Genomic DNA, 57,092 nt, shown 5'->3' with positions numbered 1-57,092 from the left:
CGGTGCGCGGTCTGCGGGCTGCGGCCGGTCCGGCTCGTCATCGACCACCACCACGTCTCCGGGCTGGTCCGCGGGCTGCTCTGCGACTCGTGCAACGTCGCCGAGGGCCGCCGCACGTCGTCCTACGCCGAGCCCTACGCCTCGTACCGCCGCCGTCCGCCCGCGGTGATCGTCGGCCTCACCGAGCGCTACCCGCACTGGCGCCCCAACGCCTACCACTACGTCCTCGGCGACCCGCCCGACGACCCCGCGCTGGCCGCCCGCGTCCTGGACCACCTCATACGCCACCCGCCCCGGCGCCCCGCCGGCCGCCCGGTCGAGATCCCCGGGCTGCCCGGCCACTACCTGGTGGGCGACGAGATGCGCCGTCTCGCCGAGCGGCTGGCGGCGCAGGCATAGTGGAGGCATGACTGTCCTCTTCCGGCGCACGGTCCCGGTCCTCCGCATCTTCGACATCGCGAAGGCCCGCGAGTTCTACCTCGACTACCTGGGCTTCACGGTCGACTGGGAGCACCGGTTCTCCGACGGGTTCCCGCTGTACATGCAGGTGTCCCGCGGCGGGCTGACGCTCCACCTGAGCGAGCACCACGGCGACGCCAGCCCCGGCGGCACCGTCTACGTCGAGGTCGACGGCGCGGGCGAACTGCACGCGGAACTCAAGGCCAAGGACTACCCGTACCTCAAGCCCGGGCTGGAGGAGGACGCCGGGATCGGCACGATCCTGGAGCTGACCGACCCCTTCGGCAACCGGCTGCGGCTCGTCCAGCCGCACCCCTGAGGGCCCGGGGCGTACACTCGCCCGGTGCCCGAGAACGACGTCATCGCGGCCGGCGCGCGTGCCGTGATCCGCGCTCCGCACGCCGCCGACGAGGAGGAGTTCCTCGCCCGCGTCCGCGACAGCGCCGCGCTCCACCGCCCGTGGCTGACCCCGCCCGCCACCCCCGCCGACTTCCGCGCCTATCTGGAGCGGATCGCCGAGCCGCAGGCCGAGGGGTTCCTCGTCTGCGAGCGGGAGTCCGGCGCCCTCGCCGGTTTCGTCAACATCAACGCCATCGTCCGCGGCGCCCTGCTCTCCGGCGCCCTCGGCTACGGCGCCTTCGTCCCGTACGCCGGCCGCGGCCTCATGTCCGAGGGCATCGGCCTCGTCGTCCGCCACGCCTTCGACGGCCTCGGCCTGCACCGCCTGGAGATCAACGTCCAGCCGGGCAACGCCGCCTCCATCGCGCTGGCCAAGCGCGCGGGCTTCCGCCTGGAGGGCTTCTCGCCCGGCTTCCTGTTCGTCGGCGGCGCCTGGCGCGACCACGAACGCTGGGCCCTGACCGCCGACATGCCCGGCGGCCCGGGCGCGGCGCCGTAGCGGTCAGCCGCGGCGGTCGACGTACTCGAAGATGCTGCCGTCGGGGTGGCGGGCCACCAGGCTGCGCCCGATCGGGGTCTCCGAGGGGCCCGCGACGATCTCGGCGCCGACCGCCCGGAGCGTCGCGTACGCCTCGGCCACGTCCTTGACCGCCAGCGTCGCCATGATTCTGCGCAGCACGTCGAGCGTCTGCGGCGGGCCGGACATCAGCAGGAAGCAGCCGACCGCGGCGACGGAGACGCCTCCCTGCGCGAAGCGCTGGGCCTCTTCGCCGGTCAGCCTCTCGTACGTGGCGACGGCGGACTCCAGGTCGTCCACGCAGATGCGCAGTGAGGTACCGAGGATTTCCATGGGGAGAGTCTAGGGGCGGCGAAGACGCGCCGGGGGCCGGGCCGTTGGGGCGGATCCGGGGCCGGGGCGGCCGGCCGCGGGTGAGCGCGCCGGGCGGGCCGCGGCCTCACGGCACCCGGCAGAGCACCTCGCCGTGGAGCACCGCGAACCAGGCGTCCGGCGACCCGCCCCACTCCCGCCAGCCGGCCGCGAACCGCCGCAGCGCCGCCGCGTCCGCGTGCCCGCCGTCGACCGCGAGGCGGGCGTACGACGACGCCACCGTGCGGTCCGCCCACAGCTCGCTCCACCACGCGCGCTCCTGCGCGGACGCGTAGCACCACGCGCTCGCCGACGCCGTGACATCCGCGAACCCGGCCGCGCGCGCCCACGCCGGCAGCCGCCGCCCCCCTTCCGGTTCGCCGCCCGAGGCGCGGGCGATCCGGAGGTAGGTGTCCAGCCAGTCATCGAGCGCGGGCACGTCGGGGTACCAGCTCATCGCGGGGAAGTCGGCGTCCCGCGCGGCGACGAGCCCGCCGGGGCGGCACACCCGGCGCATCTCGGCCAGCGCCCGCACCGGGTCCGCGAGGTGCTGGAGGACCTGGTGGGCGTGGACCACGTCGAACGAGTCGTCCGGGAAGTCCAGCGCCTCGGCGTCGGCGACGGCGAACTCCACGTTCGTCACCCCCCGTTCCGCCGCCACCGCGCGCGCCTCCGCCAGGATCCCCGGCTGCGCGTCCACGGCGGTCACCCGGCCGCGCGGCACGAGGGCGGCGAGGTCGGCGGTGATCGTGCCGGGTCCGCAGCCGAGGTCGAGGACGTGCATCTCCGGGCGCAGTTCGCCGGTCAGGTACGCCGCGGAGTTGGCGGCCGTGCGCCAGCGGTGGGAGCGCAGCACCGAGTCGTGGTGCCCGTGCGTGTATACGGTCATGGCCGGCAGCGTAGCCACGATCTCGTATGACGAGAAGTATCGTCTCGCTATGTGGGCGCCTGGCGGGGCCCGATGCCTGATCCCGCGCCGCCCGGGTAGCAGCCGGGCCGGGATTGCCCGATCCTGGAGACGGAGACAGCCGGCGAAGGAGAGCCCCAGATGGGCGAAAGCGACCGGCGCCGGGGCGGCATCGCCCCCGCGCAGCTGAGTGACCAGCAGCTGATCAAGGAGCTGGAGACCATCCACCGCACCCGTCACGACACGCTGCTGCACGGCTCGGCGGCGGCGCTGGCCGTGCACAACACCCGCATGGCACAGCTGGAGGGCGAGTACCTGAGCCGGCACCCCGAGCGGTCGGTCGCGTTCGGCCGCACCCGCGAGGGCGCGCGCGAACGCGGCTGAGGCGCCCGGGGCCGCGCGCCACCGCGGGACCGCGGCGACGCGGCGTACGGACCGCGGAAAAGCAGATACGGCCCGGCCGTCCCGTTTGCATCGCCCGGCGGCGGGCAAGCGGACCGACGTGCTTCGGAGCAGAGGCACGCCGCGGGAGCAACCGGCATTCCAGCCGCCGCCGCTTCCGGCCCCGCGTGCGGTCCGCAGCGCCGAGTTTCCGGCCGCGCGGCGTCTCCCGTGAGAACTGAACGTCTGCAAGCCCGCCCGAGGGAGGCCCCCGTGGCGCATGTCCGGGCAAGGAACAGGACGAGAAGGCACCCCCACGACGACGCCCCCGACACCTCCGCGGAGTTCCGCCGGCTCGCCGGGATGCCGGAAGGACCCGAACGGAAGGCCCTGCGGCAGGAGGTGGTACGCGCCTGGATGCCGATGGCGGAACGGCTGGCCCGCCAGTTCAGAAACCGGGGCGAGGCCCTGGAGGACCTCGAACAGGTCGCGCACCTCGGCCTGGTGCAGGCCGTCGCGCGGTACGACCCGGAGCGCGGCAGCGCCTTCGAGAGCTTCGCCGTGCCGACGATCGTCGGCGAGCTGAAGCGGCACTTCCGCGACCACATGTGGGGCGTGCACGTGCCCCGCCGGGTCCAGGAGCTGCGCAACCGCGTCCGCACCGCGAGCATGTCGCTGGCCGCCACGGCCGACGACCGGCTCCCGCCGACGGCGGACATCGCCGAGGCCGCCGGGCTGACCGAGGACGAGGTGCGTACGGGCCTGGCGGCCCTGGAGAGCTACGCCACCCTGTCGCTCGACGCCGCCCTCACCGGCGCCGGGGACGGCTACTCGCTCGCCGACACCGTCGGCGGCACCGAGCCCGCCTTCGATCAGGCCGTGGACCGCGAGGCCGTGCGGCCGCATCTGGAAGGGCTCCCGGACCGCGAACGCGAGATCCTCTATCTGCGGTTCTTCCGCGACATGACGCAGAGCAGCATCGCCGAGCGGCTGGGCATCTCGCAGATGCACGTCTCCCGGCTGATCAGCCGCACCTGCGAGCGGGTCTGCGAGCGGGTGGAGGCCGACCGCGCCGCCGGCACGGCGCGCGGGGCCGGCCCCGTCACCTGACCAGGCGCACCGCACCGCCCCGGCGGCCCCGGTCTGGGACAGTGGGACTGTTCGCACTCTGGTGAACGTCCGACGGGCGAGTCACGGCGGGAGGTGGCGTATGCACCGGGCCGTCCCCGACGCCGCCCTGCCGCCCCCCGCCGAACTCGTCGACCGCTTCGCCGGCGCCGCCACCGCCGCCCCGGGACCGCCCGGCGGCGGGCCCGCGCTGCGCGCCGCCGCCGCGGGCTACTGGCGCCGCCGCGGCCTGGCCACCGACCCCGGGCAGACCGCCGCCGCCCCCGGCGGCGCCGCGCTGCTGCTCGCGCTGCTCGCCGCGGCCGGCGGCGAGGTGCTGCTGCCCCGCCCCTCGGCGTCCTGGTACGCGGCCCAGCCGGTGATCCTCGGCCGCGCCGTGCACCGCGTGCCCACCACCGCGGAGTCCGGCGGCGCGCCCGACCCGATCGCCCTGCTGGAGACCGTGCGCCGGGTACGGGCCGAGGGCGGCGACCCGCGGCTGCTGGTCCTCTCCGTCGCCGACGACCCCACCGGCACGGTGCCGCCGCCGGAACTGGTGCACGAGGCGTGCGAGGCGGCGGCGGGGGCGGGACTGCTCGTCGTCAGCGACGAGACATACCGCGACGCGCTCCACGACCCGCACGCCACCGTGCTCGTCAGCCCCGCCGAGATGCTCCCCGACGCCGTCGTCGTCCTCGCCGACCTCGGCGGCACCCTCACCCCGCCCGGCTGGCCCGCCGCCGTCGCCCGCTTCCCCGCCACCCGCGCGGGCGCCGCGCTGCGCGCCGAGGTGCTGGCGGTGCTCGGCACCGCCGTCCCGCCGCTGCCGCCGCCGGTCGGGGCGGCCGCCGCGGCGGCGCTCGCCGAGCCGCCCGCCGTCACCGGCCGGCTGGCCGCGGGCGTCCGGCTGCACGCGGCGCTGACCGTGGCGGTACGGGACGTGCTGACCGGCGCCGGCGCGCTGGTCCGTCCGCCGCAGGCCGGCTACCAGGTGTACGCGGACCTCGAAGCCCTGCGGCAGGATCTCGCCCGCGGCGGCGTTGTGGACGCCGTGGACCTGGAGTCCGCCGTCGTCCGCGCTCTCGGCCCGGGCGCCCGCGCCGGCGCGGTGGGCGGCGCGCACCGCTTCGGCGACGACCTGACCGCGCTGCGGCTGCGGGTGGCGACGGGGCCGCTCCTCGGCGACGCCGGCGGCGCGCACGCCGCCGCGCTGGCCTCCGCGCACGCCCGCCCGCCCGCCGCCGCGACCCTCCTGACCCCCGCCGCCCCGGCCGTCCCGGAGACCCCGGGAGCCCCGGGGCCTTCGGAGCCCCCGGGGCAGCCGGAGCCCACCCGATGGCCGCAGGTGGCGGAGGCGCTGCGAGCCCTCGGATCGGCCATCACCGAGCTGACAGGAGCCCGACGTTGACCAGCCAGTCCGAGCGGACGGGAGCGGCCGGCCCCGCCGCACCGGCCGAGCGCCCCGCGGCCGAACCGCGCCCCCTCGGCGAGATCCGCCGCTGGCCGCGGTCCTTCACCGACCGTCTCACCGCCCCCCTCCCCGGCCTCGGCATGCTCGCCCGGCTGGCCCGCACCGGCCAGTTCCGCCCCACCCCCGAGGCCCTGGAGGAGATCCCCGAGCTGCCCTTCGAACCCGGCCCGCCCCCCGCCGCGGGACCCGGCACCGTCGCCGTCACCTGGGCCGGGCACGCCAGCTGGGTGCTGCGCATCGGCGGCCTGACCGTGCTCACCGACCCGCTGTGGTCCCGGCGGATCCTCGGCACCCCCGCCCGCGTCACCCCCGTCGGCGTGCGGTGGGAGGACCTGCCGCCCGTCGACGCCGTCGTCGTCTCCCACAACCACTACGACCACCTCGACCGCCCCACCCTCAGGCGACTGCCGCGCACCACCCCGCTGTTCGTCCCCGCCGGCCTCGGCCGCTGGTGCCGCCGCCGCGGCTTCACCCTCGTCACCGAGCTGGACTGGTGGGAGGCCGCGGAGCTGCCCGCGCCCGGCGGCCCCGTGCGCTTCGACTTCGTACCGGCGCACCACTGGAGCAAGCGCACGCTCACCGACACCTGCCGCTCGCTCTGGGGCGGCTGGGTCCTCACCGACGGCGCGGGCCGGCGGGTCTACTTCGCCGGCGACACCGGCTACGGCCACTTCTTCGAGGAGATCGGCCGCCGCCACCCCGGCATCGCCCTCGCGCTGCTGCCCATCGGCGCGTACTCGCCGCGCTGGATGCTGGGCCCGGTGCACATGGACCCCGAGGAGGCCGTACGCGCCTGCGCGGACGTGGGCGCGCGGCGGCTGGCGCCGATGCACTACGGCACGTTCCTGCTGGCGGCGGAGCCGCCGCTGGAGCCGCTCACCCGGGTGCGGGCGGCGTGGGCGCGGACGGGCCGGCCGCGGGCGGAGCTGTGGGACCTGCCGGTGGGGGCGTCGCGGGTGCTGTGACGGCGGTACGGGCTTCAGGGCGCCGGGCCGGAGGCGCGGGACGTACCGCACGGCGGCCGCCCGCGCCGAACGCCCCGCCTACGCGCCCCGCCTACGCGCCCCGCCTACGCGCCCCGCCCGGGGCCGCGCAGCCGGCGCCACACCGGTGGCGCCACGCTGATCAGCACCGTCAGCAGCACCGCCGCCGCCACCCCCTGCCACGGCTCCGGGAACAGCGAGCCGCCGAGGATGCCGATCAGCTGGTACGTGGCCGCCCACGCCAGGCAGGCCGGGAAGTTGCCGCGGACGAACGTGCGCAGCGGCATCCGCGCCAGCAGGCACGCCAGCATCACCGGGATCCGCCCGGCGGGCATCAGCCGCGACAGCACCAGCACGGAGATCCGGTGCCGCTCCAGCCTCCGCTGTGCGGCCGCCAGCTGGTCCGGCGCGACGCGCTCGCGCAGCCGGTCGAGCCAGCGCGAGCCGCCGCGCGAGCGCACCCCGCGCTGCCCCAGCCAGTACAGCGCCACGTCGCCGAGGAAGGCGGCGACCGCGGCGGTGGCGAAGACCAGCAGCAGCGCGTACGGGGCCTCGTGGTGGAACGCGACGACGGCGGCGGAGCTGACGACGGCGCCCGTCGGCACCACCGGCACCAGCGACCCCACGAGCACGAGCAGGAACAGCGACGGGTAGCCCACCGCCTGCTGCGCGGGGGCCGCGTCCCGGGCGGCGGCGAGCAGCCCGGGCGGCGCGTTCGTCAGCCTCAACGGGCCGCCTCCAGCCGCATGCCCTCGCCGTGCCCCAGCCGGTGCACCGCCACCTCCGGCGCGAGCGCCGCGGCCCGGCGCACGAAGTCGTGGCCGGGGGCGTGGAACTCGTGCGGGCGGACGGCGTCCATGCCGATCGGCCAGTACGTGCCGTAGTGCACCGGCACCGCCGCGCGCGGCGCCAGGTCGGCGAGCGCCCGGGCGGCGCGGCCGGGGTCGAGGTGTCCGTGGCCGAGGAACGGGCCCCAGCCGCCGACGGGCAGCAGCGCCACGTCGCACGCGCCCACGGCGCGGGCCATGCCGTCGAAGAGGCCGGTGTCGCCGGCGAAGTAGGTGCGGGCCTCGCCCTCGAACACGTAGCCCAGCGCGGGCGCGGTACGCGTCCCGTACGGCCAGCGGCGGCCGTCGTGCGCGGCGGGCACGGCGCGGACGGTCAGCGGCCCGGCGGCGACCTCCTCGCCCGGGCGGACCTCCGTCACCTCCAGCCCGCGGGACGCGGCGAGCCGCCGGAGCCCGGGCACCGCGGCCCGGGCCCCGCGCGGCAGCACGAGCCGGGTGCCCGGCGCGAGCCGGGCGAGCGAGGGCAGGTGGAGGTGGTCGGAGTGCAGGTGGGAGACGACCACGAGGTCGGCGACCGCGGCCGACGGCGGGGGCAGCGCGCCGCGGCGGCGGCGCAGGTGCATCAGCCGGGAGACGAACAGCGGGTCGGTCAGGACCCGTACCCCGGAGTCCCGCACGGTCGCGGTGGCATGCCCCCACCACGTGATCTCGACCGGCAACGCCCGCTCCCTCCGCCACCACCTGCTCCGGCCCCACCGAGGGTACGGTGTCCCGCCCGCCCCGTGCGGTGCCCCGCTGCCGGGCGAAACTGCTTGTCGTCCGGCTGTGGAAGGCTGGTACGACTGGAGCGGAGGTGAGACAGCGCATGGCGGAGCCGGAGAAGACGCCCGGGGAGGACCCCGGGCCGGGGGAGAAGACCGGTCCCGGGCCGGGCACGGGCCCCGCGGGGGAGCCGCGGGCCGGGCGGGAGCCGTGCGCCGGAGCCGGTACGGAGCCGCCCGCCGGGCCCGGCGCGGACCCGGACCCGGAGGCGGACCCGGGCCCGGAGCAGAGCGCGGAGCCCGGTGCCGGCCCGGGCGCCGGGAGCCGGCCCGGCCCCGGTTCCTCCCGCGGCCTGACGGCCCTGCGGGCCGCCGCCACCCGCAAGGGGCGCCGCGCCGCCGCCCGCGCGCTCGGCCGGATCGTCGTCGTGTGGGCCGTCGCGACGCTGACCATGCTCATCCTCGCCGGCGCCCTGCCCGACTTCCGCCTCCAGTCGCCCGACGGCGACAGCGCCACGAACATCGCCGTCACCGCCGCGATCGGCGCCGGCGTCTTCGGCGTGCTCTCCGCGCTGGTCTGGCCCGTGCTCGTACGCGCGCTGCTGCTGGTCCCGGCGTTCGTGCTCGGGCTGCTCGTCTTCTTCCTCAACGGCTCCCTGCTGCTGATCGCGCTCAGCCTCAACCCCACCGGCCGCGGCGAGGCCAACCCGGAGACCGCCGTCGTCGTCGCCGCCGTGATGTCCGCCGCGTCCTCGGCCACCAGCACCGCGCTCGCCGTCCGCGACGACGGCGCGTACCGCCGCCGGCTCGCCCGGCTCGCGTACCGCCGCGGCGCCCCCGCCGTGTCCCCGGACGCCGCCCCCGGCATCGTCTTCCTCCAGCTCGACGGCGTCGGCCACGACGTGCTGCACGCCGCACTCCAGGAGCGCGAGCGCGCCGGCGGGCGCAGCATCGGCGGGCAGCGGCTGCTCGCGCACCGGCTGCCGCCGGTGATGGAGACCGTCGCCTCCTGGCACGGCACCAGCCACCGGCTCATCCCCTGGCGCACCGACTGGTCCAGCCAGACCGGCGCCAGCCAGCTCGGCATCCTGCACGGCTCCAACGAGGACGTGCCCGCCTTCCGCTGGTACGAGAAGGAGACCGGCGAGGTGATGGTCTGCAGCCACCCCTCCACCGCGCTGGAGCTGGAGCGCCGGGCCGCCGCCCGCGCCGACTGCGCCGCCGGTGCCGACGGTGCCGACGGCGAGGAGCCGGCCGCCCCCGGCGGGCTGCTGGCCACCGGCGCCCCCGGCGACACCGCCAGCCGCGGCAACCTGTTCACCGGCGGCGCCACCCAGCTCGCGCTGGTGCTGTCGGTGGCGGTCCGGCGGCAGAAGAAGACCCGCTCCCGCGCCGGGTACTTCGCCTACTTCTCCGACCCCGCCAACGCCTCCCGCACGTTCGCCTCCTTCGTCGCCGAGGCCGCCCGCGAGGTGTTCCAGTCGGTGCGCTCCCGGCTGCGCCGGGAGACGCCGCGCGTCGGCCGCGGCGGGCTGTACCCGTTCGTCCGCGCCTTCGCCACGGTCGTCTCCCGGGACGTCGTGGTGGCCGCCGTCATAGGCGACATGCTCGCGGGCCGCACCGCGGTCTACGCCGACCTCGTCGCGTACGACGAGGTGGCCCACTACGCCGGCCCGCGGCACCGCGACACCCAGCAGGTGCTCCGCCGGCTGGACCGCTCCGTCGCGCTCATCGCCAAGGCCGCGGAGCACGCCCCGCGCCCGTACCGGATCGTGCTGCTGTCGGACCACGGCCAGAGCCACGGCCCGACGTTCGCCGCGGCCTACGGCCTCACGCTGGCCGACCTGGTGCGGGCCGGCTGCGGGCTGCCCGTCTCCCGCCGGCTGCGCCGGACCCGCAGCGGCGCCGAGGCGCGCACCGCCGCCCGCGCCGCGCTGCGCCGGCCGGAGCGCCGCGAGGGGGCGGACGACGGCGGGGCGCGGCGCGGCATGGAGCCGGTCGTCCTCGGCTCCGGCAACCTGGGGCTGGTGTCCTTCCCCGACCTGCCCGGGGTGGTCAGCCGGGAGACGATCGAGCGCCGCCACCCGGCGCTGCTGCCCGCGCTGACGGAGCACCCGGGCGTGGGCTTCGTGCTGGTGCGCTCCGAGGAGCACGGGCCGGTGGTCCTCGGCGCGGACGGCGCGGAGCACCATCTGGAGACCGGCAAGGTCGTCGGCACCGACCCGCTGCTGCCCTTCGGTCCCGGCGCCGCCGAGACGGTGCTGCGCACCGCCCGCTTCCCGCACGCCGCGGACCTCATGGTCAACTCCGCGTACGACCCGGAGACCGGCACCGTCCACGCCTTCGAGGACCAGATCGGCTCGCACGGCGGCCTCGGCGGCGAGCAGAACCGGGCGTTCCTGCTCTGGCCCGAGGGGCTGACGCCGCCGGTGGCGGCGGGGGAGACGCTGGCCGGGGCGGAGTCGGTGCACCGGGTGCTGCGCCGGTGGATAGGCGAGTGCGGCGGCCCGGTCGTGCTCCGGGCCGCCGCGGATCGAAAGCGCCCGCCCGCCGTCGGGAAGGACCGGCGGGCGGGCTGAGCGTGCCGTGCTGTGCGGTGCGTGCCTCCCTACGGCCTGCTGATGCCGAGGGTGTACGAGCCGGAGCCGCTGTAGGCGTGGACGACCCAGCGGTAGTAGCCGGACGAGCCGTTGTAGGTCACGTCCTCGTTCTCGGTCGGGGTGATCCCCTCGGCCACGTCGGCCCAGCTGTACCCGTTCCACCTTTGCAGGTAGAGGTCGAAGTCGGTGCCGCTCGGGCCGCGCAGGCAGCCGACGTGGGCGCCGGAGCCGGACTGGTAGTACGTGCCGCCCGGCTCGATGGCGGTCTGGTCGCTGCTCAGCGAGCCCTGGTGCTGCTCCTCGGCGGCGTCGCAGCCGGTGGGCGGCGGGTCGTCGCCGTCGCCGGTGACCAGGGTCAGGCCGTAGTTGCTGAGGATGGGGTTGACCGGGAAGTAGAAGGTCGTGCCGCCGGAGGAGCAGTTGCCCGAGCCGCCGGAGGTGACGCCCTGCGCCTGGTCGCCGGAGATGTACGAGCCGCCCGAGTCGCCGGGCTCGGCGCACACGGTGGTCCGGGTCACGCCGTTGATGGTGCCCTCCGGGTAGGTCACCGAGGTGTTGTGCTGCCGGATCTCACCGCAGTGCCAGCCGGTCGTGGAGCCGGAGCGGCAGATCGAGGCGTTGACGGGGGCCTGGGTGGAGCCCGCGACGGTGACGTTGGCGCCGCCGGAGCCCTTGACGTAGGGCGTCGGGGTCCAGTTGCTGTTGGTGGCGACCCACGCCATGTCGCGGCCGGGGAACACGGAGCCCTGGAAGGTGCCCTGCGCGACCTGGTTGTAGCCGGAGGTGGAGGCGCCGGTGTTGCCGCAGTGGCCCGCGGTGACGAAGCCGTTCTGGCTGCCGCGGGTGATGCTGAAGCCGACGGAGCAGCGGCCGGAGTTGTTGATGTAGTACGCGTCGCCGCCGCGGATGTCGTACAGCGGCCGCGGGTTGTCGGTGGCCTTCACCACGCGGACGAGGTCGCGGCCGACGCCGGCGGCCCGGAGGAACGCGCGGGTCGCGGACCGGTCGGAGCTCTGCACGACGACCCGGTTGCGGGTCACGTCGACGCCCCAGACGGGCGTGGCGTCGGGGGCGTGGCGCTCCGCGGCCCGGTCCAGCCGGCCCATGGCGGCGTCGAGTTCGGCCACGCTGTGCTCGACGAGTTCGGCGGTGGCGCCGCCGCGCTCGATGTCCGCCAGCGCGCCGGCGTCGGTGGTGGCCACGACCAGCTCGGCCGACCCGTCCTTGAGCCAGGAGCCGCCGAAGCGGGCGTCGAGGCTCTTGCGCAGGCGGTTCTCGGTCGGCAGCGCCGTCGCCTCGCGGGCGAGGCGCTTCTCGGCCTGGGCGGTGGTGAGTCCGAGGTCCCGCTCCATCGCCTTGAGCATCCCCGGGGGTACGTCGGGGGCGGCGACGGCGGCGGTGGGTTCCCGGTCGGGGGCGTCGCCGGCCGACGCGGTGGGGACCAGTACGAGGGCGAGGGAGGCGAGCAGGGCGGTGGCGCTCGCGCCCGTTGACCATCTTCGGTGCACGGTTACTCCTCGTGTGTCGGGGGTGAGTGCACCGTAGCGGCATCCGGGTTGGCCGTGAACCTGTCAAATCCATCCCCTTGTGAAGCGATGGCCCCGGGCGGCGCAACCGCCCGCCCGGTGCGCCGCTTCACTCGGCCGTGCCGAACTCCGGGTGGGTGGCCAGCCACTTGGCGTACACCGGGTTGCGCCGCGCCGCCTCCGCGTGCGCCGCCCGCGCGTACATCACCACCGCGGGCGCCGCCCCCGCCGCCGGCGACTCCGGGTGCCAGCCGATGAGATGCCGCCAGCTCAGCGGCGTACCCGCGATCGGCACGGTCGTGATCCCGGGGGTCGGCGGCATCGTCGCCCGGGCCAGCCCCACCGCGCGGCCGACCTGCACCAGGTGCGCGCACGAGACGGTGTCGGTCTCCAGGATCGGCGTCGGCGTGAAGCCGGCCCGCGCGCAGGCCGCGGAGAAGCAGTCCCCGAAGCACCCCTCGCCGGGGACCGTCGTCCAGCGGGCGTCGCGGAGCCGGCCGAGTTCCAGGCCGGGTTCGCCGGCCGCCGGATGGTCCTCCGCCACCAGCAGGAACACCGGGTCCGTGCCCACGACCCGCCACTCCAGCTCCTCCGCCGGCGGCGGACTCTCGCCGCAGACCCCGATCAGCGCGAAGTCCAGCCGTCCCGACGACGCCAGCTCGCTGATCTCCTGCACCGACCAGGAGGTGTACGTGGTCACCGGCTCGTCCGGGTACAGCGCCGCCAGCCGGTCCACCAGCGCCCCCAGCAGCGGCCCGTGCGTGCCGCCGAGCCGGAACCGGTGCACGTTCTCCCAGGCGTTGGCGAACCGCACCGCCTCCTCCTGCAACTCCCGCACCGCGGGCAGCAGCACCTGGGCCCGGTCGAGCACCAGCTCGCCGAGGGCCGTGGGCCGGGCACCGGCCCGGTCGCGTATGAACAGCGGGCCGCCCAGGGCCCGTTCGATGCGTTTGAGCTGCGCGCTGATCGCCGACTGCGCCAGGCCGAGCCGGGCGGCGGCGCGGGTGAGGCTGCCCGTCTCGGCGATGGCGCGAACGAGCTTGAGATGCCGCAGTTCCAGTTCCATCGCCCGCCGTCTCGTCTCAGGCCGGTCCGGGGCCGCTTGTCGGAAACGTAGAGCCCCCGGCGCGGCACCGCAATACCGCAGAAACCGGCTGGTCGCCCGGCACCGGCGGGGCGGGCATTACCCCGCCGGTAATCGACGCGCCGGGGCGGGCCCGGGCACCGTGGGGGCAGCGGAGCCCGGACCGGCGCACTCCGGCCCGGGTCCGGCTCCGGCCCGCGACGCGGGCCGCGCTTTCCCGCGCCCGGCGCGGGCCCGCCGGGCGCGCCCTCGACGGCCCGGCCCCTCGACGACCGGGCCCCGGACGGCGGTCTCCGGTCAGCGCACCAGCACCGCCACGACCTTCCAGTTCTGGCCGTCCGGTGCGCCGACCCGCAGCTCCGTCACCCGGCCCGCGGCCCCGCCGTCGAGCGTGAACTCCTCCCACTGGTACGCGCCCGCCGGCACCTGCGGGCCGGGCGCGACGACCTCGGTCCCGTTAGCCGCCAGGGCGATGCCCGGCGTGGAGTAGTCGTCGTCGCCGCGCAGCACGGAGACCGTGCGCCGGCCAGCGGGGAGGCGCAGCCGGAGCGCGGCCGCCGGCTGGTCGTTGACCATGTCCCGGCGCAGCACGTCCGGGCCGCCGCGGTCGCGGGACATGGGCGGGGGCGCCCCGGGCACCCAGCCGTAGCCGGCGGCCTCGTCCCACGCGGAGTCCGGGGTGAGGGCGGCGTACGAGGGCGTGACCCGGGCGCCGGCCGGGCCGGCGTCGAGCGCCAGCGCGACGTCGTCGCCGTGCGGCAGGGCGTACACGTACACGGGCTCGCCGGTGACCGTCCGGCCGTCGACCTCGACGCGCGGCACCAGCCCGTGCGTGCGCAGCCGGCCCGCGGGGGCCGCCCCGGCGGCGGGCGGGGTGACCTCGACGTCGACCACCGGATCGGTGCCGAGGTCCACGACCCGCCGCACGGTCGTCGTGGCCCAGCCGTCGGGCGCGGCCAGCGTCACCGTGACCTCCACCGTGGGGTCGCCGTCCGGGCGCAGCGCGCGCGTCAGCCGTACCCCCGCGGTGTTGGCGCGGCCGGCGAACAGCGGCAGGCGGGCGGTCGCCGCCACCGCGGGGGGTTCGACCGCCGCGACGTCCTTCTCCAGCTCCGTCAGGAACTCCCGCAGCCGCGCGGTCACCTCCGGCTGCCGCGCCGCCAGGTTCACCGACTCCTGCGGGTCCCCGCGAAGGTCGTACAGCTCCGGCAGGTAGCGCTGGTCCGAGCCGCGCCGCCGCACGTGCAGCTTCCACCTGCCGTCGCGTACGGCCGCGGCCCGCTCGTGGAGGAAGAACGGCACCGGGGGCCGCTCCCGCAGCCGCCCGCCGCGCAGCAGCTCCCCGAGGTCCGTGCCGTCCAGCGGCACGTCCGGCTCCGGCTCGACGCCGGCGAGCCCGCACACCGTGGGCAGCAGGTCGAGGAAGGAGACCACGTCGTCCGACTCCCGGCCGCGCGGCACGGCGCCGGTCCAGCGGGCGATGAACGGCACCCGCACGCCGCCCTCGAAGACCTCGAACTTCCGGCCGCGCAGCCCGCCCGTCGAGCCCTCGAACCAGGGCCCGTTGTCGCCGGCGACGACGATCAGGGTCTCGCGGTCGAGACCGCGTGCGGCCAGCGCGTCGAAGAGCCGGCCGAGGTGGTGGTCGACCGACTCGATCGCGTCGCCGTAGAGGCCGCCGCGGGAGCGGCCGGCGAAGTCCGGCTCGACGGCCAGCGGCAGATGCGGCATGCACTCCGCGAGGTAGAGGAAGAACGGCCGGTCCCCGGCGCGGTCGACGACGTCGATCGCCTCGTCGGTGAAGCGCCGGGTGAGCGCCGCCAGATCGGCGTCGTCGCGCAGCATCTCCACGGGCTCCTCGTCGCGCCACACCTCCGTCGGGTACGTGTCCGAGGTGTACACCGCGTCGACGCCGAAGAAGGAGTCGAACCCGTGCCGCGACGGGTGGTGGTCGTCGAGGCGGCCGAGGTGCCACTTGCCGATCGCCGCGGTGACGTACCCCGCGTCGCGCAGATACTCCGGAATGGTCCGCTCCGGCAGGCGCAGCCCGTGCGGGTCGTCCCGGCTGAGCACCCACGGCAGCCCGGTGCGCGGCGGCACCCGGCCGGTGAGCAGCGCCGCGCGGGCCGGGCTGCACACCGGGGAGCCGGTGTAGCCGTGGGTGAACCGGGTGCCCTGGCGGGCGAGCCGGTCCAGCCGCGGGGTGCGGATCAACGGGTGGCCGTAGCAGCTGAGATCGCCGTAGCCCAGGTCGTCCAGGACGACGAGCACGACGTTCGGGCCGCGGCCCCGGGCGGGCTCGGCGGTCGCCGTGTGCGTGCGCGAGCCGCCCACGGAGACGGGTAAGGCGCTGGCACCGACGGTGAGTGCGGATCCGGCGAGGACGTCGCGACGGCTGACCAAGGCGGGCTCCTTTCAGGCGCCGGTGCGCTCAGGAGACCGGCAGGTGCCGCTGATCTTGCGACTCCGGGGACCGCCGCGTCAAATAAGGGCGTACTAAAGGTTTAGGAAAGTGCGTTGGCGGGTAGAGCCGTCACTCCGCGGGCGGTCAGGAGCCGAGCTGCTGCCGCAGGTACTTCGTCGTCTCCGGGTCCGCGGGCAGCAGCGTCTCCAGCGCCAGCTCCGACACCGTCACGTCCATGGGGGTGTTGAAGGTGGAGACGGTGGAGACGAACGACAGCAGGTGGCCGTCGTGCGCGACCCGCAGCGGCAGCGCGAACGGGGCCCGCCCGCCGACCTCGCCGACCTCCTCGTCGCCCGCCTCCGGCGGCGGCGGGTACGCGGCCACCTCGTCGTACAGCTCCTTGAGCGCGGGCGAGCGCACCAGCGACAGCTGGCGGTCCATCTGGTGCAGCAGATGGGCCCGCCACTGCGGAAGGTTGCGGATCTTTTTGGCCAGACCTTCGGGGTGCAGCGTCAGCCGCATCGCGTTCAGCGGCGGGCGCAGCAGCTCCTCCGGCACCCCGTCGAGGACCAGCAGGATGCCGCGGTTGGCGGCGACCACGTGGTACGTGCCGTCCATCACCAGCGCCGGGAACGGCTCGTGCGCGGTGACGAGCTGCTCGACGCCCTGGCGCAGCTCGGCCAGCGCCGGGTCGTCGAGCGGCGTCTCGGGGTAGTGCGGCGCGTAGCCGGCGGCCAGCAGCAGCGCGTTGCGCTCCCGTACGGGCATGTCGAGGTGCTCGGCCAGCTTGAGCACCATCGCCCGGCTCGGCCGCGACCGGCCGGTCTCGACGAAGCTGACGTGCCGCGCCGAGGAGTCCGCGCGCAGCGCCAGCTCCAGCTGGCTCAGCCCGCGCCGCTCCCGCCAGCCGCGCAGCAGGGTGCCGACGTCGGCGGCCCCGCCGGCACGGGGCGGAGCCTCCGCGCCGCGCGGGCCGTCCGTGCCGGGGGTGACGGGGAGGCCGGGGGTCGTCATGCCCTCGACGGTAACCGAGCGCCGCGGGGTACTGTCGGCCGGGAACCGCCCCTGCCGCGAAGGGAGCCCCTCCCATGGCCGTAGAACCGCTCTCCGCCGAGGACACCGAGGCCCGGCTGGCCGCGCTGCCGGGCTGGTCGGTCGCCGAAGGCGAGCTGCTGACCCGCACGTACCGCTTCGGGACCCATCCGGCCGCCGCCGCGATGGTCGCCGAGGTCTCCCGGATCCAGGAGGAGCTGGGCCACCACGCGACGCTCACCCTCGGCTACAACACCCTCGACGTCGCGGTCAACACCCACAGCGTGGGCGGCCGCGTCACCGAGCTGGACTTCGACCTCGCCCGCCGGGTCGAGGCCGCCGCCCCGGAGCACGGCGCGAGCTGAGCCGGGCACGCGGCCGCCGTCACTCCGCGGCGAGCAGCCGGTCCCGGGCCGCCGCGACCGTCTCGTCCGCCACCCCGGCCGCCCTGAGGTACGCCGCCGGGTCGAAGCCCGCGTGCGTGTCGGCGACGACCTGGGTGGCGGTACGCCCCGAGCGGGCCTGGATCTCGGCGATCTCCAGCGTCTGGTCCGGGTGGCCCAGGGCGGCCGCGGCGCGCCGGTGGTTGGGCCCGCTGAGCAGGTAGTCGGCGGCGATGTCCGGCGCGCCCACCCCGGCGAGCGCCAGCAGCACGAAGGCGGCGAACCCGGTGCGGTCCCGGCCGGCCGCGCAGTGCACCACGACGCCGCCCGGCGGCGCCGCGGCGACCTCGCGGACGACCAGCGCGGCCACCTTCGGGACGTGCTCCAGATACGCGGCCCAGGTCAGCGGGGTCCCCTCCAGGTGCCCCCACTCCCGCCACCACCGCACGTTCCCCGCCAGCTCGTCCACCGGCACCCGCACCAGGCCGATCCCGTCCGGGCGCGGCAGGCGCGGGCGGTGGTCGACGGCGTTGCGCAGGTCGACCACGGTGCGTACGCCGTGGTCCGCGGCGGCGGCCCAGCCGGCCGCGGTCAGCCCGTCGAGGTTGTCGGCGCGCACCAGCGCGCCGCGCCGGGTGCGGCGGCCGCCCGCGGCGGGCAGCCCGCCCAGGTCGCGTACGTTGAAGCAGCCGTCCCAGTCCAGCTCACGTCCGGCCGGCGCAGCCATCCGGTCCCCCTCGGTGATCGACTTCCGGTCGCCCCTTCAGACGCCGTTGCGGGTGCAACGGTTCCGAACGGGACGACCGGCGGTGTCGAGCGGGGGGCGTCAGTTCACGTCGTCGGGGTGGTCGCCGATGCGGTTCCCGGCGTCCAGGCCCGCGACGGCGGCCATGTCGGCCTCGTCCAGCGCGAAGCTGAAGACGTCGATGTTGTCCCGGATCCGCGACGGCGTGACCGACTTGGGGATGACCACGTTGCCGAGTTGCAGATGCCAGCGCAGGACGACCTGCGCCGGGCTGACGCCGTGCTTGTCGCCCAGCCGCCGCAGCACCGGCTCGTCCAGCAGCCCCTTGCCCTGGCCCAGCGGCGACCACGCCTCGGTGGCGATGCCGTGCGCGGCGTGGAAGGCGCGCAGGTCGGCCTGGGCGAAGTCCGGGTGCAGCTCGATCTGGTTCAGGACCGGGGCGACGCTGCCCTCGTCCAGGACGCGCTGGAGATGGGCGGGCTGGAAGTTGGAGACGCCGATCGCGCGGGCGCGGCCGTCCGCGTAGACCTTCTCCAGCGCCCGCCACGTCTCCACGAAGCGGTCCGCTGCGGGCACCGGCCAGTGGATCAGGTACAGGTCGACGTGGTCCAGGCCCAGCCGGCGCAGCGAGGCGTCGAAGGCGCGCAGGGCGGCGTCGTAGCCCTGGTCGTCGTTCCACAGCTTGGTGGTGACGAACAGCTCCTCCCGGGCGATCCCGGAGCCGGCCAGGGCCTTGCCCGTGCCCTCCTCGTTCCCGTAGATCGCGGCGGTGTCGATGCTCCGGTAGCCGGCGTCGAGCGCGGTCCGTACGGCCGTCTCGGCCTCGTCGTCGGGCACCTGCCAGACGCCGAAGCCGAGCTGCGGCATCGCGACGCCGTTGCTGAGGGTGATGGTCGGAACGTTGCTCACGTGGGATGTATCCCTTTTCCGTCGAGTTTCCGTCGAGAGTGTGTGCGGGGGTTCGCCCTCCCGACGCTAACCGCCCTCACCCGTCCCGGCATTCCCCCGGCCACCATCCGGACCCGCCCTACGTCTGGTACAGGGCCTCGACCTCGTGCGCGTACGCCTTCTCGATCGCCCGGCGCTTCAGCTTCAGCGACGGCGTCACCAGCCCGTGCTCCTCGGTGAACTGCACGGCCAGGATGCGGAAGGTGCGGATGGACTCCGGCGGCGACACGTGGGTGTTGGCGGCCACCACCGCCCGCCGGATCTCGGCCTCCAGGTCCCCGTCCCGCACCAGCTCCGACGGCGTCATCGACGGCCGCCCGCGCATCAGCTGCCAGTGCGCGACGCCGTCCGGGTCGAGGGTGACCAGCGCTGCGACGTACGGCCGGTCGTTGCCGACCGCCAGGCACTGGGAGACCAGCGGGTGCGCCCGCACCCGCTCCTCCAGCGGCAGCGGCGAGACGCTCTTGCCGTTCGACGTCACCAGCATCTCCTTCTTCCTGCCGGTGATCGTCAGATAGCCGTCCTCGTCGAGGCTGCCCAGGTCGCCGGTGGCCAGCCAGCCGTCGCGCAGCCCGGAGCCGGCGCGGTCGCCGACGTACCCGGCGAAGACCTGCGGGCCGTGCAGCCACACCTCGCCGTCGGGCGCGAGGTAGACGGTGATGCCGGGGACGGGGATGCCCACGGTGCCGTAGCGGGGGCGCTCGGGCGGGTTGGCGACCGCGGCGGCGGTGGACTCGGTCAGCCCGTAGCCCTCGATGACCGGGACGCCCGCGCCGGCGAAGAACAGCCCGAGCCGGCGCTGCATCGCCGAGCCGCCGGAGAAGACGTAGCGCGCCCGGCCGCCGAGCGCCGCGCGCATCTTCGCGTACACCAGCTTGTCGAACACCTGGTGCTCCAGCCGCAGCGCCGGGCTCGGCCCGCGGCCGGTGCCGAACGAGCCCTCCTCGCGCGCCTCGGCGTACCGGACGGCGACGTCGGCGGCCTTGTCGAAGACGGCGAGCCGGCCCTCGGTCTCGGCCTTGCGGCGGGCGGCGGCGTAGATCTTCTCGAAGATGTGCGGTACGGCCAGCACCAGGCTGGGCCGGAACGCCTTGAGGTCCGCCAGCAGCACCGGCGCGGAGGCGTCCGGCTGGTGGCCCAGCTTGACCCCGCCGCGGACCGCGGTGACCTCGATCATGCGGCCGAAGACGTGCGCGAGGGGGAGGAAGAGCAGGGTGGCCGCGGGCTCGCCCTGGTGCGGGCGGAAGAGGGCCTCGTAGCGCAGCAGGATGTTGTCGGCCTCGGCCATGAAGTTGGCGTGGGTCAGTTCGCAGCCGCGGGGGCGGCCGGTGGTGCCGGAGGTGTAGATGAGGGTGGCGGGGGAGTCCGGGGTGACGGCGAGCCGGTGCCGCTCGACGACGTCGTCGCCGAGGTGGGCGCCGGCGGCGGTCAGCTCCTCGACGGCGCCCGCGTCGATCTGCCAGAGCAGCTTGAGCCGGGGCAGCTTGTCGATCACCGAGCCGACGGTCATCGCGTGGTCCGCGTGCTCCACGACGCAGGCGACGGCGCCGGCGTCGTGCAGCATCCAGTACGCCTGGTCGGGGGCGGAGGTCGGGTAGACGGGCACGGCCAGCGCGCCGATCGACCAGAGCGCGAAGTCGAGCTGGGTCCACTCGTAACGGGTTCTGCACATGATCCCCACCCGGTCGCCGAAGCGCAGCCCGGCGGCCAGCAGCCCCTTGGCGAGGGCGAGGACCTCGTCGCGGAACTCCCCGATCGTCACGTCCCGCCAGCGGCCGTCGGACTTGCGGGCGAAGGCGACCTGCCCCGGATCCTGCGCGGCCCGCTGGAAGACCGCGTCCGCCAGGCCCCCCGACTTCGGCGCGTCGGCCAGGGGAGGCACGGTGAACTCGCGCAACGCTTATCTCTCCTGTCGACGGTGGGGCGCCCGGCGCGGCGACGGTACCCGAGAAGGCTGTTGATCTGCGGTTCTTCATCACCTCTGCACGGAACCTCTGCGAGGGGCGCACGTCGGGGGGCTCTTCGGGGGAGCGGGCGGGGGGTCCGGGACGGCGCGCGGCGGGGTCGAGGGGGGTGCGTCCGGGGCCGTCGGGGGGCGGGTGGTGGGTCCAGGATGGCGTGGCGCGGGCAGCCGCGGGGTGCGGACGGGGAAAGTGCGAGGCGGGCCGGGGTCCGCGACAGCGCCGGGGCCCGGCCCGTACGGACCGGGCCCCGGCGGGGCGTCCCCGCGGCCGCTACAGCGCGCCCGCGTCGCGGGCCGTCCACAGCGACGGGTACAGCGGGCGGAAGCCCAGCTCGTCCCGGAGCCGCCGGTTCGAGACCACCCCGTGCCAGGGGTCCTCCGACGCCCGCTCCGCCATCCCCTCCGGCACCTCCGCGCCGACCAGCTCCAGCAGCTCCACGATGCTGACCGGCGCGTCGTCCGCCACGTTGTAGACCTGCCCGGCGACGCCCGGGGCGCGCAGCACCCGCCACAGCACCTGCGCGACGTCCGCGTGGTGCACCATCTGCAACCGCTGGTGGGCCGCCCAGCCGGGCAGGTGCCGCAGGGCCTCCTCGATGTGCGGGTCGCCGTCCCCGTAGACGAACGCCAGCCGTGCGACGCGGACGTCGAGGCCGCGCTCGCGGTGCAGCGCCAGCAGGCCGCGCTCCGCCTCGGTCTTCGCCCGCGGGTACGCGCCCGTCAGCATGCCGTCCGCCCGCGGCTCGTCGGTCTCCACGGCGGGGCGGCCGCGCCCGGCGCCGTAGACGAGGTTGGTGCTGGTGAAGACGAAGCGCCGCACGCCCTGGGCCGCCGCCTCCTCGCCCAGCGCCAGCGTCGCATCCCGGTTGACCGCGTACGCCTCCTCGTCCGGCACGCCGCGGAACGCCGCCGCGACGTGCACCACGTCCCGCGCGCCGGCCAGCGCCTTGCGCCGATCGCCCGGGTCGCGCAGGTCGCCGACGACGACCTCCGCGCCGAGCCGGGCGAACGGCGCGGCCCGCTCCGCGTCGCGCACCAGCAGCCGCACCCCGCCGCCGCCCGCCCACTGCAGCAGCCGCGGCACGAATCGCTGCCCGACCTTGCCCGTCGCCCCCGTCACCAGCACGCTCATGATCTCTCCGGTCCCGGGCCGTCGACCCGGCCCGTCGTCGTCGGGGCGCCGCGGACGCGGCCCCTCGTCGGCAGCGTGCGACCCGGCCGCGCCGGGCGGGAGAGACGGACCTGTCCGGGGACCGGCCGTCCCTGGCTGCGCGCCGGCGGGCGAGGCACGCTGGATGGGTGGACAGAACCGAGCTGGCCGACTTCCTGCGGCGCTGCCGCGCCCGCCTCACCCCCGCGGACGTGGGCCTGCCGCAGGGCGCCCGGCGGCGCACCCCGGGCCTGCGGCGCGAGGAGGTGGCGCAGCTCGCCGGCATGTCCACCGACCACTACACCCGGCTCGAACAGGCCCGGGGCTCCCGCCCGTCCCGGCAGATGCTCGCCGCCGTCGCCCGCGGCCTCCGGCTCAGCGGCGACGAGCGCGACCACCTGTTCCACCTCGCGGGCGAGGAGCCGCCCCGGGCCCGGGGCGGCACCGGGCACGTGCGCCCCGGGCTGCTGCTGCTCCTGGACCGGCTCACCGACACCCCGGCCCAGGTCGTCAGCGACCGCGGCGACGTGCTGGCGCAGAACGCCATGTCGCTGGCGCTGAGCGGGGACGCCGCCGGCCGCCCGGGGGACGGGCGCAACCTCGTCTGGCGCTACTTCACCGATCCGGCCGCCCGGGAGTTCCTGCCGCCCGAGGACCGCGACCACGCCGCCCGCGCCACCGTCGCCGACCTGCGGGCCACCCTCGCCCGGCGCCCGGACGACGCCCGGACCGCCGGGCTGGTGCGGCGGCTGCGGGCGCGCAGCGCGGAGTTCGCGGCGCTGTGGGAGGCGCACGACGTGGCGGTGCGGCGGCGGGACGTCAAGCGGTTCGTCCACCCCGTCGTCGGGCTGCTGGAGCTGGACTGCGAGGTGCTGCTGAACCCCGAGCACGACCAGCGCCTCGTGATCTACACGGCGCGGCCGGGCAGCGAGTCGTACGAACGGCTGGAGCTGCTGCGCGTCGTGGGGTTGCAGCGGCTCGCGGGGCCGGGCTGAGGCGCGGCGCGGGTCAGCGCGGCGCGCGGTCCCCGGCCGACACGGGCGGGGCGTACTCGCGTACGAACTCGCGCCGCCACCACGCGCGCGTGCGGCGCAGCTCGGCCCGGTCGGTGTACTCGTACCGGAAGAGCCGGGCGCGGACGCTGCCGGGCGGGCGGTCGGGGAAGGGGTTGTGGCGCAGCAGCCGCAGGGTGTCGCGGTCGCCGCGCAGCAGGCGGTGGAGGAAGGGGCCGAACCAGCGCTCCGCGTACGCGGGGGAGAGCGCGGCGAACCACATCAGCCAGTCGAGGCGCAGATGGTACGGGGCGAACTGCCGCGGCAGCCGCCGCGGATCGCCGGGTTTGCCGCGGAACCCGTACTCCCGCCACACGCTCGCCCCGGTGGGCCGGGTGTCCTCCGTCCCCTCGACGACGATCTCGTGCCGTACGCGGGTGATGCTGCCGAAGGCGCCGTAGGTGTTGACCAGGTGCAGGGAGTTGAACGAGGCGTTCATGCGCTGCCGCCGGGAGAGCAGGTTGCGGGCGGGCCACCAGCTCAGCGCCAGCACGAGCGCGGTGGCGGCGAAGACGGCGGCCGCGAACCACGCGGGCGTGCCGCCGGCCTCGGGCGGTGCGGGCAGCGGGGTGTGGGCGGCGACGAGCCGGCCGTCGACCGCGGTGAGCGCGACGAGGACGGTCAGCCAGTTGAGCCAGGCGAAGTTCCCGGAGAGCACCAGCCAGAGCTGGGTGACGATCATGGCGGCGGCCGCCCAGGTGGCGACCGGCTGCGGCGTGAACAGCAGCACCGGCAGCGCGAGTTGGGCGACGTGGTTGGCGGCGGCCTCGACCCGGTGCAGGGGCCGGGGCAGGTGGTGGAAGAACCAGCTGAGCGGGCCGGGCATGGGCTGGGTCTCGTGGTGGTAGTACAGGCAGGTCAGCCTGCGCCAGCAGCGGTCGCCGCGCATCTTGATCAACCCGGCGCCGAACTCGACCCGGAACAGCAGCCAGCGCAGCAGGAAGAGCACCAGCACCGGCGGCCCCACGGTGTCGTTGCCGAGGAAGACCGCGAGGAAACCGGTCTCCAGCAGCAGCGACTCCCAGCCGAACGAGTACCACGCCTGGCCCACGTTGACGATCGACAGGTACAGCAGCCACAGCACCGCCCACAGCAGCATCGCCGCCCACAGCGGCACGGCGTCCGCCGCCCCGGCGGCCACCGCGGCGGCCAGCACCGCACCGCCCCAGGAGACGGCCGCGAACAGCCGGTCGGAGTACCGTAACTGGAACAGGCTCGGCGCCCGCCGGAACGGCACCCGCGCGGTGAACCGCGGCACGGGCAGCATGCCGCGCTCCCCGATGAGCGGCCGGAACTGCCGCGCCGCGGCGACGAAGGCGACGACGTACAGCACGGCGAGCCCGCGCTGGAAGACCAGCCGCCCCAGCCAGTACGCGTCGGACGAAAACCACTCCACGCCGCCATGGGTACCACCGACGCCACCGCGTCCACACCCCGCCGCGCCGCGGTCCCGGGCGGCGCACCCCTCGGCTGTCCGCCGGCACGGATATCTCCTTCCCCCGCCGGGTCGGCGATGACCAGGGCACGAGGACCGTGCGCAGATGTCGGGTCCCGGCTACGCGGCCCGGTCGACCGGCAGCCCGAACGACGGGAACAGGTCCGGACGGTGGAACGCCAGTACCGCCGAGACGCCTTCTTCGGCCAGCGTCAGCACCTGGAGGTACCGCGCGTGGAAGCCGCCGTCCTTCCCCCGGGTGTACACCGCGAACGCGGGCTGGCCGTTCGCCGACGTCGCCACCGTCGTCCGCATTCCCCCGCCGGGGACCAGCTTCGCCGCCAGCAGCCGCAGCACGTCCTCGCGGCCGTGGAACCACGTGGGCCTCGGCGGCATCTCCCACCGGACGTCCCGGGTCAACAGGCCCTCCAGCGCGGCCAGGTCCGCATGCTCGAACGCCCTGGCGTACTGGTCGAGCAGGGCACGCCGCGCGGGCGCGTCGGGTTCGCTCAGCCGGTCCTCCGCGGGGGCGACCCTGGCCAGCTCGGCGCGCGCCCGCTGGAGCGAGCTGTTGACGGCCGCGGGTGTCGTCCCGAACAGCTCGGCCACCTCCGCCGCCGGCCAGGCGAGCACCTCCCGGAAGATCAGTACGGCCCGCTGGCGCGGGGGCAGGTGCTGCAACGCGGCGACCAGCGCCAGCCGCAGGCTCTGCCGGGTCCCCACCACCTGCGCCGGATCCGGGCCCAGCAGGTGGTCGGGGAAGGGTTCGAGCCAGGCCGTCGCCAGCTCCGGCGGGGCGAGGGCGTTCGGGTCGGTGCCGGGGGCGCCCAGCGCCGAGGGCACCAGCCGGCGGCTGCTGTGCCGCAGGGCGTTCAGGCTGAGCCGGGTGGCGATCCGGTAGAGCCACGTCCTGACAGAGGAGCGCCGCTCGAAGTCCGCGAAGCCCTTCCAGGCGCGCAGGTACGTCTCCTGCACCACGTCCTCCGCGTCGTGCAGCGAGCCGAGCATGCGGTAGCAGTGCGCGACCAACTCGCCCCGATGCCGGGCGAACTCGCTCTCCAGGTTCACCGCAGCTCCTCCGCCACCGCCGGACGGGTGCCCGTACGGGCGGAACCGGCGGGTACGCCGCGCCGTACGCCCGCGCCGAGTCCCGCGGCCGCGCCGAGCAACGACAGCACGCCGCAGACCACCAGGGCCCGGGTGAACGCGCCGGCGAAGGACTCGTAGCCCCCGGCCGCGGTGAAGACCGCGGTCAGCACGGCGACCCCGACGGCCCCGCCCACCTGCCGCATCATGCTGAAGACGCCGGAGGCCAGCCCGACCGCCTCCGGGGGCAGCGCCCCGACGCTCGCGCTCTGCGTCGCGGGCAGCGCCATGGAGACGCCGCACCCCGCCACCACCAGCGGCACCACGAGTTCACCGTACTGTGCCGAACCACTGCTCACCTGGCTGATCCAGAACATACCGCCGGCTTTCAGCACCAGTCCGGCGACGATCAGCGGCCGTTCGCCGATCCGGTCCAGAAGCCGTCCGGCGACGGGCGCCACCAGGAAGAGCGTCCCGGTCCACGGCAGCAGCCGCAGTCCGGCCTCCAGCGGCCCGGCGCCGAAGGCCGCCTGCATGTACTGGGCCATGAAGAACACCGCACCGAACAGCGCGGCCGTGAGCAGGAAGCCCGCCGCGTTGCCGGCCGAGAACGGACGCAACCGGAAGTAGGTCAACGGGATCATCGGCTGCGGCGCACGGCGCTCCCAGGCCAGGAACGACAGCAGCAGCACGCCCCCGGCCACGAACGAGCCGAGCACCTCGGCACTGGCCCAGCCGGCCGGCTCCCCGCGTACGACACCCCAGACGATGCCGAGGACCGCCGGGGTGACGAGGGCGGCGCCGGCCAGATCCAGCCGGCGGGGTGCTCCCCTGCTCTCGCCGATCCGCAGCAGGACGAGCGGAATCGCCACCGCGCCGACGGGCACGTTGATCCAGAAGATCCACTGCCAGGCCAGGCCCTCGGTGACGGCGCCGCCGACGACCGGGCCGCCCAGCACGCCGAGCCCCGTCAGACCGTTGAAGACGCCGGTCGCCCAGCCCCGGCGCGCGGGCGGGAAGGCCGCGCCGAGCAGGCTCATCGCCAGCGGCATGACGACCGCCGCCCCGGCCCCCTGCACGGCGCGGGCGGCGATCAGCCACCCGACGGACGGGGCGAGGGCGCACGCCGCCGAGGCGGCGGTGAACAGGCCCAGCCCGACGGCGAACATCCGCCTGCGGCCCCACCGGTCGCCGAGGGCCGCGGCGATCATCAGCAGCATCGCGGCGCTGAGGGTGTAGGCGTTCACCGTCCACTCCAGCTCCTCCACGGAGGCGCCGAGGTCCTGCCGGATGGTGCCGATCGCGGCGGCCACCACCAGTACGTCGAGCGCCACCATCAGCGCCCCGGCCGAGGTCAGGCCCAGCACCCAGCGCTGCGCGGCGGTCGTCCGGTCCTTGCTGCTCACGAGAGATCCTCCAGTTGTTCGCTGTCACCGGTACTGACACCAGGGAGGGCCTTGAGTCATCGCGGCGATGAGCCGCGGGCGTCCGCGTTGTCTGTATCGGGGACGGCCGACCGGCCGGAGGGCCCGTCGGCGGCAGCGAACCGATCAAGGAGAACCCGATGAGCGCAGCAGTGATCCGCTACCAGACCAGGCCGGAGTGCGCCGACGAGAACCAGCGCCTGATCGAGGGCGTCTTCGCCGAACTGGCGAGCGCCGCGCCGCCCGGGCTGCGGTACAGCAGCTTCCGGCTGGCGGACGGGGTCACCTTCGTCCACGTGGTGGACGGCGAGGGACTGCCCGAACTGGCCTCCTTCCAGGAGTTCCAGCGCGAGCTGGGCGCCCGGCTGGCCGGCGCCGTCGTCCGCGAGGAGGCCACCCTCCTCGGCGCGCATGCCGGGCCGGTGCCCGCAGGGCCGGTGCTGGACGCCGGCTGACGGCCGGGCCACCGGTCGGGCCGGCAGGCCGACCGCGCAGCCGCCGGTCTTCCCGGGGCGCACCCGGCCGTCGCCGCTCCGCGGGCAGGGCGGCCCGCGGAGCGGCTCCGGTCACGACTGGCGCGGCAGGCGGGCCAGTTGGCGGGACTGGGCCACCAGGCGGTCCGCCGAGTCCCAGATCTCCGCGTCCTCCTCCATGTAGCCGCCCGCCACGTTCCGGGTCGCGTGCACCACCCGCAGCCACCCCGGCGCCGGCCGGGCGCGGACGTGGGCGGTCAGCTCCAGCGTCGGGGCCCAGCCGACCATGCCCAGGTCGAAGCTGGCCGGGGGCAGGACGTCGGTCGCCATCAGCAGCAGCATCGGGTCCGGGTCGCGGCCCTCGGGCAGCCGGAACCAGCCCTTCATCTCGCCTCTCCCGGACGGCGCGCCGACCGCCCAGCCCACGCACGACGGGTCCAGCCGCAGGTCGACGCGGCCCAGCAGCGGCGACTCCGCGCGGAACTCCGGCGGCGCCAGGTCGCTGCCTATGCACTGCTCCACCGGGGCCAGCACCGGGGGCTTCGCGGCCGTCAGGACGTCGCCGGCCTGCTCGTCGAGGTTTCCGTACGCCGCCAGGACGCGCAGCCGGGCCACCGGGTCCGCGCCCGGCTCCTCCCGCTGGAGCAGCTCCGCGCCGCCGTGCGAGACGGAGTTGCCGCGGCGGACGGTCTCGGTGCGGACGGCGGCCGGGCCCGCGGTGGCGGTGGAGAGGTAGTACGCGGAGACGGACAGCGGGTCGGGGTGGTGGGCCTCCGGGCGGTCCTCGGGAGCCGTGCCCAGCTCGGCGCTGAGGGCGCGGGCGGTCATGGCCAGCAGCACGCCGCCGTTGATGCCCTGGCCGACCTTCCACGCGCCGGGCAGGTCCGCGTCGTACGAACCGGGCTCGCCCGGCGTCGCGTGGACGGCGGTCTCCCGGTCGAAGTCCGGGGGAGGGGTGGTGGTCATGGCGTGGTTCGCTTTCGTCGTGCGGTGGGTGGGCCGATCTCGAACGCCCCGCAGAGGCCGTCGAGAACGTCGTCGAGGGTCGTCGCGCCGGTGGCCAGCGGCAGGGCGCCCCAGGACCACAGCTCGGCGGTGCCGTGCATGGCGGACCACAGGGCGCCGGTGAGCAGCCGGGGGTCGGCGCCGGCCCGCCAGCCCTCGGCCTGCCGGGCCTCCACGAGGCGGACGAGGCTGTCGAAGCCGCCCAGCGAGGCGCGGGCGAGGTCGCGGTCGTCCGGGTCGAGCAGGTCGCGCCGGAACATCAGCGCGAACATCGCGGGCCGGGCCACCGCGTACTCCACGTACGCGCGCGTGCCCGTGCGCAGCCGCCGGGCGGGGCTCGCGTCCGGCGGGAGCCCGGCCAGGGCCGCGCCGACCCAGTCGGTGAGTTCGTGGAACCCCCGGGTGGCGACGGCCGACAGCAGCGCCGCGCGGTGCGGGAAGTGTTTGAGCGGGGCGCCGTGGGAGACGCCGCAGCGCCGGGCGATGGCGCGCAGGGTGAGGGCGTCGACGCCTTGCTCGTCGAGCAGTTCGAGGGCCGCCCCCAGCAGGCGGGCACGGGTGTCCGGGGCCATGGTGGACAGTGTCTACCACGGAAGTGGACACTGTCTACCCGCGCGGGGCGCGCGCACCGCCGCGGCGGCGGGCCCGACGGCTCTGGCGACAGCGAACGCGGCCGTGCGGCCCGCCCGTCCGGCGGCCGGTGGCTCGCGGAGCTCGCCCGGCGGATGCCCGGCCAGCTCCTCGCCGTACCCGGCCGCGCCGCGCACGCGGCTGTCGCACGCGCGCCGGCGCCGTCCCGGGGCCCGGGCTCGCCGGCGCGGGAGCGCGGCGCGGAGGCCCGGTCAGTCGAGCGCGACGCGCTGCTCGCCCGCGTACACGTTCATGGCGTCGCGGCGCAGGAACCCGACCAGCGTCATCCCCGTCTCCGCCGCGAGGTCCACGGCCAGGGACGACGGCGCCGAGACCGCGGCCAGCACCGGGATCCCCGCCATCGCCGCCTTCTGCGCCAGCTCGAAGGAGGCCCGGCCCGAGACCATCAGCACGGTCCCGGCCAGCGGCAGCCGGTCCTCCCGCAGCGCCCGGCCGACCAGCTTGTCCACGGCGTTGTGGCGGCCCACGTCCTCCCGCAGGTCGAGCAGCTCCCCGGCCGGCGTGAACAGCGCGGCGGCGTGCAGCCCCCCTGTGCGGTCGAAGACCCGCTGCCCGGCGCGCAGCCGCGCCGGCAGCGCGGACAGCACCTCCGGCGTCAGCCGCATGTCCGCGTCGCCGACCGGCCAGCGGGCGGTGGTGCGGACCGCGTCCAGGCTCGCCTTGCCGCACAGCCCGCACGACGACGTCGTGTAGACGTTCCGCTCCAGCGTGATGTCCGGCAGCACCACGCCCGCGGCCGGGCGGACGTCCACCACGTTGTACGTGTTGCCGCCCGCCGCGCCGCCCGCGCCGGTGGCGGTGGCGGCTCCCGCGCAGTACGTCACGGACGCCAGCTCCGCGCCGCGCGCGAGGACGCCCTCGCTGACCAGGAACCCGGCCGCCAGCGCGAAGTCGTCGCCGGGGGTGCGCATGGTGATCGCCAGCGGCCGGCCGGCCAGCCGGATCTCCAGCGGCTCCTCCGCGACCAGGGTGTCCGCCCGCCGGTCCACCCGCCCGCCCCGGACCCGTACCACCGGACGCCGTTCCGTCACCCGACCCATGGCGGCCAGCGTACGCAGGTCGCGTGCCGCGAGGGTGGGTCCGGGGTCACGGGCTTTGCCCTCCGGTGCCCGCGCTCGCGGTGGTCTCCCCGCGCCCCTGCGCGTTCCGTGCGCTGATCGGCCCGCACCACCCGGCGGGACGCCAGCCGTACGCCGCCGATCGGCACCCCACCTTTGTCCTGATGGTGGAGAAAGTAGATACCGATTCCCGCAGAACTTCTTCCCTCAGTGGCCAACCACTGCTACGTTCCCCGTGGAAAGCCGACGACGGCGTACGAGGACGACGTACGCGAGGCCGGGGAGGGGAGTGACGTGAGGCGCATGACAGCTCGGCCCGCGAACGCGCACCAGGCGCGACTGCTCCGTCTGCTGCGTGACGGCGGCCCGAACTCCCGGGCGCAGCTCGGCGACCAGGTGGAACTGTCCCGTTCCAAGCTGGCGGTCGAGATCGACCGGCTGCTGCAGACCGGGCTCGTGGTCGCCGACGGCCTCGCCGCCTCCCGGGGCGGGCGCAGGTCGCACAACATCCGCCTCGCCCCCTCGCTGCGGTTCCTCGGCGTCGACATCGGCGCCACCTCCGTCGACGTGGCGGTCACCAACGCCGAGCTGGAGGTGCTCGGCCACCTGACTCAGCCCATGGATGTGCGCGAGGGCCCCGTCGCGGTCTTCGAGCAGGCGCTGGCGATGGCGGCCAAGCTCCGCGCCTCCGGGGTGGCGGAGGGCTTCGACGGCGCCGGCATCGGCGTCCCGGGTCCCGTCCGCTTCCCCGAAGGCGTGCCGGTCGCGCCGCCGATCATGCCCGGCTGGGACGGCTTCCCGGTCCGCGAGGCCCTCAGCCAGGAGCTGGGCTGCCCGGTCATGGTCGACAACGACGTGAACATCATGGCCCAGGGCGAGCAGCACGCCGGAGTCGCCCGTGCCGTACGGGACTTCCTCTACGTCAAGATCGGCACCGGCATCGGCTGCGGCGTCGTCGTCGGCGGCGAGGTCTACCGCGGTACGAACGGCAGCGCCGGGGACATCGGCCACATCCAGGTGGAGGTGGACGGGCGCCCCTGCGCCTGCGGCAACCGCGGCTGTCTGGAGGCGTACTTCGGCGGTTCGGCCCTCGCCCGGGACGCCGAGACCGCCGCCCGCGAGGGGCGGTCCGCGCAGCTGGCCGCCCGGCTGGAGGAGGGCGGTGAGCTGGCGGCCAGGGACGTCGCTGCGGCGGCGACGGCCGGCGACGCGGTCGCGCTGGACCTCATCCGCGAGGGCGGCACCCGTACCGGCCAGGTCATCGCCGGCCTGGTCAGCTTCTTCAACCCGGGGCTGGTGGTCATCGGCGGCGGCGTCACCGGCCTCGGCCACACGCTGCTCGCCGCCATCCGCACCCAGGTCTACCGCCAGTCGCTCCCGCTGGCGACCGGCAACCTGCCCATCGTGCTCGGCGAGCTCGGCCCCACCGCGGGCGTGATCGGCGCCGCCCGGCTCACCAGCGACCACTTGTTCTCGCCCGCCTGACGCCGGGCGGGGACACCCGCGCACCACCCGTACGGCCCGCACCACCCCCGGCCCGCGCACCACCGCACCACCGCACCGCACCACCCGTGCGGGCCCCGCACCACTCCGCTGCCCCCGACGACCCCGTACCGCATCGCACCACCCGGTGAACCCGCCCGTTTGCGCTCCACCCTGCCCAACCTGCGCCTGCGCAGCCGCGGGGGGAGCACCGCCGAGGAGATCCGTACATGGCGCCCACGTCCGATACGCCGCCTGCCCCCGCCACACCCCTGCTCACCATGACGGGGATCACCAAGTCCTTCCCCGGCGTCCGCGCGCTCGACGGCGTCGACCTCGACGTCGAGGCCGGCGAGGTGCACTGCCTGCTGGGCCAGAACGGCGCCGGCAAGTCCACCCTCATCAAGGTCCTGGCCGGTGCCCACCAGCCCGACGAGGGCACCATCGTCTGGCAGGGCGAACAGACCGCGCTGAAGTCGCCCGTGGCCGCCATGCGCCTGGGCGTCGCCACGATCTACCAGGAACTCGACCTGGTGCGGCACCTGTCGGTGGCGGAGAACGTCTTCCTCGGCCACGAGCGCTCCTCCGGCGGGTTCATCAGGGCCCGCGAGGCGCAGTCCGCCGCCCAGGCGCTGCTGGGCCGGCTGGGCCACCCGGAGATATCCGCCGCCACCATCGTCGGCAACCTCTCCGCCGCCGGCCAGCAGGTCGTCTCCATGGCCCGGGCGCTCTCCCACGACGTGAAGCTCATCGTCATGGACGAGCCGTCCGCCGCCCTCGACCCCGACGAGGTCTCCAACCTCTTCCGCATCGTCGCCGACCTCACCGCGCAGGGCGTCGCCGTCATCTACATCTCGCACCGGCTGGAGGAGATCCGCCGCATCGGCGACCGCGTCACCGTCCTCAAGGACGGCCGCGCCGTCGCCCGCGGGCTGCCGGCGCAGAGCACCTCGACCAACGAGATCGTCACCCTCATGACCGGCCGCAACGTCGCGCACGTCTTCCCCGAGCGGCCCGCGGCGCCGCCCGCCGGGAAGACCCCGGTGCTCACCCTCGAAGGGCTGGCCAGGCAGGGCGAGTTCGCGCCGGTGGACCTGGAGCTGGCCCCCGGCGAGATCGTCGGTCTCGCCGGCCTGGTCGGCTCGGGCCGCTCGGAGATCCTGGAGACCGTCTTCGGCGCGCGCAAGCCGACCGCCGGCCGGGTGCTCGTCGAGGGCCGCCCGCTCCGCCCCGGCAGCGTCACGGCCGCCGTCCGGGCGGGCATCGGGCTGGCCCCCGAGGAGCGCAAGTCCCAGGCGCTGCTGATGACCGAGTCCGTGAGCCGCAACGTCTCCATCTCCTCCCTTGCACGCTTCTCCACCGGCGGCTGGCTGGACCGGTCGGGGGAGCGCTCCGCGGCCCGGGCGGCCGTACGCGACCTGTCGCTGCGCCCCGACAACCCCGACGCGGCCGTCCGCACGCTCTCCGGCGGCAACCAGCAGAAGGCGGTGCTCGCGCGCTGGCTGCTGCGGGACTGCCGGGTGCTGCTGCTGGACGAGCCGACCCGCGGCGTGGACGTCGGCGCCCGCGCCGAGCTGTACGCGCTCATCCGCAGGCTCGCCGACGAAGGCGTCGCGGTCCTGCTCGTCTCCAGCGAACTCCCCGAGGTCCTCGGCCTCGCCGACCGGGTCCTCGTGCTGCGCGAGGGCCAGGTGGTGCACTCCGCCCCGGCCCGGGACCTCGACGAGCACCGGGTGCTCGACCTCGTCATGGAAGGGACCTCGTAAGTGCTGAGCAAATCGGACTCGCTTCCCGCCCCGGCGCCGGAGAAGCCGAAGGGGAACGGCCCCGCCGCCGGGTGGCAGAGTTTCGTCGACCTGAGACTGGTGGCGCTGCTCGGCGTCCTCGGCGTGCTGGCCGTCGTCGGCGCCGTCACCAAGCCCGACCAGTTCCTGGACGTCGACAACGTCCGGCTCATCCTGGTCCAGTCGTCGGCGATCGGCGTGGTCACCATCGGGATGACGCTGGTCATCATCGGCGGCGGCATCGACCTGTCGGTCGGCGCCATCGTCGCCCTCGCCTCCGTCTGGGCGACGACCCAGGCCACCCAGGACTACGGCCTGGCCGGCATGCTGTTCTGCTCGGTGGCCGTGGGGATCGGCTGCGGACTCGTCAACGGCGTGCTCATCGCGTACGGCAATCTGGTGCCGTTCATCGCCACGCTCGCCATGCTGGCCTCCGCGCGCGGCTTCGCCGAGCAGATGAGCGACGGCGGCACGCAGATCGTCGAGGTCGACGCGGTGCTCGACCTCATGGCGGCGGACAACCGCATCCTCGGCATCCCGCCGCTGGTCCTCATCTTCTTCGGCGTCGCCATCCTGGGCTGGGTGCTGCTCAACCGCACCACCTTCGGCCGCCGCACCGTCGCGGTCGGCGGCAACCCCGAGGCCGCCCGGCTCGCCGGCATCGACGTCAAGCGGCAGCGGCTGATGCTGTACGCCCTGTCCGGACTCTGCTGCGGCATCGCGGCGTTCATGCTGATCGCGCTCAGCGGCTCCGGCCAGAACACCAACGGCAACCTGTACGAACTGGACGCCATCGCCGCCGCGATCATCGGCGGCACCCTGCTCAGCGGCGGCCGCGGCACCATCATCGGCTCCGTGCTGGGCGTGCTCGTCTTCACCACCATCACGAACCTGTTCGCCCTCAACAACGTGCAGAGCGCGGTCCAGGAGATCGCCAAGGGGGCGATCATCGTCGCCGCCGTCCTTATCCAGCACCAGACCTCGCGCAAGTCCTCGACGCAATGAAGGGTCGCACCCACATGCCCGAATCGCCTTTCAGCCGTAGAAACATGCTCTTCGGTGCCGCCGGTGTCTCGGCGGCCGCCTTCCTCACGAGTTGCACCAGCAATGACGACGGCGACGACGACAGCGGCTCCGAGCAGCAGCAGGCGAACGTCTCCAACGACAAGCCCGGCAAGCCCGTCACCATCGGCTTCGCCGGCCCGGAGGCCGACCACGGCTGGCTCAACGCCATCAACGACAACGCGCGCTCGCGCGCGGAGAAGTACGAGGACGTCACCCTCGACATCACCGAGGGGTCGAACGACACGGCCACCCAGATCGGCCAGGTCGACTCCCTGATCAACAAGAAGGTCGACGTCCTGGTCATCCTGCCGGCCGACGGCAAGGCGATGACGCAGGCGGGGCTGAAGGCCATGCGGGCCGGCATCCCCGTCGTCAACCTGGACCGGATCTTCGACGACCCGCAGGCGTACCGCTGCTGGATCGGCGGCGACAACTACGGCATGGGCCTGAACGCCGGCCGCTTCATCGGCGAGCAGCTCAAGGGCAAGGAGAACGCCAAGGTCGTCGAGCTGGCGGGGCTGGACAACCTGGAGCTGACCCAGCAGCGCACGGCGGGCTTCGACGACGCACTGAAGAACTACCCCAACGTCGAGAAGGTGGCCCGGCAGGCCGCCGAGTTCACCGTCGAGTCCGGGCAGCGCAAGATGTCGGACCTGCTGCAGGCCGTGCCGGAGTTCGACGCGATCTGGAACCACGACGACGACCAGGGCGTGGGCGTCAAGCGGGCCATCGACCAGTCGGGCCGCGACGAGTTCTTCATGGTCGGCGGCGCCGGCTCCAAGGCGGTGATGGACGCCATCAAGGCCGACGACGGGGTGATCAAGGCCACCGTCCTCTACCCGCCGTCGATGGCCGCCTCCGCGATCGACCTGGCGCGCGCCCTCGGCCAGCAGAAGGGCGTGGCCGGCATGGCCGAGTTCGAGATCCCGGCGTCGATCACGCTGTACTCGGCGGTCGTGAGCAAGGAGAACATCGACCAGTACCTGCCGACCGGCTTCAACTGACGGGATTCCAGCGCCAGGAGCCGCAGCCCCCAGCAGATCCCGGGAACGACCGCTGCGGCGCGCCGGAAGCAGCCTACTGACAAGGAGTTCTATGTCCCACGACACGACCGCACCCGCGCTCGGCGTCGGCATGGTCGGCTACGCGTTCATGGGGGCGGCCCATTCGCAGGGCTGGCGGACCGCCGCCCGGGTCTTCGACCTGCCGCTGAACCCCGTCATGGCCGCGATCTGCGGCCGCGACGAGGACAAGGTGGCCACCGCGGCCCGCCGGCTCGGCTGGGCCGCCGCGGAGACCGACTGGCGCCGGCTCATCGCCCGGGACGACGTGCAGCTCGTCGACGTCTGCACGCCGGGCGACAGCCACGCGGAGATCGCCGTCGCCGCGCTGGAGGCGGGCAAGCACGTGCTGTGCGAGAAGCCGCTCGCCAACACCGTCGCCGAGGCCGAGGCGATGGCCGACGCCGCGGCGCGGGCGCGGGAGCGCGGGCAGCTCGCCATGGTCGGCTTCAACTACCGCCGGGTGCCCGCGCTGGCGTACGCGCGGGAGCTGATCGCCCGCGGCCGGCTCGGTGCGCTGCGGCACGTGCGTGTGACGTACCTGCAGGACTGGCTCGTCGACCCGGACTTTCCGCTCGCCTGGCGGATGCAGCGGGAGAAGGCGGGCTCGGGGGCGCTCGGCGACCTCGGCGCGCACATCGTCGACCTGGCCCAGTTCCTCACCGGCGAGCTGCTGACGGGGGTCTCGGCGCAGACCGAGACGTTCGTCAAGGAGCGGCCGCTGCCGTCGGCGGCGGCCGGGCTCTCCGGCGCGGCGGCCGGCGGCGGCGAGCGCGGTGCGGTCACGGTGGACGACGCGGCCCTCTTCACCGGCCGGACGGCCTCGGGGGCGCTGGCGTCCTTCGAGGTCAGCCGGATGGCGGCGGGCCGCAAGAACGCCCTGTCGGTGGAGCTGAACGGCGAGTCCGGCTCGCTCTCCTTCGACCTGGAGCGGCTCAACGAACTCCAGCTGCACGACCACGCGGAGCCGGCCGAGACCGCGGGCTTCCGCCGGGTCCTGGTCACCGAGCCGGAACACCCCTACCTGGCGGCGTGGTGGCCGCCGGGCCACGGCCTCGGGTACGAGCACACCTTCGTCCACCAGGCCCGCGACCTCGTCCACGCCATCGCCGCCGGGTCGCAGCCCGAGCCGTCCTTCGCGGACGGGCTCCAGGTGCAGCGGGTGCTGGCGGCCGTGGAGGAGAGCGCGCAGAAGAACGCCGTCTACACGCCCGTGGGCCAGGCCGACCCGGCCTGACCCGACCCCGCCCGGAACAGCCGAACACCCCCGGAGGCTCTCCGGAGAAAGAGGCAGGCACGATGCCCCGGTCTTTCACCCTGTTCACCGGTCAGTGGGCGGACCTCCCCCTGGAGGAGGTCTGCCGGCTGGCCCGCGACTTCGGCTACGACGGCCTCGAACTCGCCTGCTGGGGCGACCACTTCGAGGTGGACAAGGCCCTGAACGAGCCCGGCTACCTCGACGGCCGCCACGCGCTGCTGGAGAAGTACGGCCTGAAGTGCTGGGCGATCTCCAACCACCTGGTCGGCCAGGCGGTCTGCGACCACCCGATCGACGAGCGCCACCAGGCCATCCTCCCCGCCCGTATCTGGGGCGACGGAGAGCCCGAGGGCGTCCGGCAGCGGGCCGCCGCCGAGATCGCCGACACCGCGCGGGCGGCGAAGGCCTTCGGGGTGGACACCGTCATCGGCTTCACCGGCTCGTCGATCTGGCACCTGGTGGCGATGTTCCCCCCGGTGCCGCCGCACATGATCGAGCGCGGCTACCAGGACTTCGCCGACCGGTGGAACCCGATCCTCGACGTGTTCGACGCCGAGGGCGTGCGCTTCGCGCACGAGGTGCACCCCTCGGAGATCGCGTACGACTACTGGACGACGCACCGGGCGATGGAGGCGATCGGCCACCGGCCCGCCTTCGGGCTGAACTTCGACCCCAGCCACTTCGTCTGGCAGGACCTCGACCCGGTCGGGTTCCTGTGGGACTTCAAGGACCGCATCTACCACGTGGACTGCAAGGAGGCCCGCAAGCGGCTCGACGGCCGCAACGGCCGGCTCGGCTCGCACCTGCCGTGGGGAGACCCGCGGCGCGGCTGGGACTTCGTCTCGGCCGGCCACGGCGACGTGCCGTGGGAGGACGTCTTCCGGATGCTCCGCTCGATCGGCTACGAGGGGCCGGTCTCGGTGGAGTGGGAGGACGCCGGCATGGACCGGCTGCAGGGCGCGCCCGAGGCGCTGCGGTCGCTGAAGGCCCTCGACTTCGAGCCGCCGCAGACGTCGTTCGACGCCGCCTTCGGCGGCGACTGACCGCCGTCCCCGGCGGGGAGCGGAGCCCGGCGGCGGTGGCCGCCGGGCCGCTCCGGCATGTCTGGACGGCACTTTGTCCGCATCGAGGATGAAGACAACTGAAGTTGCTGTCAAAGGACTTCTCTATCCTGCAAAAGACGGTTACGTTCCTGTGATGTCCCTGACATGAACCCCCCACTCTGGCAGGAGAGATCAGGTGCACACCAGAAAGATCCGGAGACCCCTCGCGATGGCGGCGGCCGCCCTCCTGGCCGTCCCCGCCCTCGTGCTGACCTCGTCCGGCAGCGGGGCCGCGCACCCCGGCCACGACCGCCCCGCCGCGGCGGAGTTCCAGCAGGTGACGCTGGCCAAGGGCGAACCGGAGATGGGCGAGCCCATGACGATGGCCGTGCTGCCGGACCGGTCGGTCCTGCACACCGCGCGCGACGGCACGGTGCGGCTGACGGACGCCGCCGGTACGACCAGGGTGGCCGGCCGGGTTGAGGTGTACCAGCACGACGAGGAGGGGCTGCAGGGCGTCGGCGTCGACCCGGGCTTCGCGTCCAACCGCTTCGTCTACCTCTACTACGCGCCGCCGCTCGACACCCCCGCCGGGGATGCGCCGGCGACCGGCGGCGCCGCCGACTTCGAGCCGTTCGACGGGGTGAACCGGCTCTCCCGCTTCGTGCTGAACGAGGACGGCACCCTGGACACCGGCAGCGAGAAGCCGATCCTCGACGTGCCGGCCTCCCGCGGCCAGTGCTGTCACGTGGGCGGGGACATCGATTTCGACGCCGAGGGCAACCTGTACCTGTCCACCGGTGACGACACCAACCCGTTCGCGTCCGACGGCTACACGCCGATCGACGAGCGTGCCGACCGCAACCCGGCGTTCGACGCGCAGCGTTCCGCGGGCAACACCAATGACCTGCGCGGCAAGGTGCTGCGGATCAAGGTCAACGCCGACGGGTCGTACGACATCCCCGCGGGCAACCTCTTCGCGCCGGGTACGGAGAAGACCCGGCCCGAGATCTACGCGATGGGCTTTCGCAACCCGTTCCGGATGAGCGTCGACAAGGCCACCGGCACCGTCTACCTCGGCGACTACGGCCCCGACGCCGGCGCCGCCAGCGGCACCCGCGGCCCCGGCGGCCAGGTCGAGTTCAACCGCATCACCGAGCCCGGGAACTTCGGCTGGCCGTACTGCACCGGCGACAACGACGCCTACGTCGAGTACGACTTCGGCAACGGCTCCTCCGGCGGCGCGTACAACTGCGGCGCACCCGTCAACGACTCGCCGCACAACACCGGCCTGACCGAGCTGCCCCCCGCCCAGGCCGCGTGGATCCCCTACGACGGCGACAGCGTCCCCGAGTTCGGCGGCGGCTCCGAGTCCCCGATGGGCGGCCCCGTCTACCGCCGGGACGAGGTCGACCCCGGCTCCGCCGTGGCCTTCCCCGCCGAGTACGAGGGCGACTTCTTCGCCGGCGAGTTCGGCCGCAAGTGGATCAAGCGGATCGAGCAGGGCGAGGACGGCACCGTCTCCGCGATCAACGACTTTCCCTGGTCCGGCACGCAGGTGATGGACATGGACTTCGGCCCCGACGGCGCCCTCTACGTCCTCGACTACGGCACCGGCTACTTCGGCGGCGACGAGAACTCCGCCCTCTACCGCATCGAGAACATGACCGGCGGCGCCTCCCCGATAGCCGAGGCGGCGGCCGACGTCACCTCCGGACAGGCGCCCCTCGCGGTGCAGTTCTCCTCCGCGGGCACCACCGACCCGGACAGCACCGAGCTGACGTACGCCTGGGACTTCGGCGACGGCGCCACCTCCGACCAGCCGAACCCCTCGCACTCCTACGCGGAGAACGGCACGTACCACGTCACGCTCACCGTCACCGACCCCGGCGGCAGCACCGGCAGCGCGAACGTGCGGATCACCGTCGGCAACACCGCGCCCACCGTGACGCTGGACCTGCCCGCGGACGGCCAGTCCTTCTCCTTCGGGGACGAGGTGCCGTTCAAGGTCACCGTCACCGACCCGGAGGAGGACACGATCGACTGCGCCGGGGTCCGGGTCGCCTACCTCCTCGGGCACGACTCCCACGGCCACGAGATCACCAGCCGCAACGGATGCGAGGGCACCCTGAAGACCGCCTCCGACGGCGAGCACGACCCGCACGCCGACCTCTACGGCGGCATCACCGCCACCTACACCGACGGCGGAGCCGGCGGCCAGGACGCCCTGACCGGGACCGACCAGGCCAAGCTCCAGCCCAGGCACCGCCAGGCCGAGCACCACGACACCGCCGAGGGCGTCACGCTCTACGAGAAGGCGGGGGCCAACGGCGGCCGGACGGTCGGCGACATCGACGCCGGCGACTGGATCGCCTTCGAGCCCTGGGTCCTGTCGGACGTCACCGAACTGACCGCCCGGATCTCCTCCGCCGGCGCCGGCGGCACCCTCCAGGTGCGCGCGGGCGGCCCGGACGGGACGCTCCTCGGCTCCACCGAGGTGCCCGTCACCGGCGGATGGGAGACGTTCCAGGACGTCACGGCGGACCTGTCGGGCGCCCCGGACGGCACCACCGGGCTCTACCTCGTCTTCGCCGGCAGCGGCACGGGCGCGCTGTACGACGTGGACGACTTCACCCTCACCACCGAATAGCTCCCCCCCCACCCCCCCCACCCCACCGACCCGCAGACCCGACACACCCGCAGACCCGACAGACCCGACAACCCTCGAAGGAGCACCCCCATGAAGGCTCCCGGACGTCTCGCCCTTGTGGCGGCGGCCGTGTTGCTCACCGCCATGGCCTTGAACTCCTCGCCGGCCGTGGCCGAGAAGCCCGCCGACAAGTCGGAGGGCGAGCACGTGCTGGTCTTCTCCAAGACCGCCGGCTTCCGCCACGACTCCATCCCCGACGGCATCGCCACCATCCGCGAACTCGGCGCCGAGAACGGCTTCACCGTCGACGCCACCGAGGACTCCGGCGCGTTCACCCCCGGCAACCTCCAGCAGTACGACGCCGTGGTCTTCCTCTCCACCACCGGCGACGTCCTCAACGCCAGCCAGCAGCGCGCCTTCGAGGACTACGTGCGCTCCGGCGGCGGCTATGTCGGCGTCCACGCGGCCGCCGACACCGAGTACGACTGGCCGTTCTACGGCGGCCTGGTCGGCGCGTACTTCGACTCCCACCCGCAGATCCAGCAGGCCACCGTCGAGGTCGAGGACCACGACCACCCCGCCACCGCCCACCTGGGCGAGGAGTGGGTGCGCACCGACGAGTGGTACAACTACCGCACCAACCCGCGCGAGCAGGCCCGCGTGCTGGCGACCCTCGACGAGGGCTCGTACAGCGGCGGGAACATGGGCGGGGACCACCCGATCTCCTGGTGCCAGACCTACGAGGACGGCCGGTCGTTCTACACCGGCCTGGGCCACACCAAGGAGTCGTACGCCGAGCCGGAGTTCCGCACTCACCTCCTGGGCGGCATCCAGTACGCCGCCGGCGCCGTCGAATCCGACTGCGCCGCCGCCGCGAGCGACTACACTCCGATCTTCGACGGCACCTCCACGGAGGGCTGGAAGCAGGCCGGTCCGGGCTCGTTCCGCCTGGAGGACGGCGTCCTGACCTCGGAGGGCGGCATGGGCATGCTCTGGTACGAGGCCAGGGCGTTCACCTCGTACTCGCTGAAGCTCGACTGGCGGGTGGCGGGCGACGACAACTCCGGCGTCTTCATCGGGTTCCCGCCCTCCGACGACCCCTGGTCGGCGGTCGACAACGGCTACGAGATCCAGATCGACGCCACCGACTCCCCGGACCGGACCACCGGTGCCGTCTACGGCTTCCAGTCCGCCGACATCGCCGCGCGGGACGAGGCGCTCAACCCGCCGGGGGAGTGGAACACCTTCGAACTGCGCGTCGAGGGGGAGCGCCTGCAGATCTTCCTCAACGACGTGAAGGTCAACGACTTCACCAACACCGACCCCGCCCGCAGCCTCGCGGACGGACATATCGGGATCCAAAACCACGGTGACGGCGACGAGGTGTCGTTCCGCAACATCAGGGTGAAGGATCTCCCGTGAACGCCGCGGGCGGGGGGCCGCAACACCCCCCGCCCGCGGGCACACCGTGTATCTGAACTGAACACACGTGGGAGGCAGCAGCCGTGACGGTCCATCCACAAGACACCCCGCCGAAACCGGAGCAACCGGTGCCGGCCGATACCGGCGTCTGGCTCATCGGCGCCCGCGGCTCCGTCGCCACGACCGTGATCACCGGCTGCGCCGCCCTGGCCGCCGGACTCCACCCGGCCGCCGGCCTGGTCACCGAGACCGCGCCCTTCGCCGACTGCGGGCTGCCGGCCCCTGGCCGGCTGGTCTTCGGCGGCCACGACGTGTCCTGCACCCCGCTGCCCAAGCGCGCGGAGGAACTCGCCGCCGGCGGCGTGCTCCCGCACGGGCTGCCCGCCGCCGTCGGCGCCGAACTGGCCGCCGCCGACGAGGAGATACGCAACGGCGGCCCGGAGCCCGGCGAGGCGTACGACGAAGAGGCGCTGATCGCCTCGTACGCCGCCGACATCACCGGCTTCGCCCGCCGCCGTGACCTCGCCCGCGTCGTCGTCGTCAACGTCGCCTCCACCGAGCCGGTCGCCGGGGAGGGCGCGCTGCCCCCCTCGTCCTGCTACGCCGCCGCCGCGCTGCGCGCCGGCGCCGCGTACGTCAACTTCACCCCCTCCACCGGACTGCACCACCCGCGGCTGCGCGAGGCGGCCGCCGCCGCCGGCCTGCCGTACGCCGGACGCGACGGCAAGACCGGCCAGACGCTGCTGCGCTCGGTGCTGGCGCCGATGTTCCTCCAGCGCGCGCTGGAGGTACGGGCCTGGTCCGGCACCAACCTCCTCGGCGGCGGCGACGGCGCCAACCTGGCCGGCGACCCGGCCGCCGCGGCGGCCAAGAACGTCGGCAAGGAGCGGGTCCTCGCCGACTCCCTCGGCACCGGCGTCGACGGCGAGGTGCACATCGACGACGTCCCCGCCCTCGGCGACTGGAAGACCGCCTGGGACCACGTCGTCTTCGACGGCTTCCTCGGCACCCGCATGGTGCTGCAGACCATCTGGCAGGGCTGCGACTCCGCGCTCGCCGCGCCGCTGGTCCTCGACCTCGTCCGGATCGTCGCCCGCGCCCACGAGGCCGGGATGACGGGGCCGGTGCCGGGCCTCGGGTTCTTCTTCAAGGACCCCGACAGCGGCCCGCCCGGGCTGGGCGACCAGTGGCGCGAGCTGCTGTCGGTCGCCGAGCGGCTGCGGGTGCCGCGATGAGCGCGGCGCAGGCCGCGGGCGCCAGTGCGGCGCGGCCGCCGCACGGTACGGGACGCGCCGGAGGCCGCGGCACGGGAGCCCGCCGGCCGGCGACCGGGACACGGCCGGGCGGCACCGGGCAGGCTGCGCGGGTCGCGGGCTTCGCCGCCGCCGCGGTACGGGGCCGGGGGTCGAGGCCGGCGGCGGTCGCCGCGGGCGCCGGGTTGCTCGTGCTGGGCGCGGGCGCCGCGGGCGCGGTCTCGCGGCCGGCACGCGGGCGTACGGCCGGCAGGCCGTCGCCGGTTGCCGCGGTGGCCGCTGGAGTCGGGGTGCTCACGCTGGGGGCCGGTGCCGCCGCACCTCGCCGGCGGGGTACGGGCCGTGGACCGGTCGCCGCCATCGTCGCCGGGGCCGTGCTGGGCGCGGGTGCCGCGGGGGTGGCCGCGCGGGTGCGGCGTGGCGGTGACGCCGCGTCGGCGGGCCGCGGCGGCGCCGGGCCGGTGGGGCGTAGCGCCGCCGCGCCTCCGGGCCGGAGCGACTCCGCGTCCCCGGGCCCCGGCCCGGTCGCCGCCGCCGTGGCCGGGGGAGCGGGGCTGCTCGCCGCCGCCGTGCCCGGCGCCGTGCTGCGCCGGCCCCGTACGGCCGGGCCCAGCGAGCCCGGGGCGCGCAGCGCCCAGGGCCGCCGGCCGGCCCCGTCGAAGGCGGCACGGGTGCGCGCCTGGGTCGAACTGCTCCGGGTCTCCGCGCTGTTCACCGTCCCCGGCGACGCCCTCGCCGGCGCCGCCGCCGCGGGGCTGCGCCCCAACCGCGGCACCGCGCTGGCCATCGGCTCCTCCCTCTGCCTCTACGAGGCGGGCATGGCGCTCAACGACTACGCCGACCGCGACGTCGACGCCGTCGAGCGCCCGCAGCGCCCCCTCCCCTCCGGCCGGATCTCCCCCCGCGCCGCGCTGACCGCCGCCGCCGCCCTGACCGCGGCGGGCCTCGGTCTCGCCGGCGCCGCGGGCCGCCGGCCGCTGGCGCTCGCCACCGCGCTCGCGGGGGCGGTGTGGGCGTACGACCTGAAGCTGAAGAACACCCCCGCGGGCCCGGCCGCGATGGCCGCCGCCCGCACGCTGGACCTGCTCCTCGGCGCGTCGGCGACCGCCGCGGCGGCGGGGAGGAGCATGCCCGCCGCCGGGTGCCGGGCCGCCGGCGGCGGATGCGGCGGGCTCGTGAACGGCGGCCACGGACAACCGGGCTCCGCGGGCGGGATCTCCGTGCCCGCCGGTCCCGCGGGTGCCCCGGCCGCGCCGCCGGCCGCCCGCGCCGGGCTCGTCGGCAGCGGGTACGCACCCGGATCCGTGCGCCACGTGTCCGCCCCCGGTACCGTGCCGCTGCCCGCGCGCACCCCCTCCGCCCGCACCCCGTCCGCCCCGCCGCGCCCGCGCAGCGGGGCCCGCACCGGCCCGGCCGCCGTCGCCGACGGCCCGCTCGCCGCCGCCGTGCTCCTCGGCGTCCACACCTACGCGGTCACCGTCGTCTCGCGCCGCGAGGTGGAGGGCGGGTCGACGGCCGTCCCGCTCGCCGGCCTCGCCGTCACCACCGCCGTCGCCGCCACCCTGCGCGATCCGCAGCCGCCGGCCGGCACCGGCGCACCACCGCCCCGCCCCGGCGGGCCCCGGCTGGCGCTCACCCCCGGCGACCTCCTCGCCGGCGCGTACGCCGCCACCGCCGTCCGCCCGTACCTGCACGCCGCCCTCAACCCCAGCCCGCAGCTCACCCAGCGCGCCGTCGGCGGCGGCATCCGCGCCATGATCCCGCTCCAGTCCGCCCTCGCCGCCCGCGCCGGCGCCCCGGGCAGCGCCGCCGCGCTGCTGGCCCTCGTGCCCGTCGCCCGCCGGCTCGCGAGGAAGGTGAGCCCGACATGACCCGGCTGCGCCTGGCCTACGGCACCAACGGCCTGACCGACCTGCGCCTCACCGACGCCGTCGCGCTCCTCGCCGACCTCGGCTACGACGGCGTCGCGCTCACCCTCGACCACATGCACCTCGACCCGCTCGCCCCCGACCTGCCCGCCCGCACCGCCACCGTGCGGCGGCTGCTGGCCCGGCACGGGCTCGCGGTGACCATCGAGACCGGCGCCCGCTACGTCCTCGACCCGCGCCGCAAGCACCACCCCACGCTCCTCGACCCCGACCCCGAGGCCCGCGCCGTACGCGCCCGGCTGCTGCGCACCGCCGTGAACGTCGCCGCCGAACTGGGCGCGGGCGCCGTGCACTGCTTCAGCGGCACGCGCCCGTACGGGGTGACCGAGCCGGACGCCTGGAAGCGGCTGGGCGCGGAGCTGACCCCGGTGCTCCAGGCCGCGGACGCGGCCGGCGTGCCGCTCGCCATCGAACCGGAGCCCGGCCACCTGCTGTACGACCTCGCCGGGTTCCACCGGCTGCGCGAGGAGCTGGGCGACCCGCCGGCGCTGGCGCTCACCCTCGACATCGGGCACTGCCAGTGCCTGGAGGAGGCGCTGCCCGCCGACTGCGTACGCGCCGCCGCGCCGTGGCTCGCGCACGTGCAGATCGAGGACATGTGCCGGGGGGTGCACGAGCACCTGCCGTTCGGCGAGGGCGAGATCGGCTTCCCGGCGGTGCTCGAAGCGCTGCAGACCACCGGCTACCGGGGCCTGATCAGCGTCGAGCTGCCGCGGCACTCGCACGCCGGGCCCGAGCAGGCGGGGAGCTCCATCCGCTTCCTGCGCGCGGCGGAGGAAGAGGCGCGGGCGAGGGGGGCGGTGCCGTGCTGAGCACCCGCCCGCCGTACGTACCGGCCGCCGCCGCCGCGCGGCCGCCCGGGGTTCGCCGGCCCGCCGGGGCCGTGCGGTATCCCGGTGGCCGCGCGCCCCGCGCATCCGCCCAGACCCGAGTGAAAGGAGCCGCGCAGTGGTGACTCCCCACCCCGACGCACCCGCGTCCACCCCGGCCCCCGCCCCCGCCGCCTCCGCAGCGTCCGCCGGAACGGCCGCCGCCCTGCGCGCGTCCGTCGACGCGGGCCTCGCGCCCGAGGCCCGCGAGTGGCTCGACGCCGCGCTCGCCGACGCCGCCGCCGGCACCCCCGGCCCCAGCGCCGGACTGCTCGCCTGGGAAGCGCACTTCGCCGCCGCCCGCCGCCGCTGCGGCGCCGAGGCCGCCGACGCCGTACGGGTGCTGATCCTGCACGCCGCCCGCGCCGACGAGCAGGTCGCCACCCGCGTCTACGACCGCGGCGACGCCGCCGAACGCCGCGCCGTGCTGCGCGCGCTGCCGCACCTCGGGCTCGGCCCCGGCGCCGTACCGCTGGTCGAGGACGCGCTGCGGACCAACGACACCCGCCTGGTCGCCGCCGCCCTCGGCCCGTACGCCGCCGCGCACCTCGGCGCCCACGCCTGGCGGCAGGCCGTCCTCAAGTGCCTGTTCACCGGCGTCCCCGCGGACGAGATCGCGGGTCTGGCCGAACGCGCCGCCGGCGACGGCGAACTCGCCCGCATGCTCGCCGACTACGCCCGCGAGCGCACCGCCGCCGGCCGCGCCGTACCCGCCGACCTCGACCGGATACTCGACCTCACCCGCAAGGAGGTGTGATGCGCATCTTCGACCCGCACATCCACATGACGTCCCGCACGACCGATGACTACGCCGCCATGTACGACGCGGGCGTGCGCGCGCTCGTCGAGCCCTCCTTCTGGCTGGGGCAGCCCCGCACCTCCCCGGAGAGCTTCTACGACTACTTCGACTCCCTCCTCGGCTGGGAGCCCTTCCGCGCCGCCCAGTACGGCATCGCGCACCACTGCACGCTCGCCCTCAACCCCAAGGAGGCCAACGACCCGCGCCTCCTGCCGGTCCTGGAGCAGCTGCCGCGCTACCTGCTCAAGGACCACGTCGTCGCCGTCGGCGAGATCGGCTACGACTCCATGACCCCGGAGGAGGACCACGCGCTCGCCGCCCAGCTGGAGCTGGCCGCCGACCACGGGCTGCCCGCCATGGTGCACACGCCGCACCGCGACAAGGCCGCCGGCCTCGCCCGCACCCTCGACGTCGTACGCGAGTCCCGGCTGGCGCCCGAGCGCGTCATCCTCGACCACCTCAACGAGACGACGGTGGCCGCCGCGAAGGACAGCGGCTGCTGGGCGGCCTTCTCCATCTACCCCGACACCAAGATGGACGAGGACCGCATGGTCCGCATCCTGCGCGAGTACGGCACCGAGCGGATGCTCGTCAACTCCGCCGCCGACTGGGGCAAGAGCGACCCGCTCAAGACCCGGAAGACCGCCGACGCCATGCTCGCCGCCGGCTTCACCGACGCCGACGTCGACAAGGTGCTGTGGCAGAACCCGGTCGAGTTCTACGGCCAGAGCGGCCGGCTGGAGCTGGAGCCGGAGAAGCCGGAGGCCGGCGGGGCCACGTACGAGGGGAACTCCATCCTCCGAGGGGGCAGCTGAGCCATGCGCTTCCGGCACCCGGACGGCTCCCTCGTCCACCTCGCCTACTGCACCAACGTGCACCCCGCCGAGGACCTCGACGGCGTCATGGCGCAGCTGCGCGACCACGCCGAGCCGGTGCGCCGCCGGCTCGGCCGCGACCGGCTGGGCATCGGCCTGTGGCTCGCGCGCGACGCCGTACGCACCCTCGGCTCCGACCCCGCCGCGCTGCGGCGGCTCAAGAAGGAACTCGACGACCGCGGCCTGGAGGCCGTGACCCTCAACGGGTTCCCGTACCAGGGGTTCGGCGACGAGGTCGTCAAATACCGCGTCTACCGCCCCGACTGGACCGAGCCCGAGCGGCTCGACCACACCGTCGAGCTGGCCCGGCTGCTCGCCGCGCTGCTGCCCGACGACGTCACCGAGGGCACCATCTCCACCCTCCCGCTCGCCTGGCGCACCGACTTCGACGACGCCGCCCGCAAGGCGTCGCTGACGGCGCTGGGCACCCTGGCCGCGCGCCTCGACGCCATCGAGGAGCTGACCGGCCGCTCGGTCCGCGTCGGCCTGGAGCCGGAGCCCGGCTGCACGGTCGAGACCACCGCCGACGCGGTCGCCGCGCTCACCGCGGCGGGCGCGCCGCCCCCCGAGCGCATCGGCGTCTGCGTCGACACCTGCCACCTGGCCACCTCCTTCGAGGACCCGGCCACCGCCATCGCCGGCATCACCGGCGCCGGCCTGCCCATCGTCAAGTCGCAGCTGTCGGCGGCGCTGGTCGCGGACCGGCCGGCGGACCCTGGCGTACGCACCGCGCTCGCCGCCTTCGCGGAGCCCCGGTTCCTGCACCAGACCCGGATCCGCGCCGCGGACGGCTCCGTACGCGCCACCGACGACCTCGACGAGGCCCTGGCCGGCGGCCTCCCCGACGACGGCCCCTGGCGCGCCCACTTCCACGTGCCGCTGCACGCCCCGCTGGAGGCGCCGCTGACGGCGACGACGCCGGTGCTCGAAGAGACGCTGGCGCGCCTCGTCGGCGGCCCCGCGCCGCTGACGCGGCACCTGGAGGTGGAGACGTACACCTGGCAGGCGCTGCCCGCCCGCCTGCGCCCGCGCAGCCGCGCACAGCTCGCCGACGGCATCGCCGCCGAGCTGACCGTGGCCCGCGACCTGCTCACCTCGCTCGGCCTGAAGGAGCTGCCATGACGCCCCCGAAGCGGCTGGTCGTCGTCGACGTCGTCGGCCTCACGCCGCGTCTTCTCGACCACATGCCCCACCTGCGCGCGCTCGCCGAGGCCGGCTCGAACAGCGCGCTGACGCCGCCGCTGCCCGCCGTCACCTGCACCGTGCAGTCGACGCTCCTCACCGGGGAGCCACCCGCGGAGCACGGCATCGTCGCCAACGGCTGGTACTTCCGCGAGCTGGGCGAGGTCTTCCTGTGGCGCCAGCACAACGCGCTCGTCGGCGGCGACAAGCTGTGGGACGCCGCCCGGCGCGCGTACCCCGGCTACACCGTGGCGAACGTCTGCTGGTGGTACGCGATGGGGATGGACACCGACTACATCGTCACCCCGCGCCCCGTCTACTACGCCGACGGCCGCAAGGAGCCCGACTGCTACACCCGGCCGCCGGAGCTGCACGACGAACTGACCGCCGCCTTCGGCACGTTCCCCCTCTTCAACTACTGGGGGCCCACCGCGAGCATCGCCTCCTCGCAGTGGATCATCGACGCCTCGCGGCACATCCTCGACGCGTACAGCCCCGACCTCACCCTCGTCTACCTCCCGCACCTCGACTACGACCTGCAGCGCTACGGCCCCGACGACCCGCGCGCGCACGCCGCCGCGCGCGAACTGGACGACGCCCTGGCGCCGCTGCTGGCGGACGCGCGCGCCGCGGACGCGGAGACGGTGGTGCTGTCGGAGTACGGCATCACGCAGGCGTCGCAGCCCGTGGACGTCAACCGCGCGCTGCGCAAGGCCGGGCTGCTGGAGGTCTACACCCAGGACGGGATGGAATACCTCGACCCGTGGGCGTCGCGCGCCTTCGCGGTCTCCGACCACCAGATCGCCCACGTCTACGTCCGCGACCCCGCCGACATCGAGGCCACCCGGGAGATCCTCACCCGGCTGCCGGGCGTCGCCGACGTGCTCTCCGAGACCGGGAAGAAGGCCCACGGCCTCGACCACCCGCGCGCCGGCGAGCTGGTCGCGGTGGCGGAACCGGAGGCGTGGTTCACGTACTACTACTGGCTCGACGACGACCGTGCCCCGGACTTCGCCCAGCTCGTCGAGATCCACCGCAAACCCGGCTACGACCCCGCCGAGCTGTTCATGGACCCGACCGACCCGTACGTGCGCCTGCGCGCGGTCTCCGCGATCGCCCGCAAGAAGGCCGGGCTGCGCTACCGCCTGGCCGTCGTCCCGCTCGACCCCGCCCCGGTGCGCGGCAGCCACGGCCGCCTCCCGGACGACGAGCGCGACGGCCCGGTGCTCATCACCACCCGCCCCGGAGCGACCTCGGGACCGGTGCCGGCGACCGACGTGAAGTCCCTGCTGCTGTCCCTGGCCGGTCTCGACTAGCTTCATCCGCCGTCAAGGAGCGATGCCATGTCCACCAAGCCCAGCGAAGAACTCGACCACGCCCTGAACAGACGCAGATTCCTCGGCGTCGCCGCCGGCACCACCGCGGCGGCCGTCGCCGGCACCGCGGCCGCCCACAGCGCCGCCGCCCACGGCCACGGCGGGGGTCACGGCGGCGGCCACGGCCCCGGCGGCGGCCACGGCCCCGGCGGCGGCCACGGCCACGGCGGCCGGCCCGCGGTGCCGCGGGGCCGCCTCGGCATCCAGCTGTACACCCTCCGCGACCAGGTCGGCACCGTCGGCTTCGGCAAGGTCTTCGACGCCCTGCAACGGTACGGCTACGACCAGGTCGAGTACGCCGGCTACACCCAGGGCAACGGCCCCCTCACCCTGCCCCAACTGCGCCGCCTCGCCTGCGACCACGGGCTGCGCGCCATCGGCAGCCACGTCTCGTACCACGTCGACGACCCCGCGGGTTACTCCTTCGCCACCAGCCTGGAGCAGGTCCTCGACGACGCCGAGGTCCTCGGCCTGCCGTACGTCGGCACCTGGGACGGCCCGTTCCGCTACGGCAACACGGTCGACGGCGTGAAGCGCGCCGCGGCCGAGTTCAACGAGTACGGCGCGGCCGCCCGGCGCCGGGGCATGCGGTTCTACACCCACAACCACGGCAACGAGTTCGGCTTCTGCACCGACGACCCGACCGTGCGGATCTACGACCTGATGCTCGCCGAGACCGACCCGGACCTGGTGTACCTGGAGATGGACATCTACTGGGCCTACACCGGCGTCCACCGCTTCAGCGTCCGCCCGGACGGCACCCCGGCGCCGTTCGACCCGCTGGACTACGTCACGGCCGACCCGCGCCGCTTCCCGCTGTTCCACGTCAAGGACGGCGAGCACGACGAGGAGTCCCGCGACGGCTACCACATGACCGACGTCGGCGACGGCGACATCGACTACCAGCGCTTCATCGGCACCGTCACCCGCGGCCGGTACCGCAAGTACCACAACTGGCTCGTCGAACGCGACGACGCGGTGGACCCCGCCACGAACCCGGCCGGCTCCTTCACCACCGCCCGCCGCTCCGCCCGCCACCTCCACCGCCTCCGCGCCTGACCCCGCACCCCCGGACCGCCCCGGCGGTCACACACCGGAACCGGAAGCCACGGTCCGTAACCAGAAACCGGTGCGAGTCACCTCCCGATCCTTGGTATCGTTGGGGGTGCCCCGCGGCCCTCTGCCGCGGCATGGCAACCCGGTCCGGGTGGCGGAATGGCAGACGCGCTAGCTTGAGGTGCTAGTGCCCGTAAAGGGCGTGGGGGTTCAAGTCCCCCCTCGGACACATAATTACCCCACGATCATGGTTTCGCAGACAGGTGTCATTGGTACCCGGCTCTCACCTGGAGTGAGGAACGGGTGCACTTTGCTGCTTCCGTCCCTGGCGGTGGAGCGGGGTGCTGGTCAGCCGATACGGATCCTTTCTCCCGTCGCGGTGCCGGCGGTCAGGATTTGGTCCGCCGGGTCGTAGGTCAGGGTCACGTTCTCGGCCCGCAGCCGGGAGGCTGCCGCTTCGGGATCGGCCGGCTCGGTGTCTGGGGCGAGGCGGAGCAGCAGGGCGGGCAGGCGGGCCAGGACGCGGTCCTCGCTGAGGTAGGCGTTGCGGGTCCGCCCGGGGCTGGGGCCGGTGGCGCTGGTGCGGCCGTGCCGGCAGCGGTAGGCCGGGCGGTCGTGGGACCAGCAGGAGTCCATCCGCCGCCCGCACACCCCGCAGTGCAGCAGCCCGGCAAGGAGAGAGGTGCGTCCCGGCGCGGTGGTCCTAGCTCGCATACCCTGTACCGCGACGAAGTCGGCCTCGCCGACCAGAGCCGGATGGGCCTGTTCGCGGGAGATGATCCAGTCCTGCGGCGGGTTCCAGCGGGCGATGCCGCGGTGCCCGAGGGCGGTGTTGGCCGGGTCGATCAGCTCCTGGTCGGTGCGCTGGCGGTTCCAGACCTGCCGGCCGGTGTAGCGGGGGTTGGCCAGGATCGCGCCCACCGCGGTCAGCGTCCAGCGACCGCCGCTGCGGTGCGGGTTGCGGTCCGGGTCGGCGGCCGATGGACACGGCACCGCCGCGTCGTTGAGGGCGCGGGCGATACGCGCGGTGCTCTTGCCCGACCGGCGTTGCGCGAACATCCAGGAGACCACCGGCGCGGTGGTGGGATCGGCCTCCAGGCGCTGCGCGCGGGCGCCACGGCGCGCCCAGGCCCGGTTCGGATGCGGCCCGGCATCGGCGAGCCGGTAGCCGTAGGGCGGCCGGCCGCCGAGATACCGTCCCTGCTCGCGGGCCTGGACGGTCATCGCGGTCCGGGCACGCAGCCGGGCGCGGGCGATCTCCCGCTTGGACAGGATGCCCAGCAGGATCATCAACTCCTCATGCCCGGCCAGGCTCGGGTCGACCGGGCCGCCCAACTCGGGCAGCCACAACCGCACTTCGTGATGCTCGAACAGCGGGGCCATCGCGGCGAACTGACTGCCGTAGAAGGCCCGCTCGCTGGAGCCGATCACCACCGCGTCGAAGTCCCGGTCCGGGTCCCCCAGCGCGTCGATCAGCCGGGCGGCTTCGGGGCGGCGGGGCCAGGGCAGCACCCGGCTGTGTCCGACGTCGAAGAACTTGGCGGTGACCCGCCCGTGCCCGGCGACCAGCGCCTGCGCACGCAGCAGATGCCAGCCCCGGGAAGTCTCCGGGTCCTGGAAGTCCTCCGTCGACACCCGCCCGTAAAACGCGCAAACCGCAATCCGCCCGGTGTCGGCGACTCGGATGCCCGGCTGCTGACCCATGTGCCCAGGCGCCATAGTCCCCAGGTGCGTCGAAAAGCGGCAACGTGCCCGACGAAGCCATGTCGAACCTCCCTGCCAGGGCTACCCGGCCAGGCCAGGGGGATCGGAATGCTCGGGTACGCCATTGCGGCCGTCGCACGCGCAGCCGTCGAAGGGAACCGGAAGCCACTCGTTCGGGTGGAGGGGTATTGACAAGCCCGCACCAGCGACTCTTTGGATCCGTGATGGCGCGCACTCCGGGGCCATGATGCGAACTCTCACGCCTGTTGCCCGTGGGCCGAGGTGTTCCGGTCATGCGGTGTCACCTTCGGGCACGGCCCGGGCTTCCGAGGGTCCGATCGAGTGCGTCTTCCCCCTGGGTGAGTTCGTTCCATCCGTCCGGTTCAGCGAGGTGGCCGTTCTCCACGACGGCAATCCGGTCGGCTCAGCGGATGATGGCGGGCGGTGTGCGATGACGCCGGTGGCGGCGGCCCACGCTGTCGAGGCCGTCGGGCTGAGCCATGTTGCGGTCGTGTTGCGGGGTTCGGCAGCGTGGTGGAGGGCCACGGGGCGGGGCGTCCTTACCCGCGCCGCCCCGCGGCCGTCTGGGGGTGACTCGTCTGACGACAAGCGGACGGGTGAGTCCAGTGCTCGGTGTAGGAGGTCCGCGGGACGTGGTGCTCGACCGGCGGTTCGGGGTGGGCGCATGAGGCGGGTCGGGTTGCGTGCTCGTACAGTCTGCGGGCCCGTGGCTCTCCTTGGTGGCCTGGGCGGTTACTTCACTGCGCCTGCGGTGACTCCGCGGGTGAGGGTGCGCTGGAAGATGAGGAAGAAGATCACCATTGGCAGGACGCCGAGGAGTGCGGCGGCGCTGAGGGCGGTGGGGTCGGAGGTGTACTGGCCCTGCATCGCCGCCAGGCCGAGTGGCACGGTGTGGTTGTCGTTGGAGATGAGCAGCACGAGCGGTAGGAGGAATTCGTTCCAGCTCCAGACGAAGAAGAAGACGCACATCACCGAGAGCGTCGGCCAGCTCATCGGAAGCACGATGCGCCACAGGATGGTCCAGCGGCCGGCGCCGTCGATGGCCGCGGCTTCGATCAGTTCGCGGGGGAAGCCGGTGAAGACCGAGGAGAGCAGGTAGGTGCCGAAGGCGCTGTAGAGCACGCCGGTGAAGAGGGTGTAGCCGAGCTTGCCGTCGTACAGGCCGACTTCCTTGAACAGGTAGTAGACGGGGTAGATAAGCCCTTCCTGCGGCAGCACGTTGGCGCCGAGGAAGAAGACGAGGAACGCGGTGCGCCAGCGGATGCGGCCGATGCCCAGGGCGTAGGCGTTGAACAGGGCGAGCAGCACGGCGACGACCATGACGCCAAGGCTGATCTGGAGGCTGTTGACGAGTTTCTGGGTGAAGTCGACGCGCTCCCAGACGTCGCCGAGGATGTCGAAGTTCCACTCCTGCGGCCAGGATAGGGGGCCGTGGGAGCGGTAGTCGGAGCTGGTTTTGAACGAGTTGACGAGGATGACCAGCAGCGGGGCGAGGAAGACGGCGACCAGGGCGGTCATGCCGACGACGACGGCCCAGGAGGCGGGGGTGCGGCGGGTGGCGTTGGCCCGGGCGCCTTTCCCGCGGCGGCGCCGCGGTGGCCGGGCGTCGGTGGCGGGTGGGGTGGGCGCCGCAGGGTTTCCGGTGCCTGCGGGGGTGTCGGTGGCGTGCGTCATGCTCGTCCGTCCTCCCGGGCCTGGCGGGTCAGGAACGAGGCGGCGATGACCAGTACCAGCAGCGTCATGGTGCTGGAGATGGCGGAGCCGTAGCCGACCTCGGCGCGCTCGAAGAAGTTCTGGTAGGCGAAGTAGGAGGGGACGAGGGTGTGGTTGCCGGGCCCGCCACCGGTGAGGACGTAGATCTGGCCGAAGACCTTCAGGCCGGCGATGATGGTGGTCACCAGGACCACGTAGATCTCGGGGCGCAGCAGCGGGATGGTGATCATGCGGAATCGTTGCCACCAGGAGGCGCCGTCGAGGTCGGCCGCCTCGTACAGCTCCGGGTTGATGCGCTGCAGGCCGGAGAGGAACAGCACCAGGGGGTAGCCGAGCTGCATCCAGACCAGCACGGCGAGCACGCTCCACAGCGCGAGGTCGGGGTCGCCGAGCCAGTTGCGGGCCAGCGAGTTGAGGCCGAGGTTCTCCAGGACGCCGTTGAGCGCGCCCTCGGGCGCCAGGATCCAGCCCCACAGGAGGCCGGTGACGGCGACCGGGATGACCTGGGGGAGGTAGAGCCCGGAGCGCAGGACGCTGACCATGCCGTCGCCGTGCTTCTTGCCGACGTAGTCGAAGAGCACCGCGGAGATCAGCAGCCCGAGGGCGGTGGGCAGGAGGGCCATGCCGACGACGATGAAGCCGATGTTGCGGAACGAGGCCCAGAAGTCGGAGTCCTCCAGCAGCCGGCTGTAGTTGTCCACGCCGGTGAACTCGGGGCTGCCGATGCCGTTCCATTCGGTGAAGCTGTAGCCGAAGGTCATCGCCAGCGGGACGACGAGGAACACCAGGCACAGCAGTGTGCCGGGGACGAGGTAGGGGAGGTAGCCCGCGGAGTGCGGGCGGTGCTTCGGTTTCAACGTGGCTCCTTGCTCCTTGCACCTTGCACCGGTACGGGTGGCAGCGGCGGTCGGGCGGGCGGCTGGGTGGCGGGTTGCGCGCCACCCAGCCGTTCTCCCTCCCCTAGGAAGCGCGGCCGGCCGTCCCCGGCGAAGGCGACCGGGGGTCGCTCCGGCCGACCGCGCGGCTATCGGCGCGCGGCGGCTTCCTTCTCGTACGGGCCGGCGAGTTCGTCGAGCACGCTGCTCGGGTCGGATCCGTTGATGAGGTTCTGGGTGGCGGCGACGAAGGTGTCGTAGTAGCCGACGGCAGGCCAGTCGGGGTAGAAAGCCAGCGCCTCATCGTTCTGCAGGGCGGTGAAGGCGTCGATGACCTCGGCCGACTTGTCGTTGCTGATGCTCTCGGGCTTCGCGGCGACCGGCACGTTGCCCTCGTTGCCGATCATGGTCTGGATCTTCTCGGACATGGTGATGTCGATGAAGTCGTACGCCAAGTCCTTGTTGCCGGCGCGCTCGGGGACGACCCACATGTTGCCGCCGGATCCCAGGGCCAGTTCACTGCCCGGATAGCGGGCGGTCGACCACTCGAAGTCCTTGACATCCGCGGTCAGCCCGCCAAACCACCAGTTGCCGCCGACCATGATCGGACGCTTGCCCGAGACGAACTGCTCGGTCATATCGGCGCCCTTGAGGCTGACGTCGTCCTTGTCGAAGTAGCCCTTGTCCAGCCACTCCTCGTACTTCTCGACGGCGTAGGTCCACTCGGGGCCGTGGAAGTCGATCTCGCCGTCGAAGAACTGGTAGTCCTGCACCCACTGCTGGTCGGCCTTCTGCAGGGCGAGCAGGTACAACCAGTGCGACGCGGGGTGGTCGTTGCCGGCGTTGGCCAGCGGGGTGACGCCGGCGTCCATGAAGTCCGCCAGCGCCTGCTCGAAGCTCGCGAAGTCGGTGGGTACCTCGACGTCGTGCTTCTCGAAGAGGTCCTGGTTGTAGTAGGCGAGGACGAACTCGCCGTAGTTCGGCACGCCGTACCAGGCGTCGCCGTTCATATGGCCCTCGTCGTCGTAGCGGGCGGTGGCTGACACCCCCTGGCTGATGTCGTACGCCCACCCGCGTTCCTTGGCAACCGTCGTCAGATCGGTGAGCAGGCCCTGCTTGGCGGCCAGCCCGGCGGTGGCGTCGCCCTTGTTGTACTCCAGTACGTCGGGCGCCTCGTTGGAGTTGAGGACCATGTTCCCGCTCTGCTGGATCTGCTCGAAGGTCTTGTGCTCGAACTCGACCTTCACGTCCGGATGGGTCTTCTTGAACTCCTTGATCGCGGCGGCCCACGCCTTGCCGAGGGCGCCGTCCTGCTCCTCGTAGTGCCAGATCTTCAGCGTGTCGGCGTCCCCGCCGGAGTCCGAGCCGCCGCAGGCGGCGAGCGGCAGGACCAGGGCGAGGGAGGCGGCCGCCAGTGCGGTGCGCGGGATTCTGCGGATGCCGGTCATGTGCGTTTCCTCGTTCTCCGGAGGTGCGGGTTTCGGGTCAGTGGCGCCGGGTGCGTCGGTGGACGCGGGCTTCCCAAGGATGGAG

Annotated in this window: 50 protein-coding genes and 1 tRNA gene (2 of these 51 only partly in view); 28 read left to right on the top strand and 23 right to left on the bottom strand. The window is 74.5% G+C overall.

The annotated features are described in order from the left end of the window. The 3 genes in view from ACHZ99_RS09145 to ACHZ99_RS09135 are tightly spaced (at most 24 nt apart) and all read left to right on the top strand, a layout consistent with a single transcriptional unit that may run on beyond the window. Nucleotides 1-399, top strand: the 3' portion of a protein-coding gene (locus tag ACHZ99_RS09145) for an endonuclease domain-containing protein (RefSeq protein WP_420303899.1). The gene continues 132 nt to the left of window position 1, outside the view; the window shows 399 of its 531 coding nt (coding positions 133-531); the start codon falls outside the window, past its left edge; the stop codon is at nucleotides 397-399. Between the two features lie 7 nt (nucleotides 400-406). Beyond that, entirely contained in the window at nucleotides 407-778 is a 372-nt protein-coding gene (locus tag ACHZ99_RS09140) for a glyoxalase superfamily protein (protein WP_420303898.1), read from the top strand. A 24-nt stretch (nucleotides 779-802) separates the two neighbouring features. Beyond that, complete coding sequence (locus tag ACHZ99_RS09135) at nucleotides 803-1,357, top strand: GNAT family N-acetyltransferase (protein WP_420303897.1); 555 nt, start codon at nucleotides 803-805, stop codon at nucleotides 1,355-1,357. A gap of 3 nt (nucleotides 1,358-1,360) precedes the next feature. Here ACHZ99_RS09135 and ACHZ99_RS09130 read toward each other — a convergent pair whose 3' ends face one another. After that, the gene (locus ACHZ99_RS09130; protein ID WP_420303896.1) at nucleotides 1,361-1,708 is read right to left on the bottom strand and encodes a VOC family protein; all 348 of its coding nucleotides are present in this window, start codon (nucleotides 1,706-1,708) and stop codon (nucleotides 1,361-1,363) included. Nucleotides 1,709-1,814: 106 nt separating this feature from the next. After that, nucleotides 1,815-2,615: a methyltransferase domain-containing protein gene (locus ACHZ99_RS09125; RefSeq protein WP_420303895.1), complete on the bottom strand. Its 801-nt coding sequence runs from the start codon at nucleotides 2,613-2,615 to the stop codon at nucleotides 1,815-1,817. Between the two features lie 159 nt (nucleotides 2,616-2,774). Here ACHZ99_RS09125 and ACHZ99_RS09120 point away from each other — a divergent pair, with 159 nt between their 5' ends. From ACHZ99_RS09120 to ACHZ99_RS09105, 4 genes are all read left to right on the top strand, one after another. Then, nucleotides 2,775-3,017, top strand: coding sequence for a DUF6158 family protein (locus tag ACHZ99_RS09120; protein ID WP_420303894.1), 243 nt, complete (start codon nucleotides 2,775-2,777; stop codon nucleotides 3,015-3,017). A gap of 270 nt (nucleotides 3,018-3,287) precedes the next feature. Beyond that, the gene (locus ACHZ99_RS09115; RefSeq protein WP_420303893.1) at nucleotides 3,288-4,124 is read left to right on the top strand and encodes a SigB/SigF/SigG family RNA polymerase sigma factor; all 837 of its coding nucleotides are present in this window, start codon (nucleotides 3,288-3,290) and stop codon (nucleotides 4,122-4,124) included. 100 nt (nucleotides 4,125-4,224) lie between these two features. Further along, nucleotides 4,225-5,529 carry an aminotransferase class I/II-fold pyridoxal phosphate-dependent enzyme gene (locus ACHZ99_RS09110; protein ID WP_420303892.1) on the top strand — a complete coding sequence of 435 codons (1,305 nt, stop codon included), beginning with the start codon at nucleotides 4,225-4,227 and terminating at the stop codon, nucleotides 5,527-5,529. Beyond that, a complete protein-coding gene (locus ACHZ99_RS09105; protein ID WP_420303891.1) occupies nucleotides 5,526-6,557 on the top strand; it encodes an MBL fold metallo-hydrolase in 1,032 nt (343 codons plus the stop codon). The genes ACHZ99_RS09110 and ACHZ99_RS09105 overlap by 4 nt, the downstream gene beginning before the upstream one ends. 104 nt (nucleotides 6,558-6,661) lie before the next feature. On the opposite strand, the gene ACHZ99_RS09100 is transcribed toward ACHZ99_RS09105, so the two are convergent. Beyond that, nucleotides 6,662-7,297 (bottom strand): DedA family protein, encoded by a 636-nt coding sequence (locus ACHZ99_RS09100; protein WP_420304029.1) that lies wholly within the window; start codon nucleotides 7,295-7,297, stop codon nucleotides 6,662-6,664. A 2-nt stretch (nucleotides 7,298-7,299) separates the two neighbouring features. Continuing rightward, complete coding sequence (locus ACHZ99_RS09095) at nucleotides 7,300-8,082, bottom strand: MBL fold metallo-hydrolase (RefSeq protein ID WP_420303890.1); 783 nt, start codon at nucleotides 8,080-8,082, stop codon at nucleotides 7,300-7,302. 494 nt (nucleotides 8,083-8,576) lie between these two features. On the opposite strand from ACHZ99_RS09095, the gene ACHZ99_RS09090 reads away from it, so the two are divergent. Further along, nucleotides 8,577-10,703, top strand: a complete 2,127-nt coding sequence (locus ACHZ99_RS09090) for a phage holin family protein (protein ID WP_420304028.1) — start codon at nucleotides 8,577-8,579, stop codon at nucleotides 10,701-10,703. A gap of 29 nt (nucleotides 10,704-10,732) precedes the next feature. On the opposite strand, the gene ACHZ99_RS09085 is transcribed toward ACHZ99_RS09090, so the two are convergent. The 4 genes from ACHZ99_RS09085 to ACHZ99_RS09070 form a co-directional block, all read right to left on the bottom strand. Further along, nucleotides 10,733-12,232: a S1 family peptidase gene (locus ACHZ99_RS09085; protein ID WP_420303889.1), complete on the bottom strand. Its 1,500-nt coding sequence runs from the start codon at nucleotides 12,230-12,232 to the stop codon at nucleotides 10,733-10,735. A gap of 127 nt (nucleotides 12,233-12,359) precedes the next feature. Then, the gene (locus ACHZ99_RS09080) at nucleotides 12,360-13,316 is read right to left on the bottom strand and encodes a LysR substrate-binding domain-containing protein (RefSeq protein WP_420303888.1); all 957 of its coding nucleotides are present in this window, start codon (nucleotides 13,314-13,316) and stop codon (nucleotides 12,360-12,362) included. Nucleotides 13,317-13,631: 315 nt separating this feature from the next. After that, nucleotides 13,632-15,737, bottom strand: coding sequence for a sulfatase-like hydrolase/transferase (locus ACHZ99_RS09075; RefSeq protein WP_420303887.1), 2,106 nt, complete (start codon nucleotides 15,735-15,737; stop codon nucleotides 13,632-13,634). A 145-nt stretch (nucleotides 15,738-15,882) separates the two neighbouring features. Next, nucleotides 15,883-16,752, bottom strand: coding sequence for a helix-turn-helix domain-containing protein (locus ACHZ99_RS09070; protein ID WP_420303886.1), 870 nt, complete (start codon nucleotides 16,750-16,752; stop codon nucleotides 15,883-15,885). 74 nt (nucleotides 16,753-16,826) lie between these two features. Here ACHZ99_RS09070 and ACHZ99_RS09065 point away from each other — a divergent pair, with 74 nt between their 5' ends. Further along, entirely contained in the window at nucleotides 16,827-17,135 is a 309-nt protein-coding gene (locus ACHZ99_RS09065; RefSeq protein WP_420303885.1) for a 4a-hydroxytetrahydrobiopterin dehydratase, read from the top strand. 19 nt (nucleotides 17,136-17,154) lie between these two features. On the opposite strand, the gene ACHZ99_RS09060 is transcribed toward ACHZ99_RS09065, so the two are convergent. The 4 genes from ACHZ99_RS09060 to ACHZ99_RS09045 all read right to left on the bottom strand — a co-directional run bounded on the left by ACHZ99_RS09060 (nucleotide 17,155) and on the right by ACHZ99_RS09045 (nucleotide 21,941). Beyond that, nucleotides 17,155-17,880: a tyrosine-protein phosphatase gene (locus ACHZ99_RS09060; RefSeq protein WP_420303884.1), complete on the bottom strand. Its 726-nt coding sequence runs from the start codon at nucleotides 17,878-17,880 to the stop codon at nucleotides 17,155-17,157. Between the two features lie 99 nt (nucleotides 17,881-17,979). After that, nucleotides 17,980-18,807 (bottom strand): aldo/keto reductase, encoded by an 828-nt coding sequence (locus ACHZ99_RS09055; protein WP_420303883.1) that lies wholly within the window; start codon nucleotides 18,805-18,807, stop codon nucleotides 17,980-17,982. Between the two features lie 118 nt (nucleotides 18,808-18,925). Then, on the bottom strand, nucleotides 18,926-20,743 hold the full coding sequence (locus tag ACHZ99_RS09050) for an AMP-dependent synthetase/ligase (protein ID WP_420303882.1): 1,818 nt from the start codon (nucleotides 20,741-20,743) through the stop codon (nucleotides 18,926-18,928). 337 nt (nucleotides 20,744-21,080) lie between these two features. Beyond that, a complete protein-coding gene (locus tag ACHZ99_RS09045) occupies nucleotides 21,081-21,941 on the bottom strand; it encodes an NAD-dependent epimerase/dehydratase family protein (protein WP_420303881.1) in 861 nt (286 codons plus the stop codon). Between the two features lie 167 nt (nucleotides 21,942-22,108). Here ACHZ99_RS09045 and ACHZ99_RS09040 point away from each other — a divergent pair, with 167 nt between their 5' ends. Further along, a complete protein-coding gene (locus ACHZ99_RS09040; protein WP_420303880.1) occupies nucleotides 22,109-22,954 on the top strand; it encodes a helix-turn-helix transcriptional regulator in 846 nt (281 codons plus the stop codon). Nucleotides 22,955-22,967: 13 nt separating this feature from the next. Here ACHZ99_RS09040 and ACHZ99_RS09035 read toward each other — a convergent pair whose 3' ends face one another. The 3 genes from ACHZ99_RS09035 to ACHZ99_RS09025 form a co-directional block, all read right to left on the bottom strand. Next, nucleotides 22,968-24,407 (bottom strand): lipase maturation factor family protein, encoded by a 1,440-nt coding sequence (locus ACHZ99_RS09035; protein ID WP_420303879.1) that lies wholly within the window; start codon nucleotides 24,405-24,407, stop codon nucleotides 22,968-22,970. A 159-nt stretch (nucleotides 24,408-24,566) separates the two neighbouring features. Further along, nucleotides 24,567-25,514, bottom strand: a complete 948-nt coding sequence (locus tag ACHZ99_RS09030) for a sigma-70 family RNA polymerase sigma factor (RefSeq protein WP_420303878.1) — start codon at nucleotides 25,512-25,514, stop codon at nucleotides 24,567-24,569. Further along, nucleotides 25,511-26,938 carry a DHA2 family efflux MFS transporter permease subunit gene (locus tag ACHZ99_RS09025; protein WP_420303877.1) on the bottom strand — a complete coding sequence of 476 codons (1,428 nt, stop codon included), beginning with the start codon at nucleotides 26,936-26,938 and terminating at the stop codon, nucleotides 25,511-25,513. Before ACHZ99_RS09025 ends, ACHZ99_RS09030 begins: the two co-directional genes overlap by 4 nt. Before the next feature lie 158 nt (nucleotides 26,939-27,096). Here ACHZ99_RS09025 and ACHZ99_RS09020 point away from each other — a divergent pair, with 158 nt between their 5' ends. Then, nucleotides 27,097-27,411, top strand: a complete 315-nt coding sequence (locus ACHZ99_RS09020) for a hypothetical protein (RefSeq protein WP_420303876.1) — start codon at nucleotides 27,097-27,099, stop codon at nucleotides 27,409-27,411. Nucleotides 27,412-27,522: 111 nt separating this feature from the next. Here the strand turns inward: ACHZ99_RS09020 and ACHZ99_RS09015 are convergent, their stop codons facing one another. The 3 genes from ACHZ99_RS09015 to fdhD all read right to left on the bottom strand — a co-directional run bounded on the left by ACHZ99_RS09015 (nucleotide 27,523) and on the right by fdhD (nucleotide 30,125). Then, entirely contained in the window at nucleotides 27,523-28,395 is an 873-nt protein-coding gene (locus tag ACHZ99_RS09015; protein ID WP_420303875.1) for a thioesterase family protein, read from the bottom strand. Then, on the bottom strand, nucleotides 28,392-29,006 hold the full coding sequence (locus ACHZ99_RS09010; RefSeq protein WP_420303874.1) for a TetR/AcrR family transcriptional regulator: 615 nt from the start codon (nucleotides 29,004-29,006) through the stop codon (nucleotides 28,392-28,394). Before ACHZ99_RS09010 ends, ACHZ99_RS09015 begins: the two co-directional genes overlap by 4 nt. Nucleotides 29,007-29,276: 270 nt before the next feature. Continuing rightward, entirely contained in the window at nucleotides 29,277-30,125 is an 849-nt protein-coding gene (gene fdhD / locus ACHZ99_RS09005) for a formate dehydrogenase accessory sulfurtransferase FdhD (protein ID WP_420303873.1), read from the bottom strand. A 321-nt stretch (nucleotides 30,126-30,446) separates the two neighbouring features. On the opposite strand from fdhD, the gene ACHZ99_RS09000 reads away from it, so the two are divergent. The 17 genes from ACHZ99_RS09000 (at nucleotide 30,447) to ACHZ99_RS08920 (ending at nucleotide 51,475) form a co-directional block, all read left to right on the top strand. Continuing rightward, on the top strand, nucleotides 30,447-31,628 hold the full coding sequence (locus tag ACHZ99_RS09000; RefSeq protein ID WP_420303872.1) for an ROK family protein: 1,182 nt from the start codon (nucleotides 30,447-30,449) through the stop codon (nucleotides 31,626-31,628). 227 nt (nucleotides 31,629-31,855) lie between these two features. Further along, complete coding sequence (locus tag ACHZ99_RS08995) at nucleotides 31,856-33,391, top strand: sugar ABC transporter ATP-binding protein (protein ID WP_420303871.1); 1,536 nt, start codon at nucleotides 31,856-31,858, stop codon at nucleotides 33,389-33,391. After that, nucleotides 33,392-34,414 carry an ABC transporter permease gene (locus ACHZ99_RS08990; protein ID WP_420303870.1) on the top strand — a complete coding sequence of 341 codons (1,023 nt, stop codon included), beginning with the start codon at nucleotides 33,392-33,394 and terminating at the stop codon, nucleotides 34,412-34,414. Between the two features lie 44 nt (nucleotides 34,415-34,458). Further along, on the top strand, nucleotides 34,459-35,478 hold the full coding sequence (locus ACHZ99_RS08985) for a substrate-binding domain-containing protein (RefSeq protein ID WP_420303869.1): 1,020 nt from the start codon (nucleotides 34,459-34,461) through the stop codon (nucleotides 35,476-35,478). Between the two features lie 91 nt (nucleotides 35,479-35,569). Then, on the top strand, nucleotides 35,570-36,772 hold the full coding sequence (locus ACHZ99_RS08980; protein ID WP_420303868.1) for a Gfo/Idh/MocA family protein: 1,203 nt from the start codon (nucleotides 35,570-35,572) through the stop codon (nucleotides 36,770-36,772). Between the two features lie 62 nt (nucleotides 36,773-36,834). Continuing rightward, complete coding sequence (locus tag ACHZ99_RS08975) at nucleotides 36,835-37,836, top strand: sugar phosphate isomerase/epimerase family protein (RefSeq protein WP_420303867.1); 1,002 nt, start codon at nucleotides 36,835-36,837, stop codon at nucleotides 37,834-37,836. 229 nt (nucleotides 37,837-38,065) lie between these two features. Then, nucleotides 38,066-40,486 carry a PQQ-dependent sugar dehydrogenase gene (locus tag ACHZ99_RS08970; protein WP_420304027.1) on the top strand — a complete coding sequence of 807 codons (2,421 nt, stop codon included), beginning with the start codon at nucleotides 38,066-38,068 and terminating at the stop codon, nucleotides 40,484-40,486. A 90-nt stretch (nucleotides 40,487-40,576) separates the two neighbouring features. Beyond that, entirely contained in the window at nucleotides 40,577-41,908 is a 1,332-nt protein-coding gene (locus ACHZ99_RS08965; protein ID WP_420303866.1) for a ThuA domain-containing protein, read from the top strand. Between the two features lie 83 nt (nucleotides 41,909-41,991). Further along, the gene (locus tag ACHZ99_RS08960; RefSeq protein ID WP_420303865.1) at nucleotides 41,992-43,143 is read left to right on the top strand and encodes an inositol-3-phosphate synthase; all 1,152 of its coding nucleotides are present in this window, start codon (nucleotides 41,992-41,994) and stop codon (nucleotides 43,141-43,143) included. A gap of 290 nt (nucleotides 43,144-43,433) precedes the next feature. Beyond that, nucleotides 43,434-45,032 (top strand): UbiA family prenyltransferase, encoded by a 1,599-nt coding sequence (locus ACHZ99_RS08955; protein WP_420303864.1) that lies wholly within the window; start codon nucleotides 43,434-43,436, stop codon nucleotides 45,030-45,032. Beyond that, nucleotides 45,029-45,901 carry a sugar phosphate isomerase/epimerase family protein gene (locus ACHZ99_RS08950; protein WP_420303863.1) on the top strand — a complete coding sequence of 291 codons (873 nt, stop codon included), beginning with the start codon at nucleotides 45,029-45,031 and terminating at the stop codon, nucleotides 45,899-45,901. The genes ACHZ99_RS08955 and ACHZ99_RS08950 overlap by 4 nt, the downstream gene beginning before the upstream one ends. A gap of 136 nt (nucleotides 45,902-46,037) precedes the next feature. After that, entirely contained in the window at nucleotides 46,038-46,715 is a 678-nt protein-coding gene (locus ACHZ99_RS08945) for an EboA domain-containing protein (RefSeq protein WP_420303862.1), read from the top strand. Further along, nucleotides 46,715-47,572, top strand: coding sequence for a TatD family hydrolase (locus ACHZ99_RS08940; protein WP_420303861.1), 858 nt, complete (start codon nucleotides 46,715-46,717; stop codon nucleotides 47,570-47,572). The genes ACHZ99_RS08945 and ACHZ99_RS08940 overlap by 1 nt, the downstream gene beginning before the upstream one ends. 3 nt (nucleotides 47,573-47,575) lie before the next feature. Beyond that, nucleotides 47,576-48,754 (top strand): metabolite traffic protein EboE, encoded by a 1,179-nt coding sequence (eboE, locus tag ACHZ99_RS08935; RefSeq protein ID WP_420303860.1) that lies wholly within the window; start codon nucleotides 47,576-47,578, stop codon nucleotides 48,752-48,754. Then, entirely contained in the window at nucleotides 48,751-50,130 is a 1,380-nt protein-coding gene (locus tag ACHZ99_RS08930) for an alkaline phosphatase family protein (protein WP_420303859.1), read from the top strand. The genes eboE and ACHZ99_RS08930 overlap by 4 nt, the downstream gene beginning before the upstream one ends. 27 nt (nucleotides 50,131-50,157) lie before the next feature. Further along, nucleotides 50,158-51,249, top strand: coding sequence for a sugar phosphate isomerase/epimerase family protein (locus ACHZ99_RS08925; RefSeq protein ID WP_420303858.1), 1,092 nt, complete (start codon nucleotides 50,158-50,160; stop codon nucleotides 51,247-51,249). Between the two features lie 142 nt (nucleotides 51,250-51,391). Then, nucleotides 51,392-51,475 (top strand) — tRNA-Leu (locus ACHZ99_RS08920). Between the two features lie 119 nt (nucleotides 51,476-51,594). Here ACHZ99_RS08920 and ACHZ99_RS08915 read toward each other — a convergent pair. The 5 genes from ACHZ99_RS08915 to ACHZ99_RS08895 all read right to left on the bottom strand — a co-directional run. Continuing rightward, nucleotides 51,595-52,881 carry a recombinase family protein gene (locus ACHZ99_RS08915; RefSeq protein WP_420303857.1) on the bottom strand — a complete coding sequence of 429 codons (1,287 nt, stop codon included), beginning with the start codon at nucleotides 52,879-52,881 and terminating at the stop codon, nucleotides 51,595-51,597. Between the two features lie 822 nt (nucleotides 52,882-53,703). Then, nucleotides 53,704-54,489, bottom strand: coding sequence for a carbohydrate ABC transporter permease (locus tag ACHZ99_RS08910; protein WP_420304026.1), 786 nt, complete (start codon nucleotides 54,487-54,489; stop codon nucleotides 53,704-53,706). A gap of 152 nt (nucleotides 54,490-54,641) precedes the next feature. Beyond that, nucleotides 54,642-55,541: a carbohydrate ABC transporter permease gene (locus ACHZ99_RS08905; protein ID WP_420303856.1), complete on the bottom strand. Its 900-nt coding sequence runs from the start codon at nucleotides 55,539-55,541 to the stop codon at nucleotides 54,642-54,644. Nucleotides 55,542-55,708: 167 nt separating this feature from the next. Then, nucleotides 55,709-57,007: an ABC transporter substrate-binding protein gene (locus ACHZ99_RS08900; protein ID WP_420303855.1), complete on the bottom strand. Its 1,299-nt coding sequence runs from the start codon at nucleotides 57,005-57,007 to the stop codon at nucleotides 55,709-55,711. 37 nt (nucleotides 57,008-57,044) lie between these two features. Then, a protein-coding gene (locus ACHZ99_RS08895) for a glycoside hydrolase family 13 protein (RefSeq protein ID WP_420303854.1) crosses the window boundary here: on the bottom strand, nucleotides 57,045-57,092 show its final stretch. Its footprint extends 1,692 nt past the window's final position; 48 of the gene's 1,740 nt are visible here — the last part of the coding sequence; the start codon falls outside the window, past its right edge; its stop codon occupies nucleotides 57,045-57,047.

Origin of the sequence: Streptomyces sp. MAR4 CNX-425, from assembly GCF_048656465.1 — a bacterium.
Lineage (GTDB): Bacteria > Actinomycetota > Actinomycetes > Streptomycetales > Streptomycetaceae > Streptomyces.
The sequence above is the reverse complement of the archived record's forward strand: the minus strand, read 5'-3'. Positions and strand labels throughout refer to the sequence as shown.

Coding starts and splice junctions, on each gene's coding strand:
- ACHZ99_RS09140 (WP_420303898.1), top strand. CDS start 407: ATGACTGTCCTCTTCCGGCGCACGGTCCCGGTCCTCCGCATCTTCGAC.
- ACHZ99_RS09130 (WP_420303896.1), bottom strand. CDS start 1,708: ATGGAAATCCTCGGTACCTCACTGCGCATCTGCGTGGACGACCTGGAG.
- ACHZ99_RS09125 (WP_420303895.1), bottom strand. CDS start 2,615: ATGACCGTATACACGCACGGGCACCACGACTCGGTGCTGCGCTCCCAC.
- ACHZ99_RS09120 (WP_420303894.1), top strand. CDS start 2,775: ATGGGCGAAAGCGACCGGCGCCGGGGCGGCATCGCCCCCGCGCAGCTG.
- ACHZ99_RS09110 (WP_420303892.1), top strand. CDS start 4,225: ATGCACCGGGCCGTCCCCGACGCCGCCCTGCCGCCCCCCGCCGAACTC.
- ACHZ99_RS09090 (WP_420304028.1), top strand. CDS start 8,577: ATGCTCATCCTCGCCGGCGCCCTGCCCGACTTCCGCCTCCAGTCGCCC.
- ACHZ99_RS09080 (WP_420303888.1), bottom strand. CDS start 13,316: ATGGAACTGGAACTGCGGCATCTCAAGCTCGTTCGCGCCATCGCCGAG.
- ACHZ99_RS09070 (WP_420303886.1), bottom strand. CDS start 16,752: ATGACGACCCCCGGCCTCCCCGTCACCCCCGGCACGGACGGCCCGCGC.
- ACHZ99_RS09065 (WP_420303885.1), top strand. CDS start 16,827: ATGGCCGTAGAACCGCTCTCCGCCGAGGACACCGAGGCCCGGCTGGCC.
- ACHZ99_RS09060 (WP_420303884.1), bottom strand. CDS start 17,880: ATGGCTGCGCCGGCCGGACGTGAGCTGGACTGGGACGGCTGCTTCAAC.
- ACHZ99_RS09045 (WP_420303881.1), bottom strand. CDS start 21,941: ATGAGCGTGCTGGTGACGGGGGCGACGGGCAAGGTCGGGCAGCGATTC.
- ACHZ99_RS09020 (WP_420303876.1), top strand. CDS start 27,097: ATGAGCGCAGCAGTGATCCGCTACCAGACCAGGCCGGAGTGCGCCGAC.
- ACHZ99_RS09015 (WP_420303875.1), bottom strand. CDS start 28,395: ATGACCACCACCCCTCCCCCGGACTTCGACCGGGAGACCGCCGTCCAC.
- ACHZ99_RS09010 (WP_420303874.1), bottom strand. CDS start 29,006: ATGGCCCCGGACACCCGTGCCCGCCTGCTGGGGGCGGCCCTCGAACTG.
- fdhD (WP_420303873.1), bottom strand. CDS start 30,125: ATGGGTCGGGTGACGGAACGGCGTCCGGTGGTACGGGTCCGGGGCGGG.
- ACHZ99_RS09000 (WP_420303872.1), top strand. CDS start 30,447: ATGACAGCTCGGCCCGCGAACGCGCACCAGGCGCGACTGCTCCGTCTG.
- ACHZ99_RS08995 (WP_420303871.1), top strand. CDS start 31,856: ATGGCGCCCACGTCCGATACGCCGCCTGCCCCCGCCACACCCCTGCTC.
- ACHZ99_RS08985 (WP_420303869.1), top strand. CDS start 34,459: ATGCTCTTCGGTGCCGCCGGTGTCTCGGCGGCCGCCTTCCTCACGAGT.
- ACHZ99_RS08980 (WP_420303868.1), top strand. CDS start 35,570: ATGTCCCACGACACGACCGCACCCGCGCTCGGCGTCGGCATGGTCGGC.
- ACHZ99_RS08975 (WP_420303867.1), top strand. CDS start 36,835: ATGCCCCGGTCTTTCACCCTGTTCACCGGTCAGTGGGCGGACCTCCCC.
- ACHZ99_RS08970 (WP_420304027.1), top strand. CDS start 38,066: ATGGCGGCGGCCGCCCTCCTGGCCGTCCCCGCCCTCGTGCTGACCTCG.
- ACHZ99_RS08965 (WP_420303866.1), top strand. CDS start 40,577: ATGAAGGCTCCCGGACGTCTCGCCCTTGTGGCGGCGGCCGTGTTGCTC.
- ACHZ99_RS08950 (WP_420303863.1), top strand. CDS start 45,029: ATGACCCGGCTGCGCCTGGCCTACGGCACCAACGGCCTGACCGACCTG.
- ACHZ99_RS08940 (WP_420303861.1), top strand. CDS start 46,715: ATGCGCATCTTCGACCCGCACATCCACATGACGTCCCGCACGACCGAT.
- eboE (WP_420303860.1), top strand. CDS start 47,576: ATGCGCTTCCGGCACCCGGACGGCTCCCTCGTCCACCTCGCCTACTGC.
- ACHZ99_RS08930 (WP_420303859.1), top strand. CDS start 48,751: ATGACGCCCCCGAAGCGGCTGGTCGTCGTCGACGTCGTCGGCCTCACG.
- ACHZ99_RS08925 (WP_420303858.1), top strand. CDS start 50,158: ATGTCCACCAAGCCCAGCGAAGAACTCGACCACGCCCTGAACAGACGC.
- ACHZ99_RS08910 (WP_420304026.1), bottom strand. CDS start 54,489: ATGACCGCCCTGGTCGCCGTCTTCCTCGCCCCGCTGCTGGTCATCCTC.
- ACHZ99_RS08900 (WP_420303855.1), bottom strand. CDS start 57,007: ATGACCGGCATCCGCAGAATCCCGCGCACCGCACTGGCGGCCGCCTCC.